General features: G+C 72.2%; 57 protein-coding genes and 1 riboswitch (1 of these 58 only partly in view). Of the genes, 25 read left to right on the top strand and 32 right to left on the bottom strand.

The window, feature by feature from the left end; all coding sequences use genetic code 11:
* The 13 genes from ACI8AX_RS01675 to ACI8AX_RS01615 form a co-directional block, all read right to left on the bottom strand.
* Positions 1-1,440, bottom strand: partial view of an asparagine synthase-related protein gene (locus tag ACI8AX_RS01675; RefSeq protein WP_456548049.1) — the 5' portion only. 294 nt of this gene lie to the left of the window's left edge; the window shows 1,440 of its 1,734 coding nt (coding positions 1-1,440); its start codon is at positions 1,438-1,440; its stop codon lies off the left edge, out of view.
* The gene (locus tag ACI8AX_RS01670; RefSeq protein ID WP_456548048.1) at positions 1,437-1,883 is read right to left on the bottom strand and encodes a lasso peptide biosynthesis B2 protein; all 447 of its coding nucleotides are present in this window, start codon (positions 1,881-1,883) and stop codon (positions 1,437-1,439) included. The genes ACI8AX_RS01675 and ACI8AX_RS01670 overlap by 4 nt, the downstream gene beginning before the upstream one ends.
* Positions 1,884-1,932: 49 nt before the next feature.
* Positions 1,933-2,835, bottom strand: coding sequence for a hypothetical protein (locus tag ACI8AX_RS01665; protein WP_456548047.1), 903 nt, complete (start codon positions 2,833-2,835; stop codon positions 1,933-1,935).
* The gene (locus tag ACI8AX_RS01660) at positions 2,832-3,116 is read right to left on the bottom strand and encodes a PqqD family protein (protein WP_456548046.1); all 285 of its coding nucleotides are present in this window, start codon (positions 3,114-3,116) and stop codon (positions 2,832-2,834) included. The genes ACI8AX_RS01665 and ACI8AX_RS01660 overlap by 4 nt, the downstream gene beginning before the upstream one ends.
* The gene (locus ACI8AX_RS01655) at positions 3,113-4,510 is read right to left on the bottom strand and encodes a polysaccharide biosynthesis tyrosine autokinase (RefSeq protein WP_456548045.1); all 1,398 of its coding nucleotides are present in this window, start codon (positions 4,508-4,510) and stop codon (positions 3,113-3,115) included. Before ACI8AX_RS01655 ends, ACI8AX_RS01660 begins: the two co-directional genes overlap by 4 nt.
* A gap of 192 nt (positions 4,511-4,702) precedes the next feature.
* Positions 4,703-5,479, bottom strand: a complete 777-nt coding sequence (locus tag ACI8AX_RS01650; protein ID WP_456548044.1) for a glycosyltransferase — start codon at positions 5,477-5,479, stop codon at positions 4,703-4,705.
* The gene (locus ACI8AX_RS01645) at positions 5,466-6,299 is read right to left on the bottom strand and encodes a glycosyltransferase (protein WP_456548043.1); all 834 of its coding nucleotides are present in this window, start codon (positions 6,297-6,299) and stop codon (positions 5,466-5,468) included. The genes ACI8AX_RS01650 and ACI8AX_RS01645 overlap by 14 nt, the downstream gene beginning before the upstream one ends.
* The gene (locus ACI8AX_RS01640; RefSeq protein ID WP_456548042.1) at positions 6,296-7,651 is read right to left on the bottom strand and encodes a lipopolysaccharide biosynthesis protein; all 1,356 of its coding nucleotides are present in this window, start codon (positions 7,649-7,651) and stop codon (positions 6,296-6,298) included. Before ACI8AX_RS01640 ends, ACI8AX_RS01645 begins: the two co-directional genes overlap by 4 nt.
* A complete protein-coding gene (locus ACI8AX_RS01635) occupies positions 7,648-8,775 on the bottom strand; it encodes a hypothetical protein (protein WP_456548041.1) in 1,128 nt (375 codons plus the stop codon). Before ACI8AX_RS01635 ends, ACI8AX_RS01640 begins: the two co-directional genes overlap by 4 nt.
* Positions 8,776-8,966: 191 nt before the next feature.
* Positions 8,967-9,317: a serine O-acetyltransferase gene (locus ACI8AX_RS01630; protein WP_456548040.1), complete on the bottom strand. Its 351-nt coding sequence runs from the start codon at positions 9,315-9,317 to the stop codon at positions 8,967-8,969.
* A 252-nt stretch (positions 9,318-9,569) separates the two neighbouring features.
* On the bottom strand, positions 9,570-10,718 hold the full coding sequence (locus tag ACI8AX_RS01625; RefSeq protein ID WP_456548039.1) for a glycosyltransferase family 4 protein: 1,149 nt from the start codon (positions 10,716-10,718) through the stop codon (positions 9,570-9,572).
* A complete protein-coding gene (locus tag ACI8AX_RS01620) occupies positions 10,715-11,512 on the bottom strand; it encodes a WecB/TagA/CpsF family glycosyltransferase (protein ID WP_456548038.1) in 798 nt (265 codons plus the stop codon). The genes ACI8AX_RS01625 and ACI8AX_RS01620 overlap by 4 nt, the downstream gene beginning before the upstream one ends.
* A 600-nt stretch (positions 11,513-12,112) precedes the next feature.
* Positions 12,113-12,856, bottom strand: coding sequence for a PP2C family protein-serine/threonine phosphatase (locus ACI8AX_RS01615; protein WP_456548037.1), 744 nt, complete (start codon positions 12,854-12,856; stop codon positions 12,113-12,115).
* A gap of 669 nt (positions 12,857-13,525) precedes the next feature.
* On the opposite strand from ACI8AX_RS01615, the gene ACI8AX_RS01610 reads away from it, so the two are divergent.
* A complete protein-coding gene (locus ACI8AX_RS01610; protein ID WP_456548036.1) occupies positions 13,526-14,608 on the top strand; it encodes an acyltransferase family protein in 1,083 nt (360 codons plus the stop codon).
* 127 nt (positions 14,609-14,735) lie between these two features.
* Here the strand turns inward: ACI8AX_RS01610 and ACI8AX_RS01605 are convergent, their stop codons facing one another.
* Positions 14,736-15,524, bottom strand: a complete 789-nt coding sequence (locus ACI8AX_RS01605) for a hypothetical protein (RefSeq protein ID WP_456548035.1) — start codon at positions 15,522-15,524, stop codon at positions 14,736-14,738.
* Between the two features lie 61 nt (positions 15,525-15,585).
* A complete protein-coding gene (locus tag ACI8AX_RS01600) occupies positions 15,586-15,792 on the bottom strand; it encodes a hypothetical protein (RefSeq protein ID WP_456548034.1) in 207 nt (68 codons plus the stop codon).
* 84 nt (positions 15,793-15,876) lie between these two features.
* On the opposite strand from ACI8AX_RS01600, the gene ACI8AX_RS01595 reads away from it, so the two are divergent.
* Entirely contained in the window at positions 15,877-16,164 is a 288-nt protein-coding gene (locus tag ACI8AX_RS01595; protein WP_456548033.1) for a Dabb family protein, read from the top strand.
* Positions 16,165-16,168: 4 nt separating this feature from the next.
* On the opposite strand, the gene ACI8AX_RS01590 is transcribed toward ACI8AX_RS01595, so the two are convergent.
* On the bottom strand, positions 16,169-16,297 hold the full coding sequence (locus tag ACI8AX_RS01590) for a hypothetical protein (RefSeq protein ID WP_456548032.1): 129 nt from the start codon (positions 16,295-16,297) through the stop codon (positions 16,169-16,171).
* Positions 16,298-16,688: 391 nt separating this feature from the next.
* On the opposite strand from ACI8AX_RS01590, the gene ACI8AX_RS01585 reads away from it, so the two are divergent.
* From ACI8AX_RS01585 to ACI8AX_RS01540, 10 genes are all read left to right on the top strand, one after another.
* Positions 16,689-17,135, top strand: coding sequence for a hypothetical protein (locus tag ACI8AX_RS01585; protein WP_456548031.1), 447 nt, complete (start codon positions 16,689-16,691; stop codon positions 17,133-17,135).
* A gap of 29 nt (positions 17,136-17,164) precedes the next feature.
* Positions 17,165-17,515 (top strand): hypothetical protein, encoded by a 351-nt coding sequence (locus ACI8AX_RS01580; RefSeq protein WP_456548030.1) that lies wholly within the window; start codon positions 17,165-17,167, stop codon positions 17,513-17,515.
* A gap of 363 nt (positions 17,516-17,878) precedes the next feature.
* Positions 17,879-18,679 (top strand): helix-turn-helix transcriptional regulator, encoded by an 801-nt coding sequence (locus ACI8AX_RS01575; RefSeq protein ID WP_456548029.1) that lies wholly within the window; start codon positions 17,879-17,881, stop codon positions 18,677-18,679.
* Positions 18,676-20,118: a Fe-S cluster assembly protein SufB gene (sufB, locus tag ACI8AX_RS01570; protein ID WP_456548028.1), complete on the top strand. Its 1,443-nt coding sequence runs from the start codon at positions 18,676-18,678 to the stop codon at positions 20,116-20,118. Before ACI8AX_RS01575 ends, sufB begins: the two co-directional genes overlap by 4 nt.
* Positions 20,118-21,413 (top strand): Fe-S cluster assembly protein SufD, encoded by a 1,296-nt coding sequence (gene sufD, locus ACI8AX_RS01565; RefSeq protein ID WP_456548027.1) that lies wholly within the window; start codon positions 20,118-20,120, stop codon positions 21,411-21,413. Before sufB ends, sufD begins: the two co-directional genes overlap by 1 nt.
* Positions 21,413-21,757: a non-heme iron oxygenase ferredoxin subunit gene (locus tag ACI8AX_RS01560; RefSeq protein ID WP_456548026.1), complete on the top strand. Its 345-nt coding sequence runs from the start codon at positions 21,413-21,415 to the stop codon at positions 21,755-21,757. Before sufD ends, ACI8AX_RS01560 begins: the two co-directional genes overlap by 1 nt.
* A gap of 14 nt (positions 21,758-21,771) precedes the next feature.
* The gene (gene sufC, locus ACI8AX_RS01555; RefSeq protein WP_456548025.1) at positions 21,772-22,542 is read left to right on the top strand and encodes a Fe-S cluster assembly ATPase SufC; all 771 of its coding nucleotides are present in this window, start codon (positions 21,772-21,774) and stop codon (positions 22,540-22,542) included.
* The gene (locus ACI8AX_RS01550; RefSeq protein WP_456548024.1) at positions 22,539-23,876 is read left to right on the top strand and encodes a cysteine desulfurase; all 1,338 of its coding nucleotides are present in this window, start codon (positions 22,539-22,541) and stop codon (positions 23,874-23,876) included. Before sufC ends, ACI8AX_RS01550 begins: the two co-directional genes overlap by 4 nt.
* A 2-nt stretch (positions 23,877-23,878) precedes the next feature.
* Positions 23,879-24,367 (top strand): Fe-S cluster assembly sulfur transfer protein SufU, encoded by a 489-nt coding sequence (sufU, locus tag ACI8AX_RS01545; protein ID WP_456548023.1) that lies wholly within the window; start codon positions 23,879-23,881, stop codon positions 24,365-24,367.
* On the top strand, positions 24,364-24,753 hold the full coding sequence (locus ACI8AX_RS01540) for a metal-sulfur cluster assembly factor (protein WP_456548022.1): 390 nt from the start codon (positions 24,364-24,366) through the stop codon (positions 24,751-24,753). The genes sufU and ACI8AX_RS01540 overlap by 4 nt, the downstream gene beginning before the upstream one ends.
* Positions 24,754-24,833: 80 nt before the next feature.
* Here the strand turns inward: ACI8AX_RS01540 and ACI8AX_RS01535 are convergent, their stop codons facing one another.
* The 4 genes from ACI8AX_RS01535 to ACI8AX_RS01520 are packed head-to-tail and all read right to left on the bottom strand — an operon-like array spanning position 24,834 to position 29,547.
* Positions 24,834-25,226, bottom strand: a complete 393-nt coding sequence (locus tag ACI8AX_RS01535; RefSeq protein ID WP_456548021.1) for a VOC family protein — start codon at positions 25,224-25,226, stop codon at positions 24,834-24,836.
* Complete coding sequence (locus ACI8AX_RS01530) at positions 25,223-25,519, bottom strand: ArsR/SmtB family transcription factor (RefSeq protein ID WP_456548020.1); 297 nt, start codon at positions 25,517-25,519, stop codon at positions 25,223-25,225. Before ACI8AX_RS01530 ends, ACI8AX_RS01535 begins: the two co-directional genes overlap by 4 nt.
* Positions 25,520-25,569: 50 nt before the next feature.
* Entirely contained in the window at positions 25,570-27,330 is a 1,761-nt protein-coding gene (locus tag ACI8AX_RS01525; protein WP_456548019.1) for an SCO7613 C-terminal domain-containing membrane protein, read from the bottom strand.
* A 45-nt stretch (positions 27,331-27,375) separates the two neighbouring features.
* Positions 27,376-29,547, bottom strand: a complete 2,172-nt coding sequence (locus ACI8AX_RS01520) for an SCO7613 C-terminal domain-containing membrane protein (RefSeq protein ID WP_456548018.1) — start codon at positions 29,545-29,547, stop codon at positions 27,376-27,378.
* 127 nt (positions 29,548-29,674) lie between these two features.
* Here ACI8AX_RS01520 and ACI8AX_RS01515 point away from each other — a divergent pair, with 127 nt between their 5' ends.
* Entirely contained in the window at positions 29,675-31,276 is a 1,602-nt protein-coding gene (locus ACI8AX_RS01515; protein ID WP_456548017.1) for an ABC-F family ATP-binding cassette domain-containing protein, read from the top strand.
* Positions 31,277-31,318: 42 nt separating this feature from the next.
* Here ACI8AX_RS01515 and ACI8AX_RS01510 read toward each other — a convergent pair whose 3' ends face one another.
* The gene (locus ACI8AX_RS01510; protein WP_456548016.1) at positions 31,319-31,693 is read right to left on the bottom strand and encodes a VOC family protein; all 375 of its coding nucleotides are present in this window, start codon (positions 31,691-31,693) and stop codon (positions 31,319-31,321) included.
* 190 nt (positions 31,694-31,883) lie between these two features.
* Here ACI8AX_RS01510 and ACI8AX_RS01505 point away from each other — a divergent pair, with 190 nt between their 5' ends.
* From ACI8AX_RS01505 to ACI8AX_RS01485, 5 genes are all read left to right on the top strand, one after another.
* Positions 31,884-32,114: a helix-turn-helix domain-containing protein gene (locus ACI8AX_RS01505; protein ID WP_456545779.1), complete on the top strand. Its 231-nt coding sequence runs from the start codon at positions 31,884-31,886 to the stop codon at positions 32,112-32,114.
* On the top strand, positions 32,111-32,893 hold the full coding sequence (locus tag ACI8AX_RS01500) for an enoyl-CoA hydratase/isomerase family protein (protein WP_456548015.1): 783 nt from the start codon (positions 32,111-32,113) through the stop codon (positions 32,891-32,893). The genes ACI8AX_RS01505 and ACI8AX_RS01500 overlap by 4 nt, the downstream gene beginning before the upstream one ends.
* Before the next feature lie 106 nt (positions 32,894-32,999).
* Positions 33,000-34,880: an ABC transporter ATP-binding protein gene (locus ACI8AX_RS01495; RefSeq protein ID WP_456548231.1), complete on the top strand. Its 1,881-nt coding sequence runs from the start codon at positions 33,000-33,002 to the stop codon at positions 34,878-34,880.
* A gap of 121 nt (positions 34,881-35,001) precedes the next feature.
* Positions 35,002-35,466 (top strand): SgcJ/EcaC family oxidoreductase, encoded by a 465-nt coding sequence (locus ACI8AX_RS01490; RefSeq protein WP_456548014.1) that lies wholly within the window; start codon positions 35,002-35,004, stop codon positions 35,464-35,466.
* Positions 35,463-36,305 (top strand): sulfurtransferase, encoded by an 843-nt coding sequence (locus ACI8AX_RS01485; protein ID WP_456548013.1) that lies wholly within the window; start codon positions 35,463-35,465, stop codon positions 36,303-36,305. Before ACI8AX_RS01490 ends, ACI8AX_RS01485 begins: the two co-directional genes overlap by 4 nt.
* Positions 36,306-36,308: 3 nt before the next feature.
* Here the strand turns inward: ACI8AX_RS01485 and ACI8AX_RS01480 are convergent, their stop codons facing one another.
* The 7 genes from ACI8AX_RS01480 to ACI8AX_RS01450 all read right to left on the bottom strand — a co-directional run bounded on the left by ACI8AX_RS01480 (position 36,309) and on the right by ACI8AX_RS01450 (position 44,092).
* Positions 36,309-37,916, bottom strand: a complete 1,608-nt coding sequence (locus tag ACI8AX_RS01480; protein ID WP_456548012.1) for a multicopper oxidase family protein — start codon at positions 37,914-37,916, stop codon at positions 36,309-36,311.
* Positions 37,917-38,025: 109 nt separating this feature from the next.
* Positions 38,026-38,340: a DMT family transporter gene (locus ACI8AX_RS01475; protein ID WP_456548011.1), complete on the bottom strand. Its 315-nt coding sequence runs from the start codon at positions 38,338-38,340 to the stop codon at positions 38,026-38,028.
* 13 nt (positions 38,341-38,353) lie between these two features.
* A riboswitch (guanidine-III (ykkC-III) riboswitch) is annotated at positions 38,354-38,417 on the bottom strand.
* A 25-nt stretch (positions 38,418-38,442) separates the two neighbouring features.
* Positions 38,443-39,192, bottom strand: a complete 750-nt coding sequence (locus ACI8AX_RS01470) for a DUF427 domain-containing protein (protein ID WP_456548010.1) — start codon at positions 39,190-39,192, stop codon at positions 38,443-38,445.
* A gap of 32 nt (positions 39,193-39,224) precedes the next feature.
* Entirely contained in the window at positions 39,225-39,740 is a 516-nt protein-coding gene (locus tag ACI8AX_RS01465) for a hypothetical protein (protein ID WP_456548009.1), read from the bottom strand.
* A 40-nt stretch (positions 39,741-39,780) separates the two neighbouring features.
* Positions 39,781-40,494 carry a sirohydrochlorin chelatase gene (locus ACI8AX_RS01460; protein WP_456548008.1) on the bottom strand — a complete coding sequence of 238 codons (714 nt, stop codon included), beginning with the start codon at positions 40,492-40,494 and terminating at the stop codon, positions 39,781-39,783.
* Positions 40,491-41,252 carry an SDR family oxidoreductase gene (locus ACI8AX_RS01455; protein ID WP_456548007.1) on the bottom strand — a complete coding sequence of 254 codons (762 nt, stop codon included), beginning with the start codon at positions 41,250-41,252 and terminating at the stop codon, positions 40,491-40,493. Before ACI8AX_RS01455 ends, ACI8AX_RS01460 begins: the two co-directional genes overlap by 4 nt.
* Positions 41,253-41,257: 5 nt before the next feature.
* Positions 41,258-44,092 (bottom strand): aconitate hydratase, encoded by a 2,835-nt coding sequence (locus ACI8AX_RS01450; RefSeq protein ID WP_456548006.1) that lies wholly within the window; start codon positions 44,090-44,092, stop codon positions 41,258-41,260.
* A gap of 156 nt (positions 44,093-44,248) precedes the next feature.
* Between ACI8AX_RS01450 and ACI8AX_RS01445 the strand changes: the two genes are divergently transcribed.
* The 3 genes from ACI8AX_RS01445 to ACI8AX_RS01435 are packed head-to-tail and all read left to right on the top strand — an operon-like array spanning position 44,249 to position 45,752.
* Positions 44,249-45,016: an SIR2 family NAD-dependent protein deacylase gene (locus tag ACI8AX_RS01445; RefSeq protein ID WP_456548005.1), complete on the top strand. Its 768-nt coding sequence runs from the start codon at positions 44,249-44,251 to the stop codon at positions 45,014-45,016.
* Positions 45,013-45,333 (top strand): hypothetical protein, encoded by a 321-nt coding sequence (locus tag ACI8AX_RS01440; protein ID WP_456548004.1) that lies wholly within the window; start codon positions 45,013-45,015, stop codon positions 45,331-45,333. Before ACI8AX_RS01445 ends, ACI8AX_RS01440 begins: the two co-directional genes overlap by 4 nt.
* Positions 45,330-45,752 (top strand): DUF1772 domain-containing protein, encoded by a 423-nt coding sequence (locus ACI8AX_RS01435; RefSeq protein ID WP_456548003.1) that lies wholly within the window; start codon positions 45,330-45,332, stop codon positions 45,750-45,752. Before ACI8AX_RS01440 ends, ACI8AX_RS01435 begins: the two co-directional genes overlap by 4 nt.
* A gap of 76 nt (positions 45,753-45,828) precedes the next feature.
* Here ACI8AX_RS01435 and ACI8AX_RS01430 read toward each other — a convergent pair whose 3' ends face one another.
* Together ACI8AX_RS01430 and ACI8AX_RS01425 are read right to left on the bottom strand one after the other, a co-directional pair.
* Positions 45,829-47,208, bottom strand: coding sequence for an FAD-binding oxidoreductase (locus tag ACI8AX_RS01430; RefSeq protein ID WP_456548002.1), 1,380 nt, complete (start codon positions 47,206-47,208; stop codon positions 45,829-45,831).
* Between the two features lie 37 nt (positions 47,209-47,245).
* Positions 47,246-47,650, bottom strand: a complete 405-nt coding sequence (locus ACI8AX_RS01425; RefSeq protein ID WP_456548001.1) for a RidA family protein — start codon at positions 47,648-47,650, stop codon at positions 47,246-47,248.
* 123 nt (positions 47,651-47,773) lie between these two features.
* On the opposite strand from ACI8AX_RS01425, the gene ACI8AX_RS01420 reads away from it, so the two are divergent.
* From ACI8AX_RS01420 to ACI8AX_RS01410, 3 genes are read left to right on the top strand one after another with little or no spacing between them, the layout of a single operon-like run.
* On the top strand, positions 47,774-48,907 hold the full coding sequence (locus tag ACI8AX_RS01420; RefSeq protein WP_456548230.1) for a response regulator transcription factor: 1,134 nt from the start codon (positions 47,774-47,776) through the stop codon (positions 48,905-48,907).
* A 10-nt stretch (positions 48,908-48,917) separates the two neighbouring features.
* The gene (locus ACI8AX_RS01415) at positions 48,918-50,453 is read left to right on the top strand and encodes an AMP-binding protein (RefSeq protein WP_456548000.1); all 1,536 of its coding nucleotides are present in this window, start codon (positions 48,918-48,920) and stop codon (positions 50,451-50,453) included.
* Between the two features lie 4 nt (positions 50,454-50,457).
* On the top strand, positions 50,458-51,762 hold the full coding sequence (locus ACI8AX_RS01410) for a hypothetical protein (RefSeq protein ID WP_456547999.1): 1,305 nt from the start codon (positions 50,458-50,460) through the stop codon (positions 51,760-51,762).
* Between the two features lie 10 nt (positions 51,763-51,772).
* Here the strand turns inward: ACI8AX_RS01410 and ACI8AX_RS01405 are convergent, their stop codons facing one another.
* Entirely contained in the window at positions 51,773-53,185 is a 1,413-nt protein-coding gene (locus ACI8AX_RS01405) for a pyridoxal phosphate-dependent decarboxylase family protein (RefSeq protein WP_456547998.1), read from the bottom strand.
* Positions 53,186-53,291: 106 nt separating this feature from the next.
* On the bottom strand, positions 53,292-53,585 hold the full coding sequence (locus ACI8AX_RS01400) for a hypothetical protein (RefSeq protein ID WP_456547997.1): 294 nt from the start codon (positions 53,583-53,585) through the stop codon (positions 53,292-53,294).
* A gap of 324 nt (positions 53,586-53,909) precedes the next feature.
* Between ACI8AX_RS01400 and ACI8AX_RS01395 the strand changes: the two genes are divergently transcribed.
* The gene (locus ACI8AX_RS01395; RefSeq protein ID WP_456547996.1) at positions 53,910-55,127 is read left to right on the top strand and encodes a DUF222 domain-containing protein; all 1,218 of its coding nucleotides are present in this window, start codon (positions 53,910-53,912) and stop codon (positions 55,125-55,127) included.
* Positions 55,128-55,164: the final 37 nt, after the last annotated feature.

Genomic DNA, 55,164 nt, shown 5'->3' with positions numbered 1-55,164 from the left:
AAACCACGGATTGAGCCCGTAACTGGCCTCGATGAACCGCGGGTCGAAGAACGGGTGAGTGCTCCGCCATCCGGAGAGATCGTGCACCAGAGCGGCGTCCTCGAGAATCGCAGCGACATAGCCAGACGAGTGTCCGCTGAATCGCTCGTCGACGGCTCTGTCGCCAGTCACTTCCACCGTAGGTGAGGCCACTAGTTCGCGGAGGGCATGTTCCCGGGCGGCGCGCTCCGCGACGTAGCGCGGTGGCTGTGGACGTCCGCGTCCTGCCACGTAGGACAACAAGGGCCGCCATGTCCGCCGCCACGCACCGCGCCGGTGCGCCACGAGCTCGTGCAGCGCCGGCGAGAGCACCGCCGCACGCCGCTGCTGAAGCGCACTGACGACTCGCGAACCGAGCGTCGTCTCGAGGAAGGCGTCGTCTCCTCCCAGTCCGGTGAGGGCGCATTTCCGTCCGGCTTCCTGGAAGCCTCGATGCAGAGACACTGTCATGGTGAAGTTCGGATCTGGGGGCGGGCGGCGCAGATCTCGGCACAACGCTGCGAACTCCTCATCGGTCGGCAGCCAGGGACCGACGGAGACACTCGGGACGCGCCACATCTCCAGCACGGCATCAGAGAATCGGCGCTCGTCCGCGTCGGGGCCGTCGAACAGCAGTCGGCCGGCAAGGACGTCGTCGTACCCCATGTCGACCAACGTGCCGATCACTGAAGAGGAGTCCAGCCCCCCGCTGAGCTCGCTGGTCGCCGCGCCGGCCACGGCGACTCGATCCCGGACGATCTCCCGGAAGACATGCCGACAGCGCTCGACAGCCTCGTCCCAAGTGACCTCGGGCTCTGGGACGAGGTTCCACCGGTGGTGCAGGCGTCCTCGAGGTGAGGGCGCAGCCGACGTCCACGTCGAGCCGGGCGCCACCGTCGAGATGCCCCGGTAGAGCGTCCCGCCGGAGCTCTGCATCTCACCGGCCAGGTGGGCCAACGCCATTTCCTCGTCGATGCTGACGTCAACCCACGGGAGTGAGCTGACCGTGGCGAGGTCCGTCGCACCGGCGTACTGCTTCCCGCTGCTCGAGTGGAACCACGGCCGGACGCCGATCGGGTCGCGACTCACGACGAGGCGGTCCCGGATCCGATCGAGGATGATGCAGACGAAGTCGCCCAGCACTCCCCGCGCGAAGTTCTCGCCGGACTGCCGGTAGCGGACCCGAAGCAGCTCCGCCTGCAGGCTTCGCTCGGCAAGCGGTCGGTGTACCTGGCCGTCCAGGACGACGAGGACCTCGCCGTCGTCGGAGCTGCTGACCCAAGGATGGCCGGTCGTCCAGGCCACCACATGTCCCCGGTAGGCCGCCTTCGCGATGGCACCGTTCGCCAAGTCGTCCCTCAGCCGTCGCAGGAGGTCGGCCACTGACCGGTCGCCAGAGGCGGCAGCGGCAATGAAGCTCATGCGAGTTCCGGCAGGATCCGCTCGGCCTCGCCGGCGGAGATCTCCGCGTAGGTGCCCACGACGGCGGGATCGTCGTTCAGCACCTTCGAACCGGACTGCACCCACGCATGCGCCTCGATCCCGTGAGCTCCGCGGCGGACACCGATGTGCAGGGTGCCGCTCATCTTTCGCCGGTCCAGCTCTCGCAACAGAGTGACGGAGCGGCGCAGGCAGGTGGCCTCGACGGGGAGGATCCCGAGACCAGCATCCACGGCAGCAGCCACTTCTCGGGCCTCGGCGATGTCGCCCGGAGGGTGTCCGGTGATGTTGCGTACCAGCGGGCGCAAGCCCTTCCGCGTCAACGTGATCCTCACGCGAATGCCATCGATGGCCGCTCGGGCCGTACTCAGACGCAAGGGACCGGAGAGTGCCCCGAAGAACCGACTCAGATCCCGCAGCGACACCGCGCGTCCACGCGGGACCCTCCCCTGCCGAGGCCGTCCGATCAAGGCGTCAGCTCCCTTCAGCGATCACAGTCGCCAGGATCCGCTCCGCCGCTGCGAGCCCTCTTGCGCCGCGCGGAACCGCGAGACGGCCCACGGTCACTGTCTCGGCGAGCACCGCCAAGCGGTCCACGACGTTCCTGAGCAGCCCCCCCGGTCCCAGGTCGGCGTGGAACGTCACTGCGAACAGCGAGGCATGCGCCTCGGCACCCTGCAGCCGCGTGAAGCCGGCGCCGCCGTCGGTCGGTTGGATGTGCACCACCGCCGCCAACCGCGTCGGTGTCCACGCGGTGGTGGCGATGGACCCGGGCTCCGTGCGCCGCTTGCCCGCGACGTCGCGCCCTACATCGACGGGCAGGTCGAGGAGTTGGACGGCGTCGGGAGTAAGGCGGACCGTGGGATAGGTGGGCTCCACCGTCACGTCCGCGGCGAAGCTCAGCACAGCGCCGTCGTCCCCGCCGACCGTCCATCCCAGCTGGGCGACATAGGCACTGAGCGTCGACTTGCCGGCGCCCGTCGGCCCGCTGAGGACGATTGCCGCGCCGCCGCTCCCGAGCACGGCTCCGTGGAGGACGACCGCGCCGCGACGCGCGAGGAAGAGGGGAAGCACATGGTCGTACACGAGATGCTCTTCGACGTCCGCCGGCAGGTCCTCGTCGAAGAACACGGTGCCGTCGTCCTCGACCTGAACCGTCACGACGTCGAGGTACTCCAGGACGAGGCGATCCGGCAGCGCCCACACCCGGCGCCAGGGTTGCCCATCCGGCGTCAGGCCGACATGAGGGCGTGACTCGGGAATCGCGATCGATGCGGTGCCGACCACCCGGAGACTCAGGTCGTCCGATGGATGGTGCACGCCTCGCAACGCGACCCGGATCCCTCCGGCGACCCGCGACAGGGCCTCCCCGGTCAACGGGGATCCGTGGCCTCGAGAAGCCCCGCCGCGACCAACTCCTCGATCAGCGCCTCGACGTCCGTTCGCAGGACGGCTCCGTCCACCGAGTACGTCGACTCGAGCGCGATGAGGGCGGCGTCCACGGGCCCCCGGGTCAGCCTCGTCACGATGTCGGCACCGATCTGGTCGAGTCCGTAGTACTGCTCGGTACCGAGGTTGAGAAGCACCAGTTCGCCCTGGACCTCGCGCGCGAGGACGCCTTGGGGGAAGCGAAAGGCGGCCTGGTCATCCGCGCTCATGCCGCGGGCGGCTGGCGCCGCAGAGCCGGTTGGGACTGCTCTGGTTGTGCCGCTTCGTATCCATACGAGTAGCCGTACCCGTATACGGAGGCACCCTGAGCCTTCGGCGGGACGATGTTGAGAACGACCCCTAGGGTCCTTGCTCCGACACGGTCCAACATCGCGACCGCTTGTCGCAGTTGGTCTCTATGTGTGCTCCCGTACCGCACCGTTAGCAGGACACCGTCCATCGACGAGGCCAAACCCGTCGCGTCAGCGACAGGCAGAAGTGGTGGGGCGTCTACGAGCACGAAGTCGTTGCGCGCGCGGAGGTCAGCGACGAAGTGAGACATATGAGTGGAAGCCAGGAGCTCGCCCGGGTTAGGGGGTGTGGGCCCGGCCGCGATGACCGACATCCCGTCGCGGTACGCCTGCAGCACATCCTCCATGTCGGCGGAACCAGCGAGGACATTGGTGAGGCCGACGCCGCCCACCATGCCGAGGTATCGGGTGACCTTGGGCCTTCGGAGGTCGGCCTCAACGACGGTCACCCGCTGGCCCGCCTCGGCGAGCGCGATCGCAAGATTCACAGTCAGGGTCGTCTTGCCCTCCGATGGCAGGGCGCTCGTGACCATGATGACCTTGGGCGGCGAGTCGACGTTCAGAAACTGAAGATTCGTTCGGATTTGTCGGTAGTCCTCGACCGTGCGACTTCCTGAGGCACGTTCGATGGTGTGGAACTTTTCCACAGCATCGTCGCGGAGCACCGTACCTATCACCGGCGCAGCAGTCAGATTCGCAACTTCCTCTGGATCCTTCACTGAACGATCCAGACGGGATCGGAGCAACGCCCCGCCGGCTCCAAGTGCGAGGCCGCCAACCAGACCGAGTAGTACATTTCGATCGGTCTGCGGAGACGAAGCTTCAGACGGCAGTTGGGGTCGCTCGGTCACACGCACCTGAACCGGAGCCACCCCCTCTCCATCCGGCGCCTCCAGTTCTCCGACGAAGGACGTGAATTCCTGGCCGATAGCCTCAGCGACCCGCTGAGCCTCAACGGGGGACGCATCGGTCACGGACACGTCGATGAGTACGGTCTCGGTGGATGCAATCGCAGAAATTGCGCTGTCGACAGCGACTCCCTCGCCGAGTCGATCCGCGACCCGCTGACGCATTTCCGGCCCCATTATGAGCCGCGCGTAGGACGTAACCCTCGCCTGCGAAAAGTAGGCACCCTCGACCGCCTCGCTCGTAGAGAAGGAATCCCGGGTCGACACGAACAACTGGGTGTTGGACGTGTACAGAGGCGTCTGCACGAGGCTTGCGAGGAGTGCGCTGGCGGCCCCGAGAAGCGCACCCAACACGGGAAGCCACCAAGCGGCACGCAGGGACGCTGCTACTTCGCGGAGTTCCACGGCTGCTCATCTCTCACTTGACGAACTTCGACACGATCGCCTTGAACCTTTAGGCGCCTCACCGCACGGCCCGCACACGCGGAGACGTCAGCGAAAGCATGCCACCGTCCTCCGGCGATGCCGACCTCCAGCAGGGAAGAACCGCCCGGCCCAGCGCGGGTGAGACATGTCGGACTCTCGTCACGGTGCACCTCAGGGTCGAGGGCCGACTAGGCGACGCAGGTCTGTGGCCATCCCCAGCCCGAGGGACACTGCGGTGTCCATGGTCATGGACGGAGAGATGCGAAGGCCGAGCCGTCTTCTCGCGCGACTGATATCCCAGTAGTGACTAACGGCACGCCGAGTTGAGCCTGCTCCGCCCAAATCGAAGTCGCACACCGGGACCCCCAGTAGATGGGGTGGCGTCAAAGTAGCCGCCCGCAGGAAGTGCAATTGATCGGCCGCCAATCCGAAGCCGACGTCGTACTCTCCAACCCTCCTGAAGAAGTCCGTCGTGAAGAACGTTGCTTGATGCGGCACTATGTCTCGGCCCAGAGCCAATCGGCGGAAGCTGAACGGCGGAGTCCCAGCAATCCCGACGACTCGGCCGTCGCCTGCAACCAGCCGAGACAACCCGAAGGCCCAGTCCCACTCATGCTTACGATAGGACTCAACCGCTCGGCACAAGACATGCTCGTCAGTGAACTGGTCACCAGCATGCATAAAGATCAAGAGCGAGGTGTCGACAATCCTGCTTCCTCGATTCATTGCATCATAGCGCCCTGCGTCAGGACCACTATGAGTTGCGGTACGATCGTCGACGAGAGACGCCACGTACTCAGCTGAGCCGTCGGAAGACCCGCCATCCATAATGATGTGACGCCAATCCGCTACCTGTTGCTCGAGGGACCATCGCGTACGGCACAGGCCTTCGAGGTCATTGAATGCGATTGTCACCACCGTGATCAACGGGTCCTCACCCTTTGCCATTTGGTCTCCCCTGCCTAGGCTGTCGCCAGTGCATCTCCAAGGTGCGACGCCCAACCCAGGACTTCGCTGCGTCCACGAAAACGCCAGGTATCCGCATCACAGCCTTTGAGGCCTTAGGCGTTGGCAACTCGCCTCCTGGAGCATTCTGCTCCCGAGCGATTCTCGCATACCAAGACTCTCTGACGACGTATGGTAGCGAGACCCTGCGGCGCATTCGATAGTCCAAGACTACGTCGGGGAGATTGGCAATGCCCAGGCGCGACAGCCGAATAATCAAGGCCAAGTCTTCGGCGCGCCGACAGCGCTCGTCGTAACCCCCGACGGTCAGGAAGTCCTCACGCCTGAACATGGCAGCAGGGTGCGCGATCGGCATGCGCCCTCGATACAGATCGCTCTGGATCTGTTCGATCTCAGTCGGATATCGCCAGAGCTCATAGGGGCCACCCCAAGATCCGAAGCCGGCGATCTGACCAGAGACCACAGATACGTCCGGCCGACGGTCAAGGAACGCACTCTCCAAGGCCAAGCGAGTGGGCCTGCTCCTATCGTCGGCGTCCATCACCGCGATGTACTCCCCGCGGGACTGAGCAACCGCCAAGTTTCTCGACGCAGCCGCACCCATGCACCGTGCGTTCGCCACCACTCGAATCCGACTGTCGCCCACAGACCGGATCTCATTGAGAGTGCCATCATCGGACGCGTCATCCACGACAATAAGCTCCCAGCCATCGACGGTCTGCTCAACAACCGACTCGATCGCCTCACGTACAGATCCGGCCGCATTCCGAGCCGCCATGATGACCGAGATGCGCGGCGTCATCTTGTCGCACGCCGATTCCCGTGGAGGACCGCCGCCGCGGGTGCCCTGACCACGGTCTTGTCACGGGATGCGAGGCGCCATCGTACCGCAACAAGACAGGGCACAAGCTGGCATACGAGGAGAGCCGCGCTCGAGGCCCATATGGGCCCAGGCGCGCCTACGGTCGGCGTGATGAGGACTCCCAGCCCTAGAGACACAATCGCCATCGACGTCACGGACTTGGCTTGCATTCGCAGCCCCAAGGAGTCGGTCAAGAACATTCCAGACGCAAGGTGGACCGCCTGCAGCGCAAGCAGGACCGCGAATGCCCAGACCACCCCATAGTCGGCGTCCGCTTCCGCCCCCGTCATCAGACGCACCCCGATGCCAGCGAACACGATGAGGGCCGCTGCTAGCAGGAACCCCGTGATGCTGAGGGTCACGAAGGCATTTCTCCACTGACGAGCCAGGTCGCCCTCCCCCTCAGCCATCCTGGCGAATCCATGCCACAGCGACATTCCGCCACTCGAGACGGACGACCAGAGCGGCGCGTACAGTTGCGCTACCAACGAATACGCTGCCAAGGCGGCCAACGAGGACATGTGGGCCAGCAGTAAACGGTGACTCTCGAAAACGAGGGGAAGGCCGACACTGATGACGAACATTGGCCCCGCCACGGACCCGAACTTGAGCGCCGTCTGTTCCCTCCCTCGACAAACCGCTCGTGCGGCTTCGCCCGACGAGACGGCGACGCTACGGAGGCCAATCCGGAGACCCAACAGGGACGTCAGCCCCAGGGCGCTCGGCAGTGCCAACACGACGACTTCAGCGGGGGCCTCCAAGACGCCGGCCGCCGCTACGATCAACAGACCGGCTGGCGCTGTGCCCGCACTGATCAACGTGGCCACGTGCGTCCTTCCGACCCCGATCAGCAAACGCTGCCCTAGCGAGGACGGCAACGTGACGGCTAATACGACCAGCCACCCACCCAAGACTGCCGACCCGTCGATGACCGAGGAAGCGTCGCCCAAAATCGAGTCGGCGATGTCACTAAAGTACTGAAGAACCGCCAAGACTAGCAGGAGCGCGCTTACAGCAAGCATCCAGCGCAGCGCCTTCCCCACCCACTGCGCCATGTCCGGTCCGCGCGCCCCGCGAGCAGCGCGATCCATAACAGCTGCGCCTACTCCCAGGTCGATGAATGGCACCAAGAAGAGGAGTGTGCCAATCAGGCTAGCAACGCCGAAGACTGCCAGCCCATATTCGGAGACGAGGATGCGAGCTGACGCCAGCCCGCACGCCGCCGACACCGGGATGACAGCGAAGCGCAGGGCAAGATTCTTAAGGACTAGCCGTGCGGGGGACTCATTCATGATGGATGCCGTCGAGGTATGGGCGACGACGACGGCGTCCCCAATTCATCGTCTAAGACGTCCTGTGGCGAGCGACGGATATTCCGCTCCGCGCTCTCCGCTTGACCGATGCGCGGTGAGGACGGTGCGGCCATCAGGATCGCGGCCAGGGAAACGAGGAGCCATCGGCCGTTAGACGGCAACGGTGAGAACAGTATGTCCCAGAGCGACTGGAAGGCCAGGAAGTTCAGGAGCCATCTGAGTGACCGAGCTCCGTCTCCCCGCTGCACCAGCGTACGCACGCAAACCCAGACCATACCGACGACGTAGAGGAGGCCTCCCAGGCCGCTGAGCAGCCAGAGGTCGGACGCGATCGAGTGAAGCTCGAACGTCCCCCCAAGCACTTCCTCCTGGATGTAGTCCGTATCCGGCCTGACTCCGATGTCATAGAATCCCGACTCGGCAACGAAGGCGTCGTAGTTCGACGGCTGTACCCCCAAGCCGAAGCCGAATGGGTCGTCAAGGAATAGCGCCAGAGATGCGCCGTACTCAACGCGAGCGCCCAACGGACCGTCTTCCGCTTGCTCGAGCTGGCGGTCTTGCAGATCCTCGCCGAAGGTGCCTCTCTCGATGGCCGACGTGATGAGGCCCGCGCCGACATACATCGACGCGGCAAGCACACCCAAGCCAACGAGGAGACGAGAAGCCGTCAGTCGGGCTCTGGCAATCGGTGCTAGCCCAACAAGTGCTGCGAGGACGAGCACAATGGCGTTATTCCTGGATTCCGCGACGAGAGCGACCGCACTCAGGGCTAGGAGGACCGAGGCGTTGACGACAGCGCCGCGGCGGACAGCGAGGGCAGTGGCCAAGACGCAAAGGGGCCAAGCCAGTTGATACTTCCAAGCGTCTGCGAGGTCTAGGGATCCAGCGGTTAGCACAACAATTACGCTGGAGACCGCATATAGACTCAAGGCCTTGAGAATCCCCAGTCTGCTTATCGCCCATGTCATCCCGATCAAGTGCAGCGAAAGCGACGCGATGAGAAGAGTGTCCAGCAGGGCGGTGGGCGCGCTCAGAGCGCGTCCAGTGCCCGCAGCCGACAAAGCGGCTGTAAAGGTGCCGCTCGCGACGAGGAGCGGCCCCATCAGGAGCCACCGCGTACGCAGTTGACGACGGACGATCGGCAAAAGACCCGGCAGGGCGACGAGAACCAGCGCGTCGCCGACGGTCAGAGATTGAAGGGAAGGGAGCGGTATGGGCAATAGGACCGCGACCGCGGTAGCGAGTTGCCCACCCCCGCGTGTTGACTCGACTTGGGCGGTGTGAAATTCCGAATTCACGCGTCTTCCCCAGCGGCGAGATGCCGTTTCACGATAGCGGGGTTGCCCGCTACTAGCGCGCCGGTCGGCACATCGTGAATCACGACTGCTCCCGCAGCGATGACGGCCCGAGGTCCGACTGTCACCTCGCCAATGACGAGGGCACTGGCACCGAACACCACGCCGTCTCCGATGGTGGGCGCTGCACCGCCGTCTTCCTTGACGCCGATTGTGACGCCGTGGCGGAGCACAACGTTCGCGCCGAGCACCGCTTCATCGTTGATAACTAAGCCCTGACCATGGAAAAGTCTAACGCCGGGACCGATCCGGGTACGCCATGGTATCTCGATACCCAGGATCCATTCCACCAGGACTCTGTACAGAACGCCGAATGGACGCGCCCACCATCTAGGGGGCGCATCTCGGTCACCTCGCATCCACGAGGCGAACCGGAAGCACAGGAGGACAGCCAATGCCTTGGAGTTGCCGCGATTAGCCCGCCAGTCGGCGCGCAAGGATTGCCTAAGCGAAGCCATCTCAGTCAATCGCTCACCTCCTCGGATCTTGTCAGCGCTGGCTCTACGGTTGCGGTGGCGTACGCCCTCCCTCATCTCCAGGACTCAACGACCAACTACTCCGCTGACTTGACGATAGACTGATGTGATGCGGGAAACCCACACTTGGGGAGAAAACTCCCGAAAGTAGAGGGCCCGCGCGGCCGCTGACGTCGAGGCAAGAGTCTGACTGACATCGGTTAGGGCACGATCTAGGGAATCCCGCTGACCAAGAAGGAACGGGATGCCCGCGCCCCCGTCCGTGAGGTCGTGAAGCGCGGAACACTTCTCGGAGACGATCAGCGGAGTACCGGATGCCAGGGCTTCGATGCATATGGTCGGGATTCCCTCCCGCCAGAGACTCGGCAGGACGAGGCCCTCGACGGCCGAGACGAGGCTCGACACTTCTGACCGCCCGATGAGGCCGTGGTAGGTGAATGTGTCGGGTTCTTGCTCGGCGGCGGTCGCGACAGAGCCCCCCAACGGACCCGCGCCTGCGATGTGCAGTCTTCTGTCTCGGGGCCAGTCGGCGAGTAGCTCGAGAATGCCCTTGTCCGCCGTCAAGCGACCAACGTAGGCAAAGCCAGAACGGCGACCAGAGGTGGCATGCGCAAAATCCTCGCCAACAAAGTTCGGGATCCTGCGAGTGCGGCCGGGCGCCATCTTCTGGAGGAGTGCTTCGGCCTCCCGGTTCAGCGTCACGACGGCGGCCGCGTCATCAACCAAGCGCCTGTATGGGCCACCGAGCCTGGTCGCGAAGGCGAGCGGAAGAGTGGCGATCTTCGAGCCCCTATAACAGGCGAATCGGACTGCATGGACGGTGTTCCCATCGAGGCAGAGAGTGCAATCCGCTCCGTCCCGGAAGAGGGTTGCCGCCGAGCAGAATGTTCGATAGTTGTGCAGTGTCACAACTATCGGCGCGGACACCTGCCCGAGCCAGTGGACGGGCAGGTTCGGAAAGACGTTGTGCACATGCACCACATCTGGCTCGAAAGCCTCGACTTCCCTCAGTGGGCTACCGCCGTAACCCGATGCGGTCCTGACAGCAGATCGCGCGTTGTACAAAGGCTTCTGCGACTCAACGTCGGTGTGGCGAGCAAATAGTTCCACGTCGTGGCCTGCGGCTCGCAGGGCGGCCACTTGTGCTGGCACGACAGCATTTTCACCTGAGGGTTGGCGGGACGTGTAGAAGCTGTGTACGACGGCGATTCTCATGGACGTGGCGCCGCAGTGGACAGTAATCCCTTGCTCGCCGCCCAGAGGAAGCGGACATTTCCGATCAGATAGCGACGCCAAAGTCGGCGCGGTTCTCTGACTAGGCGATACAGCCATTCGAGTCCAAGGTTGCGGAAGGCCATAGGAGCCTCGCTTGCCATGCCGGAGAGGAAGTCGAAGGCGGCGCCCACCCCAAGGCAAGGCAGCTCGGTTCGACGCGACAGTTCAGCGCCGATGAAATCTTGCTTGGGGGTGCCCAAGGCAACCCAGATGAGTTGCGCTCCAGATCGCCGCATCAAGGCGGCTGCCTCGTCAAGGTGTGACTCGCTTAGCGGCCCGTAGGGAGGTGCGAGCATCCCCGCCACCCCTCCGTGCCCGACGAGTGGCTCTACCGCTGCGCGTAGTCGATCGAGTGTCTCGTCGTTCGTGCCGTAGAAGAAGTGCCTGACGCCTTGCGCCTGCCCCTCCTCCAGCACCTGCTGGAATAGCGATGGGCCACGGACTTGCCTGGGCCGCCGCTGTCCTGCGCTCCTGGAGGACCATCGCATGAACCAGACGACCGGCCGCCCGTCGGGGTAGACCACGGCCTTATGCAGGAGGTTCTTATAAGCGGTGTCCCGACTTGCGAGCGCAACACAATAGGCGTTCGAGAGACACACGTGTATCGGAGTTGGCGCGCGGGAGGCACGTGCGGCGGCATCCAGCACCCAGTCGACCGCCGCACCGAGAGTCGAATTGGCGAATGGGACATCTCCGACGCTGATCGTTTCAGGCTTCGACAGTGGATCGGTCATGTCCTTCTTCTCGATCTGTGATGGTCTAGCTAGACGTGGTGGGAACTGGCCGGTGGTTGCGGTCGCATGCGGATCGGTCGCCGATGGTCGGCGGAGAAGTCGGGACTCAACGGGGCTCACCTGGCGGTGGGCTCAAGGAGAGTCCGCAAAGTGTGCTGGATATTGGCTCCCCCGAGGGTTGACGCCTCTAGCGTCGAGGCGCTCCCGCCGAGCCAACGGCCCATCCGGTGTTGCGCGTCCCTCCGCCAGAGTCAGCCTCCACGTGGCCAGGCACCGTGCTTGGCGTGCTCCAGCGCATGGAGGGTCTCACATGTGAACTGCTGGGAGCGGGTGGGTCGAATGAAGATGATATGCGCGCATCTCGCGGTCGTCTGGTTGCAGTCCCATCCTGATTCCCAGCCGTGTCTTCAGGAGTGTGCAGGCGACGCGGAGGTCGCGCGCTCGATGACTGAGGTCCTCACCTGCCAGCTTGACACCCGCATCTCATGGGCGACCCTGTCCATGGCCATGAAGGCTCGCCACCACTTCCCAGGCGCTGGGGGCAAGGACACGTCGTTGGGCGTCTGCGTCGCTAGGTCTCAGCGTGGCTGTGGCGAGTCGCTAGGCCCTAGGCGTGGGCAACGAGTCGAGGACCACCACAACAGCGGCGATGTTGTCTCGGCCGCCGTTCGTTACAGCCTCCGTCACCATGTGCTGTGCGACGTCCGCGGGCGTCGGCCCATCGGCGATGAGCTGCTCAAGGCGTTGGTCCGACACCTCGTTCGAGAGCCCGTCGGAGCAAACGAGAAAGCGTTGGCCTACCTCCAAACGGAGCATCGTCACATCGGCATCTCCACCGCCGCCCACGCCCAGCGCCCGAGTGACGATGTTGCGCTGCGGATGCGTCGCGGCATTCTCGGGAGCCACATGACCGCTCTCGACCAGCACTTGGACCAGGGAGTGATCCACGGTCACTTGAACCCACGAGTTCGGCGTCCAGGCATAGACCCGCGAATCGCCGATGTGGAACACCGCCCAGCACAGTTCCTCGCCGTCCTGCACGAGTGCGATCCCCGCGACCGTGGTGCCGGCGCCCACCATGGATGGGTCCGCCTCCCCAAGCGCCCGGATGCTCTCGTCAGCCTCGCGGATCGCCTCCTGCAGCGCCTCGACCGTGAGCGCCGGCTTACCAATTGTCGCCGACAGGCAGTCGACCGCCTTCTGCGCCGCCTCCGCCCCCGCGGCATGCCCACCCATGCCGTCGGCCACGGCGAAAAGCGGCGGCACCGCGAGGAACCGGTCCTGGTTCTCCTCGCGCTGCCCGATGTGGGTGGCGGTCCCCCACGACAGCTGCACCTGCGGCATCGGTCTCCTGTCTCGACGCGGCCCCGCTGCACACGTCATCCCCGTGGGCCGGTGAGCCTATTGGCCGAGGAGGCCATACGCGGACCCGGCCGTCACCGACCGGGGATAGCCTCAGGTACCCGGGCTGTCCAAGTCCGCGGGATGAGGCCACCCACAGGCGGGGCTGAGGATTGATACCACTGCCGTGATGGCGCAGGTGGCTTGACCGGAACAGCAGCCGCGGCTCCCTGCGGGGCCTGTAGACAACGGCGGGAGCGCCTGGGAGGCCCGTGTGCAGGTGAGCAGCCATGGCCGACACCAGCAGCCCCGTAATCGCTCCCCACGGGCCAGCGCGACGGGGGAGGAGCGATCTGACGTCGCCAAGGCGGTGGCCGGGCATCGAAGCCATGTCCGACACACCGGGCGGAAAAGTCCAGGACCATGCGCGCGGTCAGCGGCGCTGTCCTCGCCTTCCGCCGCAGCGTTTCGCCTTGCACCGATCACCTGTCATCTTGCTCCGCATCGTCGGACTCGGGAACGGCTCGTCCGACCCGGCGCCTTCGCTCTGTTGGCGTACCGGACCTTGGTAGGAGCGGCTACTCGGTCCGGCAAAGGCACCTGTTAGCCGCTCGGAGACTGTGAGACAGCGCGCGATGACAATCCGTCAACACTCAGGCAACATGACGGCTCGTGGCACTCTCGGGGGCTCGACCCTTCCGCTATGACTGGCCGGACGCTGGCCGAGGCGTGTGCATGGTGCTCGTCGTGCTCATGCACACGTCAATCTGGGTCGATGCGCAGATCGGTGAGGGCCACCGCGGACTGTGGGCCGAGGTCACCGGATTCCTAGCGCCGCTTCGCATGCCGTTGTTCTTCGTCATCTCGGGGTTCTTCGCCGCTCGCGTCCTGTCGCGACCGCTGGCTAAGACGCGGCGCCGTACCGTGGGCATGGTCTATCTGTATGCGCTGTGGACTGCGCTTTTCCTGGCGCGGCTCTGGGTGCCCGGCATCGGTCCCGAGGACCCACCCAACGCGGGCGGTATCGCGCTCAGCATCCTTGCGCCCACAGCGTTCTGGTACCTCTACGCGCTGCCACTCTACTTTCTGACCGCTCGCATACTCGTGGCTGCGCTCGGCCACAGGAGCGCCTGGGCGCTGATCCCGCTCGCTGCGGTCAGCGTCGTCGCACCACTGCTCGACCCGGCGACCGCCCCCATACAGCAGGACCCGCTCCCGGTCCTGATGGTGCCCTCGGTGCTGGCCAATCTCGTCTGGTTCTACCTCGGAACTCAAGCGCCGGAGCTGTGGCTCCGGCTCATGAAGTCCGCGACTCCGAGCAAGCTCATAGCCGCTGCTGCCGGATACTCGACCGCGTACTGGCTGCTGACCACCCTCGATGTCGAGCCGGCGTTCCGGCTACCGCTGTCGGCTCTGGCCCTCTACGCAGCCGCCCAGGCCCTCAGTCTGTGGTCCATGGGCGGCTCCGTCGCGTCCCTCTTGCGGGCCATCGGCGCCCGCACGCTGCCCGTCTACATCCTGCACTTCTTCGTCATCTCGGCCCTCAGCGCGGCCGTCACCTCGTCGGGCGCACTCACTCACCTCCGAAGTCAAGCGGACCTCTGGACACTGCTGCTGCCCGCTGTGCTCGTCGGACCCATCATCGGCGGCACCATCCTCGCCGGGCGCCTCCTCAACGCCTCGCCGCTGCGCTGGCTGCTCACTCCGCCGACCCCCGTCGTCGGTCCGCAGGCGGCCGCTACGAATGCGAAGTAGGGGTCTCGAGCCCGCACACTTAGCGACCACCGCGCACTGGCCGCAGCAGTGACGCCATCCGCACCAGAGCAAGTCGAGGCTTCTCCGCACTGCCTCTGTGGCAGGAGGGCTACGGCCCCTTCTGTCTTCAGGCGCCCAGCGCCTGCTGGATCAGCGGCGCGATCCGGTTGGCGAGGTAGACGTCGGCCTCCGCGACGAGGTGCTCGCCGTCCGGGCCGATCAGCTGCGGAGCGTCGGCCAGCCAGCCCTCGGTCAGCGGGTCGATGAACAGCGCCTCACCGGACTCCGCGGCGGCGGCGATCACGTCCCGGTTGTTGCGGACGCCGGCCGGCGCCGGGGTCTCGGGCCACGCGGGACCGATGACGACGAGTTCGGCGTCCGGCGCCCGCTCGACGATCGCGCCGACCGACAGGCCGGCGGCGAAGTCCACGTCGTCGGCGATGCCGGCGGCGTCGAAACGGCTGCCGAACACGACGATGACCTCGACGTCGTCGAGGTCCGCCTCGGCGATCAGCTCGGGGAAGGTGACGTCGGTCGGGGCCTCGGTGGTCACGTAACCGGCGTCACCGGTGGTGGCCACGGTCATCTCGACGTCGGGCAGCCGCTCCTGGAGGACGGCCGGCCAGCCGATGGCCCCGGCCTCGAAGCCAGCCGTGTCGACGTCCCCGACGACCAGGATTTGGGCGACGTCCTCGTCAGTGGGCGTCGTCTCCGGGGCGGACGGCGACGCACTGCGAGCTGCGGTCGGCGAGCTCCTCGGCTCCGACGACCGCACCGAGCCGGCCGGGAGGTCCGACTCCGGCGGCTCGCGGTTCAGCGCGAACGGCAGCATCACGATGATCGCGACGAGGCTCGCCGCCATGACCGCCCAGGCCCACCAGGGCGGCTCGTTCCACCAGTGGTCCCCCCGTGCCATGGTCCCGAACCTACCGCCGCGCCCAGGACCGAACCGGCCGAGCCTTGGAGCGCGAAGGCCGCTAGCTCAGCGGATCCCAGTAGCGGCCGCGGAACTCCCAGCCGCCCGCGACCCACCGCTCGATCCAGTACTCGCCCGGGGCGCCCCGCTCGTCCATGTGCTGACGGCGCAGCGGCTCGCCGGCCCGCATGGCTTCTAGGTCGTCGTCGCCGGCCTCGAACTCGCCGACGACGGTCCGGCGCCCCGCGATGAGCCGGTACCTGGGCACGGAGCCCAGCGTGCGGTATCGGTCGGCCTCCTGCCACCACAGGCAGGCGCGGCCGCCCCTGCAGGGGCCGTGCACGATGCAGCCGTGCGCTCCTACCGGCACCTCGTGCTGTTCCGCTTCCGTGACTCGGCGGACGGCGATGCCCGTGCGCAGGCGTACGACCTGGTCAACGCCTCGGGGGAAGCTCCGGGGCTGCTCTCGTGGCGCCTCGGTTGGTCGCTCGACACCCGCAAGGGCCCGGTGCTGGTGCAGGAGGCGGTCTTCGCCGACCGCGCGGCCTTCGAGACGTGGCGCGACTCCGACGCCCACCGGCGAGCCGGCGCGCACCTGAGCCGAGTCGCCGACTGGCTCGTCGGCGACCTCGAGGACTGATCCGTCAGGAGCGGACCAGGCCGTCCGGGTCCAGCCCGACGACGGCGGCCGCCCCCGCGGCCACCAGCCACATCCCGAGCGACACGATCCGCCGGACCCGCCTCGTCCGCTGCTCCGCCTGCTGCTGCCCCATCGCCAGTCCCCCTCTGCCAACGCGGCAGACGCTAGCGAGACGGCGACGTCCCCAACAGCCGGTTGTGACCAGTGGGACGAATGGGGTTCATCGTCGCCGTCCCTCAACACGCGGACGCCCACGGACGCCGACCCGACGGCGCGAGGCGAGCCGCCCCTAGCACGGATCAGGCCCGTCGCCGCCCATTCGGTGGTACCCCGCAAAGGGGACACCGGGCCGTCGTCGCGACCCTTTCCGCAATGCACACGCATTCCTACAGTGAGCGACGACTTCCACCGGAACCACGACTCCGGTGAACGGATGCGAAGAGTCCAGACAAGGGCTCCGCGCAATTCTCGACGGTCGTTACACGGGGAGTTCCACGGTGCCCATCGCAATCCATGACGCGAGCGTGATCCAGTCCTTCGAGGACCTCGTCCCCCGGGCATCGTCGCTCGGTGAGCGCTACCTGCGCTCGGTGGCGCGGGGCGTGCAGGACTACGAACCGCCGGTCACGATGAGCATCGACACGATGTCCACAGGCGGCTTCCGCGCCCAGCCGGTCCAGTGCCTGGTCGTCGAGCCCACCCAGAACCGGCTCCGGCACTACAAGACAGCCCACTACGCCATCCCCTCGGGCGGCAGCCTCCGCGTGGGCTGGCATCTGGTCGGCGGCGAGCGGGCCGGCGGCCGGGTCATCGGCGGCATCAGCTTCGGGGGGCCGTCGGAGATGGACGCCGACGAGGTGCTGTCCATCGTGCAGCTCGTGCACAGCTACGCCGTGCTCCCGGCGATCCAGGAGTTGGCCGACTCCGTCCAGTACGGCAGCCAGCAGTCCGGCGGGTTCTTCGGCGTCTGACCCGCCGCCATCACGAGGGGAGAACACCAATGGAAAACGTTCTGGCCGTCATCGGCGGCATCTACGTGTGGAGTTCGCTGCTCATCGCCGCGCCGTTCTTCTGGTGGAAGAAGACCAATCGCTCCATGTCGCCCGTCGAGCGTCGACTCCGCGCGCTCGTCATGGGTTTCGGCTGGCCGTACTTCCTCATCCGGTTCTTCACCAACCGGTCGGCCGCCGAGCAGGCCGAGATCGACCGGCAGGCAGCCGCCCAGCGGATCATCAACGGGGCCGGGGACGTCCCCGAGCCGCGCGCGCCCAAGCCCGCCGCACCCGGGCCCCAGACTCCGTCGGCACGCCGCGGCGCCTCCGCGATCAGCAACCCGTTCGACACCAAGTGACGTCCTGAGCCCGTGAGCCTCCCGATCGAGCGCGCCCTCGACGTCGCCGGCCTCGAGTGGCCGGAGAGCCCGCCGGTGTGGGTGGGCGACGGCAGCTTCCTGGAGGCTCCTCAGCACTGCTGGGGCGGGGGGGGGGGCGCCCCCCCCCCCCCCCCCCCCCCCCCCCCCCCCCCCCCCCCCCCCCCCCCCCCCCCCCCCCCCCCCCCCCCCCCCGCCCCCCCCCCCCCCCCCCCCCCCCCCCCCCCCCCCCCCCCCCCCCCCCCCCCCCCCCCCCCCCCCCCCCCCCCCCCCCCCCCCCCCCCCCCCCCAGGGGGTTAGGCGGACCTTGGTTGCGAGCCCCCGGAAATAGGTCACACTCGTGTTGTGGAAAGCGAGGACCGGAGCACGCGGCACCGCGTGAGCGCCCTCCTGCTCGAGCACGGCCCGCAGACGGCCAGCGAGCTGGCGGCGCGGCTGGGGATCTCGCCGGCCGCCGTCCGCCGGCACCTGGACGCGCTCGTCGCCACCGGCCGCATCGAGGAGCGGCAGGCGCCGGGTGCCCGCCGCGGCCGGGGCCGGCCCGCGCGGCAGTACCACCTCAGCGACGTCGGCCGCTCGACGTTCCCGCACGCCTACGACGACCTGGCGCTCACCGCGCTGCGGCACATCGCCACGTCGCAGGGGCCCGAGGCCGTCCGTGCGGTCGCCGAGGCGCAGCTGTCCGGCCTCGAGCAGCGCTGCTCGGCCGCGGGCGCGCAGGCCACGGCCGGCCGGGCGGGCGCCCCGGTGGACCGCGCCCAGGCGCTGGCCAGCGCCCTGACCGCCGAGGGTTACGCTGCCGCGGCCTCGGCGATCGCCAGTGGCGGCCAGCTCTGCCAGCACCACTGCCCGGTGGCGCACGTCGCGGCGGAGTTCCCGCAGCTGTGCGAGGCCGAGACGGCGGTCATCGGCCGGCTCGTCGGCACGCACGTGCAGCGGCTGGCCACGATCGCGCACGGCGACGGTGTGTGCACGACCCACATCCCCGGACCGCTGCCCGGCGGCCGGGAACACAGTCGCGGGGGGAACAGAACGACCCCCGCAGGCCCTGTACCAGGTGACCGGCGAGCGCCGCGCGTGACCTCCGGCGCCCCGTCCACCAGCAGCTCCACCCTCACGTTCGACCGGGAGAGGACGCCCGCATGACCAGCACCCAGCAGCCGGTGACCAGCACGCCGCTGACGCAGGACGAGCAGATCGACCAGCTCGGCCGCTACCAGTACGGCTGGGCGGACGCCGACGTCGCGGGGGCCTCGGCCAAGCGCGGCCTCAACGAGGACGTCGTCCGCGACATCTCGCGCCGCAAGAACGAGCCCGAGTGGATGCTCGAGCGCCGCCTCAAGGCGCTCAAGCTCTTCGAGCGCAAGCCCATGCCCGACTGGGGCTCGGACCTGTCCGGCATCGACTTCCAGAACATCAAGTACTTCGTGCGCTCCACCGAGGCCCAGGCCGCCTCGTGGGAGGAGCTGCCCGAGGACATCAAGAACACCTACGACAAGCTGGGCATCCCGGAGGCCGAGAAGCAGCGGCTGATCGCCGGTGTCGCGGCCCAGTACGAGTCCGAGGTCGTCTACCACAAGATCCGCGAGGACCTCGAGGAGCAGGGCGTCCTGTTCCTCGACACCGACACCGCGCTGCGCGAGCACGAGGACCTGTTCAAGGAGTACTTCGGCTCGGTCATCCCGGCCGGCGACAACAAGTTCGCCGCGCTCAACACCGCGGTGTGGTCCGGCGGGTCGTTCATCTACGTGCCCAAGGGCGTCCACGTCGAGATCCCGCTGCAGGCCTACTTCCGGATCAACACGGAGAACATGGGCCAGTTCGAGCGGACGCTCATGGTCATCGACGAGGGCGCCTACGTGCACTACGTCGAGGGCTGCACCGCGCCGATCTACAAGAGCGACTCGCTGCACTCCGCGGTCGTCGAGATCATCGTCAAGAAGAACGCCCGCTGCCGGTACACGACCATCCAGAACTGGTCGAACAACGTCTACAACCTGGTCACCAAGCGGGCGGTCGCCCACGAGGGCGCGACCATGGAGTGGGTCGACGGCAACATCGGCTCCAAGGTGACGATGAAGTACCCGGCCGTCTGGATGACCGGTGAGCACGCCAAGGGCGAGGTGCTCTCCATCGCCTTCGCCGGCGAGGGCCAGCACCAGGACGCCGGCGCCAAGATGGTGCACGCCGCGCCGCACACCTCCTCGAACATCATCAGCAAGTCGGTGGCCCGCGGCGGTGGCCGCACCTCCTACCGCGGCCTGGTGCAGATCGACGAGGGCGCGCACGGCTCGCGGTCGACGGTGAAGTGCGACGCGCTGCTGGTCGACACCATCAGCCGCTCGGACACCTACCCCTACGTCGACGTCCGCGAGGACGACGTCGCCATGGGCCACGAGGCCACCGTCTCCCGGGTCAGCGAGGACCAGCTCTTCTACCTGATGAGCCGCGGCATGACCGAGGACGAGGCCATGGCGATGGTCGTGCGCGGCTTCGTCGAGCCGATCGCCCGCGAGCTGCCGATGGAGTACGCCCTCGAGCTCAACCGCCTCATCGAGCTGCAGATGGAAGGTGCCGTCGGCTGATGCCGGACAGCGTCGAGAACACCAGCACCACCCTCGCCGGCGAGCTGTTCGCCCCCGGCGTCGGCACCCAGGCCGGCCCGCCGTCCACCCCGGCGGCGGGCACCGGCTCCGCCGGCGAGGCGGCGCCGGGAGCGCACAGCCACGGCGGCCCCGCCCCGACCGGCTCCCCGGCCGAGCGGTTCACCTCGACCGACCCCGAGGCGTTCGGGGCCCCGACCGGCCGCGAGGAGGACTGGCGCTTCACCCCGATGCGCCGGATCCGCCCGCTGCTGGACGGCGCCCCCTCCGACGCGCACCTGCGGTGGGACACCGACCTGCCCGAGGGCGTCGAGCTGACCAGCGTCGACGCCGACGACCCGCTGCTCAAGGGCCTGCCCGAGCCGGCCGACCGGCTGGCCGCGCTCACCCGGCAGCGCAGCGGCGGCGCGGCCGTCGTCCGCATCGCCGCCGAGGCGCGGCCCGACCGGCCGGTCACCCTGGGGCTGGCCGGCACCGGCTCCGACGAGGTCGTGTGGGGTCAGCTCGTGGTCGAGGTCGGCGCCTTCGCCGAGGCCACGGTCGTGCTCGACCACTCCGGCCTGGCCCGCTACTCCGGCGGCGTCGCGGTCCTCGTCGGCGACGGCGCGAAGGTCACCCTCGTCTCCGTGCAGGAGTGGGCGCCGGGCAGCGTGCACGGCGGCCAGTACGACACCGTCGTCGGCCGCGACGCGAGCGTCACCCAGGTCGTGGTGACCCTCGGCGGCGACCTCGTGCGCCTGGTCAGCAACGTCTCCTACGCCGGGCCCGGCGGGTCGGCCGAGCTATACGGCGTCTACTTCGCCGACGAGACCCAGCACCAGGAGCACCGGCTGTGGGTCGACCACGCGGTGCCGCACTGCCGCAGCGACGTGCTCTACAAGGGCGCGCTGCAGGGCGAGCAGGCGCACACGGTGTGGGTCGGCGACGTCCGAATCCGCCCGGCCGCCGTCGGCACCGAGACCTACGAGCTCAACCGCAACCTGGTGCTCACCGACGGCGCCCGCGCCGACTCGGTGCCCAACCTGGAGATCGAGACCGGCGAGATCGTCGGCGCCGGCCACGCCAGTGCCACCGGCCGGTTCGACGACGAGCAGCTGTTCTACCTGTGCTCGCGCGGCATCGACGCCGAGACCGCCCGCCGCCTGGTGGTGCGCGGCTTCTTCGCCGACGTCGTCCAGCGCATCGGCGTCCCCGAGCTGCAGGACCGGCTCATGGCGTCGGTCGAGGCGCGCCTCGGCGCCCTCCCCGGCCTCGCCGAGCAGCCGGTGGAGGCCTGATGGCCTTCACCCGGCTGTGCTCGCTGGCCGACGTCAAGGAGCCCGGCGCGCTGCGCGTGGAGCTGCCGGGCGCCGACCGCGAGGCCGTCGCCGTCGTCCGCTTCGAAGGCGAGGTGTTCGCCATCGAGGACCTGTGCTCGCACGCGGAGGTCCCGCTGTCCGAGGGCGACGTCGAGGAGTTCAAGGGCGCCCCGACCATCGAGTGCTGGCTGCACGGGTCGTGCTTCGACCTGACCAGCGGCCGCCCCACCAACCTGCCGGCCACCGAGCCGGTCCCCGTCTACCCGGTCCGCGTGGAGGGCGACGACGTGCTCGTCGACCTCGACTCGCCGATCGGCAACTGAGGAGCAGAAGACAAGTGTCCGTGCTGGAGATCCGCGACCTGCACGTCAACGTGGGCGACGGCGACGACGCCAAGGAGATCCTCCGCGGCGTCGACCTCACCGTCCGCTCGGGCGAGACCCACGCGATCATGGGCCCCAACGGGTCGGGCAAGTCGACGCTGGCGTACTCGATCGCCGGCCACCCGAAGTACACCGTGACCGGCGGGTCGGTGACCCTCGACGGCGAGGACGTCCTCGCCATGAGCGTCGACGAGCGCGCCCGCGCCGGGCTGTTCCTGGCCATGCAGTACCCGGTCGAGGTGCCCGGCGTCTCGGTGTCGAACTTCCTGCGCACCGCGGCCACCGCGGTCAAGGGCGAGGCGCCGAAGCTGCGCACGTGGGTCAAGGACGTCAAGTCCGAGATGGCCGCGCTGGAGATGGACCCGGCGTTCGCCGAGCGCAACGTCAACGAGGGCTTCTCCGGCGGTGAGAAGAAGCGCCACGAGATCCTGCAGATGCGGCTGCTCAAGCCGAAGATCGCCGTCCTCGACGAGACCGACTCCGGCCTCGACGTCGACGCGCTGCGGATCGTCTCCGAGGGCGTCAACCGCACCCGCGAGGAGGGGGAGATCGGCGTCCTGCTGATCACCCACTACACGCGGATCCTGCGCTACATCAAGCCCGACTTCGTGCACGTCTTCGTGGCCGGCCGGTTCGTCGAGGAGGGCGGCCCCGAGCTCGCCGACAAGCTCGAGAACGAGGGCTACGCCGAGTACGTCAAGGCCACGGAGGCCACCCAGTCATGACCCAGACCGTCTCGCGTCCCGGTGCCGGGGCGCAGAAGGCCCCGTTGCCCCTGGACGTCGAGGCGATCCGGGCGGACTTCCCGATCCTGTCGCGCACCGTCCGTGACGGGAAGCGGCTGGTCTACCTCGACTCCGGCGCCACCTCGCAGAAGCCGCGCAGCGTCCTGGACGCCGAGCGCTGGTTCTACGAGAACGTCAACGCCGCCCCGCACCGCGGCGCGCACCAGCTCGCCGAGGAGGCGACCGGCGCGTACGAGGCCGCCCGGGAGACGATCGCCCGCTTCATCGGCGCGCGCACCGACGAGGTCGTCTTCACCCGCAACTCCACCGAGGCCATCAACCTCGTCGCCTACGCGCTGTCCAACGCGGCCACGGCCAAGGAGGACGCGTTCCGCCGGTACGCCGTCGGCCAGGGCGACGAGATCGTCGTGACCGAGATGGAGCACCACGCCAACCTGGTGCCCTGGCAGCAGCTGTGCGAGCGGACCGGCGCGACCCTGCGCTGGCTCGGCCTCACCGACGACGGCCGGCTGGACCTGTCCGACCTCGGCACGGTGGTCAACGAGCGCACCAGGCTGGTGGCGGTCACCCAGCAGTCGAACATCCTCGGCACGATCAACCCGCTCGAGCCGATCGTGGCCCGCGCCCGGGAGGTCGGTGCCCTGGTGCTGGTCGACGGCGCGCAGTCGGTGCCGCACCAGCCGGTCGACGTCACCGAGCTCGGCGCGGACTTCCTCGTCTTCTCCGGGCACAAGATGCTCGGACCGACGGGTGTCGGCGTGCTGTGGGGCCGCTACGAGGTGCTCGACGCGCTGCCGCCGTTCCTCACCGGCGGCTCGATGATCGAGGTCGTCCGCATGGAGGGCAGCACCTTCATGCCGCCGCCGCAGCGGTTCGAGGCCGGCGTCCCGATGACCGCGCAGGTGGTCGGCCTCGGCGCCGCCGTGGAGTACCTGCAGCGGCTGGGCATGGCGAACGTGCAGGCGCACGAGGAGGCGCTGACCGCCTACGCGCTCGAGCGGCTGGCGGAGATCCCCGGCGTCACCGTCGTCGGCCCGCCCGACACGGTCGCCCGCGGCGGGGCCATCTCCTTCACCGTCGAGGGCGTCCACCCGCACGACGTCGGCCAGGTCCTCGACGACCTGGGCATCGCCGTCCGCGTCGGGCACCACTGCGCCTGGCCGGTCGTGCGCCGCTACGGCGTCCCGGCGACCACCCGCGCCACCTTCTACGTGCACACCGGGTACGACGACGTCGACGCACTGGCCGAGGGCATCCGGAAGGCCCAGCAGTTCTTCGGCGTTGTCCCTCCGGAAGCCACCGAGGAGGCCTGAACGTGCAGCTCGAGTCGATGTACCAGGAGATCATCCTGGACCACTACCGGAACCCGCACGGCCGGGGCCTGCGCGAGCCGTTCGAGGCCGAGGTGCACCACGTCAACCCGACGTGCGGTGACGAGGTGACCCTCCGGGTGCACCTGGAGAAGGACGCATCGGGCGACGTCGTCCTGTCCGACGTCTCGTACGAGGGCATGGGCTGCTCGATCAGCCAGGCCTCGGTCTCGGCGATGTACGACCTCGTCATCGGCCGGTCCGTGCCGCAGGCGCTGGAGACCGGCGAGCACTTCATGACCCTGATGCAGAGCAAGGGCGACGCGTCGGTGGCCGAGAAGCTCGAGGACGAGCTGGAGGACGCCGTCGCCTTCGCCGGCGTCTCCAAGTACCCGGCGCGGATCAAGTGCGCGCTGATGAGCTGGATGGCCCTCAAGGACGCCAGCGCCCGAGCCCTGTCCGTCACCGACCCCGTGGGAGGGCCGCAGGCATGAGCGAGACCACCGAGACCCCGGCGACCGCCGGCGACGCGCCCGCCGAGCTGCCGGCGTACAAGTCGGCTCTGCTCGAGGACGTCGAGGAGGCCATGCGCGACGTCGTCGACCCCGAGCTGGGGGTCAACGTCGTCGACCTGGGCCTGGTCTACGGGATCGACGTCGACGAGAACAACGTCGCCGTCCTGGACATGACGCTGACCTCGGCGGCCTGCCCGCTGACCGACGTCATCGAGGACCAGGCGCGCACCGCGCTGACCGGCGGCCCCGGCCCCGGGCTGGTCGACGACATCCGGATCAACTGGGTGTGGATGCCCCCGTGGGGCCCGGACAAGATCACCGACGACGGCCGCGAGCAGCTCCGCGCGCTCGGCTTCCGCGTCTGAGGAAGGACCCCGCTGCTCCCCGCGCCACGCTCTGCGCGGCGCGGGGCCCGGTAGCGGGGCCGTTCCATCCGCTCCGGGGACTACTGCTTCATGGCGGCGAGCTGGATGAGGTTGCCGCAGGTGTCGTCGAGGACGGCGGTCACCACCGGGCCGAGGTCGGTCGCCTCCTGGGTGAACTCCACGCCGAGCGCCTTGAGCCGCTCGACCTCGGCGTACACGTCGTCCACGGCGAACTGGGTGAACGGGATGCCGTCGGCCACCAGCGCGTCCTTGAGCGGGCGCGCCGCCGGGTGCCCGTCGGGCTCCAGCAGGAGCTCCACGCCGTCCGGGTCGGCGGGGGAGACCACCGTCAGCCAGCGGGCCTCGCCGGCCGGCACGTCGGTCTTCTTCACGAAGCCCAGCTTCTCGGTGTAGAAGGCCAGCGCCTTGGCCTGGTCGTCCACCCACACGCTGGTGATGTTGATCCGGATCACAGGTCTGGTGCCTCTCGGTCGACGGGCCACCGGTCGACGATCGAGCGCAGCGGGCCCGTGTCGAGGTGGTGGTACTTGTACCGGCCCTGCCGCCGCGTGCGGACGAGGCCGGCCTCTTCCAGGACGGCGAGGTGCTGCGAGATCGCCTGCCGCGACGACGTCAGCCCGTGCTTCATGGCGAGCCGGCCGCAGATCTCGAAGAGCGTCTGCCCGTCCCGGTCGGTCAGCTCGTCGAGGATCGTGCGGCGCGTCGCGTCACCGAGAGCACGGAACACGTCGGCGTCGGCGTCCACGTGACAGGTATACGCAAGCAGCTACTTGCCCGTCAAGGGCGGGGAGAGGCTCAGCGCATCTCGGCGACGCGCTCGGCGAAGCCGCCGACCGGCCGGAGCTCGCGCCGGGCGCCCACGGCGAGCAGCGCCACCCCGGCCACGAGCGCACCGGCCAGCGGCAGGGGGAGCGCCACGACCGCGAGCCCGACCGCCAGGGCCACCGCGGTGCCCGCACCTGCCACCAGCGGCGTCCGGATGTTCGCGGCGGCGCCGCCGACCATGGCGACCGCGGCCGCGGCGAGCACGAGCAGCGGCCGCTCGGCGCCCGGCGCGACGACGGCGAGCACCGTCGACGGGACGGCGGCCACGAGCAGGCCCGGGCCCCACGCGCGCTCCGACGGCCGGCGGCCCAGCTCGGGACCGGCCGCCAGCAGCAGCCCCGCGGCCGCCGGCAGGGTGTAGACCTCCAGCGCCGACGCCCCGCCCAGCGCTGCCACCGTCCAGGCCGCGGCCACGACCTCGGCGGCGCCCGCCGCGCGGGCGGGCGCGGACGCCTCCCCGGCGCGGCGGCCCACGTACACCGCCCAGAGCCAGGTCAGCGCGCCCTGGGCTGCCAGGTGCGCCGCGACCTGCCCGGGCGACCCGGCGGCCGCGACCAGCAGCACCGCGGCCGCGGCGGTGCCCGCGGCGACCGCCAGCGTGTGCCGCCGGGTGTCGGCGGCCAGACCGGTGGCACCGAGCAGCGCGGCCGCGTAGAGCAGGGTCAGCACCGCCGCTGCCTCGACCGGACCGAGCAGCCCGGCCGGCACCGCAAGCAGCGCGGCCGCGGCCAGACAGCCCACCGCCACGGGGACGGCGGCCGGCCGGTCCTCGCGGCGCCGGCGGGCGACCGCGGCCGAGGGCGCCGCGGTGAGCAGGAGCAGCAGGGCCAGCTCCCGCCACGCCGCCGCGCCGACCAGCTGGGTCAGCGCGCAGGCGACCAGCGTCGTCCCCGCCGCCAGGGCGCACGGCAGCAGCAGCCCCCGCCGCCAGCCGTCCAGCGCCCCGGCGGCGACCGCCGCCAGCAGGACGCCGGCGTACCCGGCGACGACCGCGCTGCCCGGTCCGCCGGACAGGACGCCTGCGACCGCCGCGCCGGAGACGGCTCCGGCGAGCACGGGGACGGCGCGCGGCGGGCCCAGCAGCGGCGACACGGCCCGGTCGAGCCGGACGACGAGCAGTCCGGCCGCGGCGGCGACCGTCAGCGCGGCGGACGCCGCCGCATCGGGGACCGGGGCCGCCCACGCGGTGCCGACGCCGCCCGCCACCCCGAGCACCCACCACGGCACGGTGGTGACCAGGACGACCCGGGCGATCGCGGGCCGGGCGCCCAGCACCACCACCAGGCCGGCCAGCGAAACGGCGAGCAGGGCGCCGGTGCGCGGCACGCCCTCGGGGACGCCCGGGAGGAGCCGCAGGGCCGCCAGCTGCCCCGCGGCCCAGGCGCCCAGCGGCCAGCTCAGCGGCGCCGGCTGGAGCCGGGCGACCCCGGCGAGGGTCAGGGCCAGCAGCGCCGGGCCCACCGGACTGCCGCCTCCCGGTGAGCCGTCCTGCGCGGTGCCGGCGACGGCGAGCACCACCGCGGTCGCGGCCAGCGTCTCCCGCGTGCCCCGCAGCCCGGCCCGTGACGCCCACGCGGAGACCGCCCCGGCGGCGAGGGCGGCGAGCGTGAGGGCGGCTCCCGACCCGGCGCCGTCCTCCCCGGGGGTGGCGAGCGTCCCGACGAGCAGCAGCACCGCGCCGACCGCGAGCAGCACCTGCGGCGGCCGGACGCGGGAGGGGAGGTCCGCCACGTCGTCCACGCTAGGACCGGCGGCCTCGTCCGGCAGGCCGGGACGTCAGCGCATCTGCGCCACCCAGGCGACCGCCTCGCGCGCCTGCTGCCGGCGCCGCTCGTAGGTGGCGCCGACGACCAGCAGCACCACCCCGACGGCGCCCAGCGTGATCCAGCGGGGCAGCAGCGGCGCGTACGGGGCCAGCCGGCCGAGCACCACCCACGCCAGGCTGCCGGCCCCGAGCACGAAGGTCGCCTGCCGGTGCGCGAACGCCCCGCCCGACGCGGCGAGGGCCGCCGCCACGACGACGAGCAGCCACCGCAGCGGCGAGGGCTCGGCCACCGCCGCCAGCGCAGAGGGGACCAGCGCGACCGCCACCGCCGGCGCCTCCGCGGACCACGACCCGGCCCCCGACCGCAGCGCCGGGACGGCCAGCACGGCGAGCCCGGCGGCGGCCGGCAGCGTGTACGCCTCGACCACCTCGACCCCCGCGCCGGCCACCGCGGACCAGCACGCGGCGACCAGCGCGGCGACCGCCGCGGCCTGCACCACCCGGGACCGGGCGACGAGGCCGTAGCCCCCGGCCGCGGCCCCGACCACCGCCAGCTGCACCGCCACCTGGCCGAGCGCGCCGGTGGACGCGGCCGTCCCGACGGCCAGGACGCCGACCACCGCGCCGGCCGCGGCCGCGACCTGCTCCTCCGGCCGGCCGGCCCGCAGCGAGGCCACGGCGAACGCGACCGCCGCGGTGAGCGCCAGCAGCAGCCCGGCGGCCGGCCGGTCGAGCGGACCGTCGACGGCGGCCAGCAGGACGGCGACCGCCGGCGCGGCCAGCGCGGCCCCGACCGCGGGCGGCCGCAGCGCCGGGAGCCGCACCGCGGTCAGCACGGCCGGCGCCGCGGCGGCCAGCGCCAGCGGCGCGAGCGCGGCGGACCGGTCGGCCGCCAGCAGCGCCCCGGCGCCGGTCAGCGCGAGCACCGCACCCCCGGCGGCCGTGCCGGCCAGCGCGACGCGGTGCCGGGCCACGAGCACGGCCACCGCGAGCAGGACCAGCCCCAGCCCGGTGGCGAGCACCAGCCCGCCGGGGCCGAGCGCGTCGGAGGAGCCGGTGGCCGCCGCCGCGGTGACCCCGGCGCCGACGCCCAGCAGCGGGACGGCGCCCGGCAACTCGGCGGCCGGCCGGGGCGAGCGGGGCAGCAGGGACGCGACGACGGTCGCCAGGAGCAGCAGTCCGGTCGCCGTCCACGCCGGCACGGCGGCGCGTTCCCAGGCGACGGCCAGGCCCAGCAGCGCCGCGCCGGCCGCCGCCAGGCCGGCCAGGAGCCGCGCGACCGGGCGCAGCAGCGGCCGCACCGCCGTCAGGGCGAGGACGTCGGCGAGCGCCAGCCCGAGGAGCGCGGCCACCCCTGCCGGACCCTCGACGGAGTCCCCGGGCAGGAGCAGCAGCGGCACGGGTTGCGCGGTGAGCAGCGCGACCAGCGGCCAGGCCGCGGTGCTGCGGGTCAGCCGCCCCAGGGCCAGGGCGACCAGCGCCACGGCGGCGCAGGACCACGCGGTCCACAGCCGCAGGGGGACGTCGTCGACCCCGCCCAGGCCGAGCGCGTACGCGGCGCCGAGGTCGACGGCCAGCAACGCCGCCCCGGCCCCGGCCAGCGCCTCCTCGGTGGCCCGCAGGCCGCGGCGCGCCGTCACGGCCGAGGCGCCGCACAGCCCCGCCGTCACGGCGAGCAGCACCCCGGCCTGCCCGGCCACCCCCAGCCGGTTCCACGCGACGGCGACGAACGCCAGCGCCCCGGCGACGAGCGCCAGGGCGCCCAGGCCCAGCAGCACCTGCTGCGGGCTCAGCCGCCGGGCCGGCGGGGGCGGCCCGGCGACGCCGGCCTGCTCCCAGGCGGGCGCGGCGAGCCAGGCCGGCGCGCCGGCAGGCGCCCCGGGAGCGGCAGGCGGGGGAGCAGCGGGCACGGGGGCCGCCGGCGGCGGTGCGTACGCCCGCGGGGGCGGTGTCCGGGCCGGCGCCGGCGGCGCCGTGGGCGCCGGCCCGGGCGCGGCGGTGCGCAGCGTGGCCAGCAGCCGGTCGCGGTCGCGGGTCAGCTCGTCGATCGTGGCGCCGATCCGGGCGACGACCAGGGCGGCCTCGCCGACGGCGGGCAGCCCGCAGGTCGGGCAGGGCGCCGGTCCGCCACCGGAGGCCGGCCGGCCGCAGACCGGGCAGGGCAGGCCCGGGGGACGCGTCATGCCCCGCATCGTGGCGGGCTCCGGTACCGGATGGGTCACGATCACCCGGACTGTGGACACGGGGTGCAGTCGATGTCACCGGCACGGCGGTCGAACCGACCCGCCGGGAGCGCCTACCCTGGGATCAGTGATCACGACGACCGGCCTGGAGCTGCGCGCCGGTTCCCGCATCCTCATCAGCGGCGCGGACCTGCGGGTGCAGCCCGGCGACCGCATCGGCCTGGTCGGCCGCAACGGGGCGGGCAAGACCACGACGCTGACCACCCTGGCCGGTGAGCGCGTGCCGCACGCCGGCAAGGTCGAGGTGACCGGCGAGCTCGGCTACCTGCCGCAGGACCCGCGCAGCGGCGACCTCGACATCACCGCCAGCGACCGCGTGCTGTCCGGCCGCGGCCTCGACGTCCTCAAGGCGCAGCTCACCAAGGCCCAGGTCGCCATGGCCGAGCCCGCCGACGACGCCGAGCGCGACCGGGCCGTGCGCACCTACGGGCGGCTGGAGGACCAGTTCGCCGCGATGGGCGGGTACGCCGCCGAGAGCGACGCGGCCCGGATCTGCACCAACCTCGGCCTGCCCGACCGGGTGCTGGCCCAGCCGCTGCGCACCCTCTCCGGCGGTCAGCGCCGTCGCGTCGAGCTGGCCCGGATCCTCTTCTCCGACGCCGACACGCTGCTGCTCGATGAGCCGACCAACCACCTGGACGCCGACTCGATCGTCTGGCTCAAGGGGTTCCTGGCGAGCCACAAGAGCGGGCTGGTGGTCATCAGCCACGACGTCGAGCTGCTCGAGGCCGTCGTCAACAAGGTGTGGCACCTGGACGCCAACCGGGCCACCGTCGACGTCTACAACCTCGGCTGGAAGCGGTACCTGGACGCCCGGGAGACCGACGAGCGGCGGCGCCGCGCCGAGCGCGCCAACGCCGAGAAGAAGATCGACGCGCTGACCGCGCAGGCGGACAAGATGCGCGCCAAGGCCACCAAGGCCAAGGCCGCGCAGAGCATGGACAAGCGCGCCCAGCGGCTGGCCGCCGGCCTCGCCGAGGTGCGGGTCGCCGACCGGGTGGCCAAGCTGCGCTTCCCGACGCCGGCGCCCTGCGGCCGCACGCCGTTGACCGCCGAGCACTTGAGCAAGAGCTACGGGTCGCTGGAGATCTTCACCGGGGTCGACCTGGCCATCGACAAGGGCACGCGCGTCGTCGTCCTCGGCTTCAACGGCGCCGGGAAGACGACGCTGCTGCGGCTGCTGGCCGGCGCCGAGGTGCCCGACACCGGCGAGGTCAAGGCCGGCCACGGCCTGCGCATCGGCTACTACGCGCAGGAGCACGAGACGATCGACATGGACCGCACGCTGCTCGAGGTGATGCGGGCGGCGGCCCCGGACTCCACCGACACCGAGCTGCGGCGGATCCTCGGCGCGTTCCTGTTCTCCGGCGAGGCGGTCGACCAGCGCGCCGGCACGCTGTCGGGCGGCGAGCGGACCCGGCTGGCGATGGCCACCCTCGTCGTCTCCGGCGCGAACGTGCTGCTGCTCGACGAGCCGACCAACAACCTCGACCCGGCCAGCCGCGAGCAGGTGCTCGACGCGCTGCGCACCTACACCGGCGCCATCGTGCTGGTCACCCACGACGAGGGTGCCGTGCGGGCACTCGACCCCGACAAGGTGATCATCCTGCCCGACGGCACGGAGGACGCCTGGAGCGAGGACCTCGCCGACCTGGTCTCCCTGGCCTGAGCGGAGTGCGGCAGCGCAGGTCCCCTGCGCTCCGGCACTCCGCTACTGCTCGGACCAGGCGCCGAGCTCGGTGCCGTCGGGGTCGGTGAAGTGGAACCGGCGGCCGCCCGGGAACCCGTACGGCCCGGCGACGACCTCGCCGCCCGCCCGCCGCACGGCCTCGACCGTCGCGTCGAGGTCGGCGGAGAACAGCAGGACCAGCGGCCCGCCGCCGGTGCGGACGACGTCGTCGCGGCGCAGCCCGCCGGCCTCCGCACCCCCGGCGCGGCCGTCGCGGAAGCCGGCGTAGTCGGGCCCGTAGGAGGTGAACTCCCAGCCGAACGCCTCGGCGTAGAAGCGCTGGGCCCGGTCGAGGTCGGTCACGGTGAGCTCGACGTAGTCGATGGTGTGGTGGCGCCGGGGCGCGGGGTCGGTCATGCCGGGATGGTGGCGTGCCGGTACGACGGATCCCGCCGTCCGGCTCACCGCGCGCGCCGGCAGCGGCTGGGTGATCATGTGTCGCGGGATGCCGTGGTCAGCGGGACGGCGGCGCCAAGGGGACGAGCAGCCGTCCCGGACGGGGCACGTGGCGCACCGGGCACGGGGGAGCTGCTGACGGAGGGGAGTCATGGCCGACTCGAGCACGGCGGACCTCGGCAAGGGCAAGCGCATCACGGGCGGTGACCGCACCTCGCTCGCCGACGAGCTGCGCAAGCGCTACGACGAGGGGGAGAGCATCCGGTCTCTGGCCACCTCGACCAACCGCTCCTACGGCTTCGTCCACCGGCTCCTGTCGGAGTCCGGTGCGAGCCTGCGCAGCCGTGGGGGAGCGAACCGCAACAGCAAGAAGGAGGCGTGACCTCCGGGGTCGCCGACGGGTGGGTGCGGACGGCGCGCGAGGGCGCCGTCCTCACCGTGACCCTGGACCGTCCCGAGCAGCTCAACGCCCAGACCCCGGCCACCTGGGAGGCGCTGGCCGCCGTCGGCGCGTCCCTGGACGACGACGTGCGCGTGGTCGTCCTGCGCGGCGAGGGTCGCTCCTTCTCCGCCGGGCTGGACCGCAGCCTGTTCAGCGCCGACCCCTCGACCTCCGGCGGCCTGGGGGAGCTGGGGCGGATGCCGGCCGAGCTCGCGCAGGAGCGGATCCGCGGCTACCAGGCCGGCTTCCGCTGGCTGCGCTCCCCGGGGATCGTCTCGGTGGCCGCGGTGCAGGGGCACGCCATCGGCGCCGGCGCCCAGCTGGCGCTCGCCTGCGACCTGCGGGTGCTCACCGACGACGCGAGCCTGCGGCTGGCCGAGGTCACCCTGGGCCTGGTCCCCGACCTCACCGGCACGAGCACGCTCACCGAGCTGGTCGGCTACTCCCGCGCGCTGGAGATCTGCGTGACGGGCCGCCCGGTGCCGGCCGCGGAGGCGCTGTCGCTGGGGCTGGCCAACGCGGTGGTGCCCCGCGAGGAGCTCGACGCGGCGGTGGCGCAGCTGGTGACGGCCCTGGTCGCGCCGCCGGCCGGCGCCGTGCGCGAGACCGCGGCCCTGGTGCGCTCCGCCGTGCGCAACGACCCGGCGGCGCAGGACGCGGCCGAGCGGGCCGCCCAGGTGCGGCGGCTGACGGAGCTGGCCGCGGCGCTGGGCCGGTAGGCGACGGGCCGGTCGTCCGCCGAGGGCTGACCTCCCGGGTGGAATCCCCGGTCCCCGGGCGCCGTTGCCCGGTACCGAGACAGAAGGAGGTCCAGCGGTGAACAACATGACCTCCATGGCGGCGATGCGCTCGTTCAGGCGCGATCCGTCGGTCACCTCGCGCGAGCTGCCCAAGGGCACGGTGCGCCGCGTCCTGGGCATCGCCCGGCCCTACCGCCGCGAGCTGTCCTGGTTCCTGGCGCTGGTCGTCGGGTCGTCGCTGATCGGCGTGGTCACCCCGCTGCTGGCGGGGCGGATCATCAACCGGATCGCCTCGCTCGAGGGGACGGCGGGCGACGTCGTCCGCATCGCGCTGCTCATCGCCGGCCTGGCGGTGGTCGACGCGGCCATCTCGCTGGCGACCCGCTGGTACTCGGCGAGGATCGGCGAGGGCGTCATCTACGACCTGCGGTCGCGGGTCTTCGAGCACGTGCAGCGGATGCCCGTCGCCTTCTTCACCCGCACGCAGACCGGCGCGCTGGTGAGCCGCCTGAACAACGACGTCATCGGCGCCCAGCAGGCCTTCACCTCGACGCTGTCGGGCGTCGTCTCCAACGTGATCGGGCTGGTGCTGACCGCCGGCGTGATGCTCACGCTCTCCTGGCAGATCACCCTGCTGTCGCTGGTGATGGTGCCGCTGTTCGTGCTGCCCGCCCGCCGCATCGGCGCGCGGCTGCAGGAGATCACGCGGGAGTCGTACGCGCTCAACGCGTCGATGAACGCCACGATGACCGAGCGGTTCAACGTGGCCGGCGCGCTGCTGGTCAAGCTGTTCGGCCGCCCCGCGGTCGAGGCCGAGGGCTTCCGCGGCCGCGCCGCCCGCGTGCGCGACATCGGCGTCCTGTCGGCCATGTACGGCCGCACCTTCTTCACCGCGCTCACCCTGGTGGCCGCGCTCGCGACCGCGCTGGTCTACGGCCTCGGCGGCGCGCTCGCCTTCGACGGCTCGCTGAGCCCCGGCGACGTGGTGGCCCTGGCCCTGCTGCTCTCCCGGCTGTACGGCCCGCTGACGGCGCTGTCGAACGTCCGCGTCGACGTCATGAGCGCGATGGTCAGCTTCGACCGGGTCTTCGAGGTGCTCGACCTCCCGCCGATGATCCGCGAGGCCCCGGACGCCGTCCCGGTGCCGGAGACCGACCGGTCGGTCGAGTTCGACCACGTCTCCTTCAGCTACCCGGCCGCCTCCGACGTCTCGCTGCCGTCACTGGAGGAGGTGTCGCTGCCCGAGCACGGCGGGCCGACGGCGGTGCTGCACGACGTCTCCTTCCGCGTCGAGCCCGGGCAGCTCGTCGCCCTGGTCGGCCACTCCGGCGCCGGCAAGTCGACGATCGCCAACCTGGTGCCGCGGCTGTACGACGTCACCGACGGCGTGGTGCGGGTGGGCGGCGTCGACGTCCGGCAGGCGACGCTGGACTCGCTGCGCGACACCATCGGCGTGGTCAGCCAGGACGCCCACCTGTTCCACGACACGATCCGCGCCAACCTGCTCTACGCCCGCCCCGACGCCACCGACGAGCAGCTGTGGAACGCGCTGACCGGCGCCCGCATCGCCGCGCTGGTGGGCTCGCTGCCCGACGGGCTCGACACGGTGGTCGGCGACCGCGGCTACCGGCTCTCCGGCGGGGAGAAGCAACGGCTGGCCATCGCGCGGGTGCTGCTCAAGGCGCCCGGCATCGTCATCCTGGACGAGGCCACCGCCCACCTCGACAGCGAGTCGGAGGTGGCGGTGCAGCACGCGCTGGACACCGCGCTCGCCGGGCGGACGTCGCTGGTCATCGCGCACCGGCTGTCGACGATCCGCAGCGCCGACCAGATCCTCGTGGTCGACGACGGTCGCATCGTGGAGTCGGGCACTCACGAGGAGTTGCTGGCGCTCGGCGGCCGCTACGCGGAGCTGTACCGGACCCAGTTCGCCGACGGCGAGCGTCGAACGGTCGGCGCGGCGTGACCACTACCGTTCCTCCTGTCCCACAGGCACCACGGGGGAATCCGGTGGCCGAGCTCGCGAGGCCACGCAAGGGCGCAGCACGGCCGGTCACCTGACCGACGAGCGCCAGCGAGGAGTGAAGGTGACTGCAGCACATCCGTCAGACGCGCAGATCCGCGCCCTCTACGCCGCGTTCCTCGACGGCTGGAACCGGCGCAGCGGCGCGGCCGTCGCGTCCACGTTCGCCGACGACGGGGACATCGTCGGCTACGACGGCACCCACACCAGCGGGCGCCTGTCCATCGCCTCGGAGTTGCGCCGGGTCTTCGGCAGCCACCCGACGGCGACCTACGTCGGCCTCGTCCGGTCGGTGCGCCCGATCGCCCCCGGGGTGGCGGTCCTGCTCGCCCACGCGGGGGTGATCCCGCCCGGCGAGGAGGACCTCGAGCCCTCGCTGCACTGCCAGCAGACGCTCGTCGCCGTCGACGAGGGCGGGGGCCGCTGGAAGACCTCGCTGTTCCAGGTCACCCCGGTCGCCTTCGCCGGGCGGCCCGAGGCCCGCGACGCCCTGACCGCGGAGCTGCGCGGGCTGCTCGCCGTCCGGTGAGCCGCGACGCGGTCCTCGTGACCGCGGCGGAGCTGCTCGCCCGGCCCGCCGGGGCGGTGCTGCTCGACGTCCGCTGGGCGCTCGGCGACGACCGCGGGCGCGAGCACCACCTCGAGGGGCACCTCCCGGGCGCGGTCTTCGTCGACCTCGACACCGAGCTCGCCGACCCGCCCTCGCCCGAGGGCGGCCGGCACCCGCTGCCGTCGCTACAGCGACTGCAGTCGGCCGCCCGGCGGTGGGGCATCCGCGCAGGTGACCGTGTCGTCGCGTACGACGACAGCGGGGGGCTCGCCGCCGCGCGCGCCTGGTGGCTGCTGCGCTGGGGCGGGCTGGCCGACGTGCGGCTGCTGGACGGCGGCCTGGCCGCGTGGCGCGCGACCGGCGGGCCGGTGGAGACCGGCGACGTCGTCCCGCCGCCCGGGGACGTCGTGCTGACCGGCGGCGGCATGCCGACGTTCACCGCCGACGAGGCCGCCGCCCTCCCGGCGCGCGGTGGCGTCCTGCTCGACGCCCGCGCCGCCGAGCGCTACCGCGGCGAGGTCGAGCCGGTCGACCCGCGCGCCGGTCACGTGCCCGGCGCCCGCAGCGCGCCGACGGCGGCCAACCTGGCACCCGACGGCACGTTCCGTACAGCCGCTGCACTCACCGGGCGCTTCTCGGCGCTGGGGGCGGTCCCCGGCGCCGAGGTCGGCGTCTACTGCGGCTCGGGGGTGACCGCCGCGCACGAGGTGGCCGCCCTGGCCGTCGCCGGCGTCGAGGCGGCGCTGTGGCCGGGCTCGTGGTCGCAGTGGTCGGCCGACCCGGCGCGGCCGGTCGCCGTCGGCCCCGACGGGAGCTGACGGTCAGGCCGGCCGGAGGAGCTTGGGGACGCCCTGGGGCGGCGCCGAGAACGGTGACGGGCCGTCCCGCCCGACCTCGAACTGCCCCATCATGTCGTGGTCCTCGTGCGTGTTGTTGTGGCAGTGGATCATGTACCGGCCGAGGCGGGGTCCGAACCGGGTGACGATGCGGATGGTCTCGTTCTCGGCCAGGTAGACGACGTCCTTGGGGCCGGCGGCCTCGTACGGCGCCGGCGGCCGGCCGTTGCGGGACAGCACCTTGAAGTCCACCAGGTGCAGGTGCACCGGGTGGAACCAGCCACCCGCGTGGTTCTCCAGCTCCCACACCTCGACGTCGCCGAGGTCGGGGTCGGCGACGACCCGCCGGAACTCCGACCTCTCGACGTCCGCCCACGTCTCGTCGTTGATCGTCCACTCGCTGCCGCCGCGCTGGAAGCGCAGCTTCCGGGTGCGGTCGGCATGGCCGGCGTGCAGGTCCATCAGCGGGTGCGGCTCGATCGGCAGCGGGCGCGGCACCGGGCCGTTGTTCGTCGGGTCCGGGTCCGCGTCCAGGACGTCGAAGGCCACGACGCGGTCGGTGTGGTCGTAGTCGATCGCGTTCTCGACGCCCAGGTTGCGCAGCTCCACCCGGCGTCCCCGGAAGGGCGCGAAGTCGACGACGACGTCGTACCGCTCGCCCATGGCCATCCGGAGGTCGGCGGTGTCCACCGGGTCGTGCACCAGTCCCGCGTCCGTCCCGACGACGGTGAGCGGCGCGGCCGGCTCCAGCCGGAACCGGTAGCCGCGGGCGACGGAGGCGTTGAGGAACCGGAGGCGGTACTTCCGCGGCTGCACCGGGAAGGCGGGGAAGGGCACGCCGTTGACCAGCAGGACGTCACCCATCAGGCCCGAGTCGCTGTGGTCGTCGTAGAGCAGCTGCCCCCGGCTGGTGAAGGCGACGTCGGTGACCACCAGCGGGAGGTCGAAGTCGCCCTGCGGCAGCCCGATGAGGTCCTCGGCCGCGTCGAGCACGTGGTACTGACCGGCCAGACCCATGGCGACGTTCTCCGCGGTGTGGTGCGCCGCGTGGTCGTGGTACCAGAGCGTCCGCGCCGCCTGGCTGTTGTCGTACAGGTAGTTCTTGAACTGCCCGGGCCGGGAGGTGTCACTGGCGTAGCCGTCGTACTGCGGCGCCGACGGGGCGCCGTGCAGGTGGACCGAGGTCGTCGGCTCGTACCCGAACACCGGGTGCCGGACCGGGAGGTTGTTCGCGAAGCGCACCCGCACCTTGCGGTGCCGCTGGACCCGGAAGGTGGGGCCGGGGAACGAACCCTCGTAGCCCCACATCGTCGTGGCGTAGCCGGGCACCAGCTGGGCGGTGAACTGCCGCATCTGGACGTGGTAGACGTCGCGCTCGTCCTCGGGCCGGTCGGCCGGGTCGATCCCGACGGGGGTGAGCACCGGCGGCCGGACGACGGCGGGGTGCCGGGTGTAGGGGCGCGGGATCCGGCTCTCCGGCAGCTCGGAGGCGCGGGCGGCGTCCAGGGAGACGGTGAGGGGGAGGGCGAGCGCGGCGGCGCCCAGGGCACCGATCTTGAGGGCGTCGCGGCGGCTGAGCGTCAGGTCGTCCATGGTGCTGGTCCGTTCCGGGTGCGTTCCGTGCACGCCCAGCCTGGTGCCGCGAGCGGGTCCCGGGCAGCCGCACCCGAGGGGTCCCGGGACCCCCCTGCCGCGGGGGTGGTCAGTGCAGCGTCTTGAGCCCGACGACACAGCCGACGATGCCGGCCACCAGCAGCAGCCGGACGGCGCTGACCGGCTCGTCGCCGGTCACCATGCCGATCAGCACGGTCAGGGCGGCGCCGATGCCGACCCAGACGGCGTAGGCGGTGCCGGTCGGCAGCTCGCGCAGCGCGTACGCGAGGCCGGCCATGCTGAGCACCAGCGCGACGGCGAACACGACCGACGGCCACAACCGGGAGAACCCCTCGGAGCGGCCGAGCGCGGTGGCCCACACCGACTCGAGGACACCGGACAGGACGAGCACGAGCCAGGACACGACGGCCTCCGCGAGGTCGCCGTCTTGTCGCTGTCCGGGTACGGCGCCGCTCGTCCGGGGGTCGGGTGGGACCCGTCCCCATGCTCGCACGCGGGTCCGCGGTCAGCGGGAGAAGTGCGTCACCGGCCGCTCCTGCGCGACGCCGTCCAGCACGACGTCGACCGCCTCGTCGAGGAACGCGACCAGACCGGCGATCGGCAGCACGGCCGCGGTCGGGAAGTCGTAGCTCCAGGCGACGTCGGCCGGCCCGCCGGCGACCGACCAGTAGCCGCTGGTCCGCCCCTTGTACGGGCAGCCGGTGCGGGTGCCGCTGGGCACGAGGTGCTCGAAGCGGACGTCGGTGCGGGGGAGGTAGTACCGGGTGGGCAGGCCGGTCTCGAACAGCAGCACGGGGGACGACGACTCGGCCAGGACCCGCCCGTCGAGCTCGACCCGCACCGACCGCTGGGACCGCAGGGCGTCGACGCGCGAGTACGGGTTCCGCGGGTGGACGAACACCTCCTCGTCCTCCTCGAACCAGGCGTCCAGCGCCGACCACTCGAACCGCAGGTGCCCGGCGAGCGGCCCCTCGGCGTAGCACCAGCCGGCGCCGGGCCGCTGCGCGTCACCGGCGCGCAGGCCGTACCGGCGGGCACGCCCGAGCGGCCGGTCCTCGTCCTCGCCCTCGTCGACCAGGACGTCGGGGTCGACGTCGGCGACCGGGACGTGGAACTGCGGGTACGGCGGCCACTTCCAGCCGTACCGGGCCCGGGTGGTGTCCAGGACGACCCGGCCGGCCAGCTCGGCGCGCACCCGCCGCGGGACCGGCTCGACGTGCCCGACGGGGACGATCGGCTGCGGGTAGGACGTCACGGGGAGATCCTGCTCGCCCGTCGCCGGACGCGTCAGGAGTTCGGGCAGTTCTCGTCGATCCAGGTGCTGACCCGCTCGAACGCCGGGCCCACGGTCGTCTCGGCCTGCGAGACGATCTCCAGGGCCTGCGTCTCGGCGTCCGGCGCGGCCGGGTCGATCGCCGCGACGTCGTCCCGGATCTGGGCGAAGCCCTCCCGCGACGCCTGCCAGTCGTCGGCGATCTCGTCCGGGGGCTCGAGGGCGTCGAAGGCGTCGACCGTCTGGTCGAGCGCGGCGACGAGGGCCTCGACCCCCATGCCCTCGGCGTCTGTCAGTGCCTCGCCGGCCTCGCCGAAGAGCTCCTCGCCCTGGGTGCAGAACTCCTCGAACTCGCCGCCGCCCCCGCCGGACGAGGAGCCGGAGCCCGAGGAGCTCGACGACGAGCCCGAGCTCGACGAGGAGGCAGTCGAGGCCGGGCTCGCGGTGCCGCCGACCTCGTCGCTGCACCCGCTCAGCAGCAGGCCGGCGGCGAGGACGGCGGGGACGAGGACCCGGGATCGGCTCAGCACGGACCCACGCTATCCAGGGCGGGGGACCGACGCGCGCCGGTCACCCGCGGGCGTCGTCGTACCGGTCGAGCAGGACGGCGGCCAGGCGCGGGTCGGGCAGCAGTGGTGCGGTCACGGCGTCCGCGCCGGCGCCGGCGAGCTTGCCGGCGAAGTGGCCCGGCGCGAGGAGGTAGGCGGCCACGACGACGCGCTCGGCGCCGGCCCGCCGCGCGGCGGCGACCGCCTCGGCGACCGGCGGTCGGGCGGCGGACCCGTAACCGGTCGTCACCGGGCCGGCCCAGGACCGCTGGAGCAGGTCGGCGGTGTCCTCGACGTCGGCGACCGCCCGCGGGTCGCTGGAGCCGGCAGCGGCGAGCACGACCGCGGTCAGCGGGTCGCGCGGGTCGGTGCCGGCGGCGAGCAGGCGGTCGGTGAGCACCTCGACCAGCCGCGGGTCCGGGCCCAGCGGCCTCGCGGCCACCACCCCGGCGCGGCCCTCGACGGCGGCGGCGATGTCGACGTGCACGTGGTAGCCGCCGGACAGCAGCAGCGGGACGACGACCGCCGCCCGGCCCTCGGCCGCCAGCCCGGCCACGACGTCGGCCACGGTGGGCGGCTGGACGTCGACGAACGCGGCGGTGGTGTCCAAGCCCGGGCGCAGGTCGCGGGCGGCCAGCGCGAGCTCGGCGACCAGGCGCCGGCCGGCCGGGTCGCGGGTGCCGTGCGCGCAGGCGACCAGCACGGGGGCGCCGCCGGCGGCCGCGGCGGAGCTCACAGGCCGGTGAGCATGCCGCCGTCGACCGGCAGCATCACGCCGGTCAGGTAGGAGGCGGCGGGGGAGAGGAGGAAGGCGGCGACCCGGCCGAACTCGGCGGGGTCCCCGTAGCGGCGCAGCGGGATGCCGGCCTCGGAGGCCCGCCGCGCGGCCTCCGGATCGGGGCTGCGGCCGTCGATCTGCACGATCCGGTCGGTGGCGATCCGGCCGGGCAGCAGCCCGAAGACCCGGATGCCGCGGGGGCCGAGCTCGGTGGCCAGCGACTTCGCCGTCATCGCCAGGCCGGGGCGCAGGCCGTTGGAGATGGCCAGGTGCGCGATCGGCTCGCGCACCGACGTGGAGAGCACCAGCCCGATCGCGGCACCCTCGCCGAGGGCCGGCACCAGCGCGCGGACCAGCCGCAGGGTGCCCAGCAGGACCGAGTCGATCGCCGCCCGCCAGTCCTCCTCGGCGGTGTCGAGCACGGTGCCCGGCGCCGGACCGCCGACGCTGATCAGCGCGCCGTCCAGCCGGCCGAGGCGCTCGCGGCCCTCGGCGACCAGCCGCCCGGCCGCCTCGGGGTCGGCCAGGTCGGCCGGCGTCCCGAACGCGCCGGGCGCGCCGCCGAGCTCCTCGGCGGCGCGGGCCACCGAGTCCGGTGTCCGGGAGCTGACCAGCACCCGGGCGCCGTCGTCGACGAGGGCCCGGGCGGCCGCGAACCCCAGTCCCCGGCTCGCGCCGGTGAGCAGGTAGCCGCGGCCGCCCAGGCCCAGGTCCATGCGGGTCAGCCCTGCCGCAGCGAGCGCAGGACGTACTGCATGATCCCGCCGTTGCGGTAGTAGTTCGCCTCGCCGGGGGTGTCGATCCGGACGCGGGCGTCGAACTCCACGGCGGCACCGTCGGACGGCTGGGCCGTGACCTTCACCGTGCGCGGGGTCTCGCCGTCGTTCAGCGCGGTGATGCCGGTGATCGTGAACTCCTCGTCACCGGTCAGGCCCAGCGACTCCCGGTCCTGGCCCTCGGGGAACTGCAGCGGCAGCACGCCCATGCCGATGAGGTTGGAGCGGTGGATCCGCTCGTAGCTCTCGGCGATGACCGCCTTGACGCCCAGCAGCGCGGTGCCCTTGGCCGCCCAGTCGCGCGACGAGCCCGAGCCGTACTCCTTGCCGGCCAGGACGACCAGCGGGATGCCCGCCTCCTGGTAGGCGACGGAGGCGTCGTAGATCGTGGTCGTCTCGCCGGTGAGGTGGTTCTTGGTGACCCCGCCCTCGGTGCCGGGCACCAGCTGGTTGCGCAGCCGGATGTTGGCGAAGGTGCCGCGGATCATGACCTCGTGGTTCCCGCGGCGGGAGCCGTAGGAGTTGAAGTCGCGCCGCTCGACGCCGTGCTCGGACAGGTACTTCCCGGCCGGGCTGTCGGCCTTGATGGAGCCGGCCGGCGAGATGTGGTCGGTGGTCACCGAGTCGCCCAGCACGGCCAGCGTGCGGGCGCCGGTGATGTCGGCGACCGGGGCCGGCTCGGCCGGCATGCCCTCGAAGTACGGGGGCTTGCGGACGTAGGTGCTCTCGGCGTCCCAGGAGAACGTGTCACCGGTCGGCGTCGGCAGGTTCTGCCACTGCTCGGTGCCGGCGAAGACGTCCTCGTAGCTGCGGCCGAACTGCTCCGCGGAGACGGCCTGGTCGATGGTCCGCTGGACCTCCTGCGGCGAGGGCCAGATGTCGCGCAGGAAGACGTCCTGCCCGTCCTTGCCCTTGCCGAGCGGCTCGGTGGTGATGTCGACGTCCATCGACCCGGCCAGCGCGTACGCGATGACCAGCGGCGGCGACGCCAGGTAGTTCATCTTGACGTCGGGGTTGATCCGGCCCTCGAAGTTGCGGTTGCCCGACAGCACCGAGACGACGGCGAGGTCGGCCTCGTTCACCGCGGCCGACACCGGCTCCGGCAGCGGGCCGGAGTTGCCGATGCAGGTGGTGCAGCCGTAGCCGACCAGGTAGAAGCCGAGCTTCTCCAGGTACGGGGTGAGGCCCGACTTCTCGTAGTAGTCGGTGACGACCTTCGAGCCCGGCGCCATCGTCGTCTTCACCCAGGGCTTGCTGGTCAGGCCGGCCTCGACGGCCTTCTTGGCCAGGAGGCCCGCGCCGATCATGACCTGCGGGTTCGAGGTGTTGGTGCAGGAGGTGATGGCGGCGATGACCACGTGCCCGTTGTCCACGTAGGTCTCGGTGCCGTCCTCCATGACCACCTTGGTGGGCTTGGAGGGACGGTCGGGCACCCGGTCGGGGACGACGGTGTGCGGCTTGCCGGCCTCACCGTTGCCGGAGGCGAAGGGGCTGGCCGGGTCCGAGGCCGGGAAGCTCTCCTCCGACGCCTCGTCGACGTTGGACTCGGCCTCGGCGGCCTGGTCCTCGTCGCCGCTCACGTCGTGCGAGGCGTAGGTCGGCAGCACCTCGCGGAAGGCGGCCTTGGCGTCGGACAGCGCGACCCGGTCCTGCGGCCGCTTGGGGCCGGCGATCGAGGGGACGACGGTGGCGAGGTCGAGCTCCAGGTACTCGGAGAAGGCCGGCTCGCGCGACGGGTCGTGCCAGAGGCCCTGCTCCTTGGCGTAGGCCTCGACCAGCGCGACCTGCGCGTCGCTGCGGCCGGTGAGCCGCAGGTAGGCGATCGTCTCCTCGTCGATGGGGAACATCGCCGCGGTCGAGCCGAACTCGGGGCTCATGTTGCCGATCGTGGCGCGGTTGGCCAGCGGCACCGCGGAGACGCCCTCGCCGTAGAACTCGACGAACTTCCCGACCACGCCGTGGCGGCGCAGCATCTCGGTGATCGTGAGGACGAGGTCGGTCGCGGTCGAGCCCTCGGGCAGCTCGCCGGTCAGCTTGAAGCCCACGACGCGGGGGATGAGCATCGAGACCGGCTGGCCGAGCATCGCGGCCTCGGCCTCGATGCCGCCGACGCCCCAGCCCAGCACGCCCAGGCCGTTGACCATCGTGGTGTGCGAGTCGGTGCCGACGCAGGTGTCGGGGTAGGCGACGGTCCGGTCGCCCTCCTGCCGCGGGAACACCACGCGGGCCAGGTGCTCGATGTTGACCTGGTGGACGATGCCCATGCCCGGGGGGACGACCTTGAAGTCGTCGAAGGCGCCCTGGCCCCAGCGCAGGAACTGGTAGCGCTCGCCGTTGCGCTGGTACTCGATCTCGACGTTGCGCTCGAACGAGTCCGGGGTGCCGAAGACGTCGGCGATGACGGAGTGGTCGATGACCAGCTCGGCGGGGGCCAGCGGGTTGATCTTGTTCGGGTCGCCGCCGATCTCGGCCATGGCCTCGCGCATGGTGGCCAGGTCGACGATGCAGGGGACGCCGGTGAAGTCCTGCATGACCACGCGCGCCGGGGTGAACTGGATCTCCTCGCTCGGCTCGGCCGCGGGGTCCCAGTTCGCCAGCGTCCGGATGTGGTCGGCGGTGATGTCCGCGCCGTCCTCGGTGCGCAGCAGGTTCTCGAGCAGGACCTTGAGGCTGAAGGGCAGCTTCTCGGAGCCCTCCACCGCATCGAGCCGGTAGATGTCGTAATCGGTGCCGTCGACGCTCAGCGTCGCCCGCGCCCCGAAGCTGTCCTTGCTCGCCACGTCTATGCGCCTACCCCTCGCTGGTCCGTCGCGGCGGTACCGCCGCGCTCGTTGCCACCCCCGATCATCCCAGCCCGCGCGGGCGCATGCGCAGGTGAGGCGACCCTTCCCTCACCCGTGACGTCGCCCACGCCCGGGGCTCCTACGGTGGACGTCGTGACCGACGCCGCGCCGACGACCGACCCCGGAGCCGTCCCCGGCTGGCTGGCCGGCGCCTCCCGGGTCACCGTGCTCACCGGTGCCGGCATCTCCACCGAGAGCGGCATCCCCGACTACCGGGGCCCGAACGGCGTCTGGACCCGCGACCCCGACGCGGAGAAGCTCGTGACGCTGTCCTACTACGTGTCCGACCCCGACATCCGCCGGCGGGCCTGGCTGATGCGCCGCGAGCTGGGGATCGGCGACGTGCAGCCGAACGCCGGGCACCGCGCGCTGGTCGACCTCGAGCGCCAGGGCCGGCTCCGGGCGCTGGCCACGCAGAACGTCGACGGCCTGCACCAGGCGGCCGGCTCCTCGCCGGAGCTGGTGCTGGAGCTGCACGGCACGGTGCACGAGGTGGAGTGCCTCGCCTGCGGCGACCGGACGACGACGGCGGAGGCGCTGGCCCGGGTCGACGCCGGCGAGCCCGACCCGGCCTGCCTCGTCTGCGGCGGGATCCTCAAGACGGCGACGGTCAGCTTCGGGCAGGCCCTGGACGCCGCGGTCCTCGACGCGGCGGCCGCCGCCGCGACCGACTGCGACGTCTTCCTCGCCGTCGGCACGTCGCTGGGCGTGCACCCCGCGGCCGGGCTCGTCGACCTGGCGGCCGGCAGCGGGGCACGGGTCGTGATCGTCAACGCCGAGCCGACGCCCTACGACTGGGCGGCGTCGCTCGTCGTCCGCGAGCCCATCGGCGTCGCGCTGCCCCGGCTGCTGGCCGCATGAGCGACCGGGAGCGGCTGCTGGCCCGCTACCGGGCGCTGGTGCTCGAGGAGCTGCCGCGGCGGGCGCGGGAGGGGCGGTGGGTCGTCACCGCCGACCACTGCTTCGGGCGGATCGTGCTCGACACCGTCGTCGGCGGCCGCTGGCACGACGTGCTCGACCGCCGCCGCTCCCCGGCGTTCGCCCAGCTGGACGACGAGCGGCTGGCCGCGGCGGTGGCGCTGGCCGAGCGGGTCCTGGCCGAGGGCGACCCGCTGCTGCGCCGGCTGGACGCCCAGAGCCTGGCCTGGCGCGGCAAGCCGCCGAAGCGGGCGCCATGACGCTGCTCGCCCTGCACCTCGCCTTCGCCGCCGCCTACGCCGGCTTCCAGTGGACCGTCCGCGTCCTGGTCTACCCGCAGATGGCGGTGCTGCCGCCGGAGGCTTTCCCCGCCTACGAGCACCGGCACCAGCGGCGGGTCACCCGCGTCGTGGGGCCGCTGTTCCTCGGGCAGGCCGTGACCACCTTGTGGCTGCTGGTCGACCGGCCCGACGGGACGCCGCTGCTCGCCGTCCTCGCCTCGGCGGCCTGCCTGGTCGTCGTGCTGGAGCTGACCGCCCTGGGCGCGGTGCCGCAGCACCGCCGCCTGGACCGCGGCTGGGACCCGGCGGTGCACCGGCGGCTCGTGCGGGTGGACACGTGCCGGGCGCTCACGGCGACGGCGGGGGTCGCGGCCGCGCTCTGGCTCCTCCTGGCCTGATGGAGGACGCCCCCACCCCTCGCCCCGCTCAGGGCGGGCCCCGGCGAGCGGGCCGCCCTGAGCGGGGCCTGGTCGATCAGCCCACGGTGTGGCCGTGGGCGAAGAGGCCGGCCGGGTCGACCCGCCGCTTGACCGCCAGCAGCCGCTGCCGGTCGGCGTCGTCCCACAGGGCGGCGACCTGCCCGCCGGTCACGGGTCCGGCGAAGTTGAGCAGCGACCGGCCGGTCGACCAGGGCGCCAGCTCGGCCACCACGGCGTCCACCACCCCCGGGACGATCCCGGCGACGGGCGGGGACATCGGCCCGAGCACCCAGCAGGAGAAGGCGGCGTCCCGGCCGGCCACCGCGTCGGGCACGGCCGCCGGCCGGCCCGCCGCGCCGCCCAGGTGCCGCAGCTCGACCATCACCAGCGGCACCTCGACGTCAGGGCCGGCGGCGGCGAGCAGCGCCTCGACGGTGTCGGCGGTGAGCTCGCGCAGCAGCGTGCCGCGGTCGTACGTCGGCATGGGGTCGGTCGGGTCCATGTGGATCGCGTCGACCGCGGCGAAGGGCATCTCGCCGACGCCGTCGAGCAGCGCCGGCGCCACCGCGCGCATCGGCGCCACCAGCGCGGCACCCTCCTCCGCGCTGCCCAGGTGGGCCACCCGCAGGTGCACCACCGTCCGGCCGCGCAGCGGCTCGGGCAGGCGGGGGTCCGGGGGCATCCGCAGGACGGCGACGGAGGTCGTCGTCTCCTCGGGCAGGGTGGGCGCCCAGGCGCGGTAGGCGTGCAGCAGGTCCCGCGCGGCCGAGCCGGGGAAGAAGACGCCGCCGCCGTACAGCCGGGCGACGGGCACGAGGCCGACCTCGAGCGCGGTGACGATCCCGAAGCTGCCCTTGCCGCCGCGCAGCGCCCAGAACAGCTCCGGGTCGCTCGCGGCGTCGACGGTCCGCACCTCGCCGTCGCCGGTCACGATCTCGGCGCTGCGGACGGCGTCGGCGGCGAAGCCGTACCTGCGGGCGAGCGGCCCGAGGCCGCCGCCCAGGGTGTAGCCGACGGCGCCCACGTGCGACGACGACCCGGACAGCGGCGCGAGGCCGTGCGGGGCGGCGGCGTCGATGACCTGCCGCCAGCGGACGCCGGCGCCGATGCGGGCGGTGCGCGCGGCGGGGTCGACGGTCACCTCGGCCATCCGGGAGGTGGTGACGAGGACGGCGCCGGCCAGGGCGGAGGTCAGGCCGTGACCGGTCGCCTGCACCGCGACGGTCAGCCCCTGGGCGGCCGCCCAGCGGACGGCGGCGGCGACGTCGCCGGCGCAGGTGGCGCCGACGACCACGACGGGCGCGGGGGTGTGGGTCGTGGTGAAGGGGGCGACCTCGGCGGCGAAGCCGGCGTCGCCGGTGAGCAGGACGGGGCCGGCGACGGCGAGCTCCAGCTCGGCGAGGGGCAGCAGGTGGGTGGGGTCGGTGGCGGTCATGGCGGGACTCCTGGTCGGGGTAGGGGAGGGGGTGGGTTCAGCGCCCGGCGGTGACCTCGAGCTCGACGGCCATGCCGGGGACGGCCAGCCGGGAGACGCCGAGGAGGGTCATGGGGGGCGTGGCGGCGCCGAGCCGCTCGCCGAGGACGTCCCAGGCGGCGAGGACGGCGTCCAGGTCGACGGCGTAGACGGTCAGCCGCAGCACGTCGGTCCAGTCCATGCCGCCGGCCGCCAGCAGCGCCTCGACGTTCGCCACGGCGAGCGCGAGCTGCGCGGCCGCGTCCCCCTCGTGCAGCAGGGCGCCGGACTCGTCGACCGGGCCCTGGCCGGCCAGGGTCAGCACGCGGGCCGGGACCGGACGGAGCTGGGCCTGGTCGAAGCCGAAGGCGGCGTTCCAGGTGGTGGGGTTGATCCGCTCCAGCTGAGCGGGGGTCGCTGTCATGGCGACGAACCTGGCGCGGCGCCGTCCGCCGGCCCATCCCAGCGGCCTGGGGACCGCGCCCCCCAGGTTCCTGGGGGTACCGGCCGGCCCCGGCCGGGGCCACACTGACCGGCCGTGACGACGATGCTGGCCGAGCGGGTCCGCGCGCAGGTCGACGGGCTGGCCGCCGGCGGCCTCGACGCCCCCACCTTCGCCGCGGCGGCCTTCGAGGTGCTCCGCCGCGCGGTGCCGTTCGCGGCCGGTTGCCTCGCGATCGCCGACCCGGCGACCGGCCTGGTCACCAGCACGGCGAAGGCCGGCGGGCTGACCGACGAGACCGACGACCAGTGGGCCCGCTTCGAGTACGAGGTGGACGACCCCTCCACCTTCATCCGCGTGGGCGGCATGCCCGGCGGGGTGCGCGCGATCTCGGTGGCCGACGGCCCGGCCGACCACTCGCCACGGCTGCACGAGTTCCTCGGGCCCGTCTGGCACCTCACCGAGGAGGTCCGGCTGGCGCTGCGGGTCGACGGCAGCACCTGGGGGTTCCTCGCGCTGCTGCGCGACGGCCGGGGCGGCTTCACCGCGGCCGACGAGGCCTTCCTGAGCGGCGTCGCGCCGTCGCTGGCCGCCGGTCTGCGGGCCGGGCTGCTCGTCGGCGCCACCGGCCGCCCGACCGAGGTGGACGGCCCGGCGGTGGTGGTGGTCGACGCGGCCGGCGAGGTGGTGTCGGCCAGCGTGGGCGCCGAGGCGCGGGTGGCCGATCTGGGCGGCGGGCCGGTCGGCCGGTCACCGCTGCCGATGCCGCTGCTGACCCTGGTCGGCGCCGCCCGCCGGGTCACCGCCGACGGCCGGCCGGCGGTGCCGCGGCTGCGGCTGCGCACGCTGTCGGGGCACTGGGTGGTCGCGCACGCCTCGCCGCTGCTGGCCCGGGACGGCGCCGGCACGGACGTCGTCCTCACCATCGAGGAGGCCCGGCCGCCGGAGATCGTGCCGCTGGTCGTGTCCGCGTTCGGGCTGACCCCGCGGGAGCGGGACGTCGTCGCGCTGGTGCTGCAGGGCGTGGACACCACGGCCATCGGCCGGGCGCTGCACCTGTCGGCCTACACGGTGCAGGACCACCTCAAGTCGATCTTCACCAAGGCGGGGGTGCGCAGCCGCCGCGAGCTGACCGCCCGCGTCTTCTACGACCAGTACGCGCCGCGGCTCGCCGCGGGCGCGGACGTCGGCCCGGGTGGCTGGTTCGCGGGGGCTGCCGGGGAGGCGGCCGGGCACTAACGTCCCGCCCATGCGCGTGCCACTGACGACCCGCGACTTCCTCGACCGCGCCGAGCTGGTCTACGGCGACCGCGTCGGGATCGTGGACGAGCCGGACCAGCCCGCTCCCTCGCTCGGTGAGCTGACCTGGCGGGAGGTGGCCCGCCGCGGCCGGGCGCTGCAGGCCGGGCTCGACGCGCTCGGGGTGGGCGCGGGGGAACGGGTCGCGGTCGTCAGCCACAACGCCGCTCGGCTGCTGGAGGTCCTGCTCGCCGTCCCCTCCTCGGGCCGGGTGGCGGTGCCGGTCAACTTCCGGCTCGGCGAGGAGGAGGTCCGGTACATCGTCGGGCACTGCGGCGCGCGGGTGCTGCTGGTCGACCCGGAGCTGCGCGAGTCGCTCAAGGGCGTCTCCGCCGAGCACTGCCTGGGCACCGGGGACGAGTACGAGCAGCTGCTGCGGTTCGACACCGAGCCGGTCCCGTGGGCCGAGCCCGACGAGGACGCCACCGCCACGATCAACTACACCAGCGGGACGACGGCGCGGCCGAAGGGCGTGCAGATGACCCACCGCAACGAGTGGGTCAACGCCGTCACGTTCGGCATGCACATGCAGGTCAGCGACCGTGACGTCTACCTGCACACGCTGCCGATGTTCCACTGCAACGGCTGGGGCCTGCCGTACTCGATGGCCGGGGTCGGCGCGAAGCAGGTCGTGCTGCGCAAGGTGGACGGCGCGGAGATCCTGCGCCGCGTCGAGCAGCACGGCGTCACCGTGATGGCCGGGGCGCCGGCGGTGTGGAACGCCGTGCTGGACGCCGCGGCCGAGTGGGACGGCGAGGTCCCCGGCCGCGACCGGGTGCGGGTGGTCGTGGCCGGCGCGCCGCCGCCGTCGCGGACCATCGCGCGCATCGAGGCGGAGCTCGGGTGGGAGTTCAACCAGATCTACGGCCTCACCGAGACCGCGCCGCTGCTGACCATCAACCGGCCGCGCGCGGAGTACGACGACCTCGAGCCGGAGGAGCGGGCGAAGCGGCTCTCCCGGGCGGGGGTGCCGGCGCTCGGGACGCGGCTGTCGATCAGCGAGTCGGGCGAGGTCCTGGCGCAGGGCAACACGGTGCTGGCCGGCTACTGGGAGAACCCGGACGCCTCGGCCGAGGCCCTCGAGGGCGGCTGGTTCCACACCGGCGACGGCGGCTCGCTCGACGAGGGCGGCTACCTCACGATCTCCGACCGCAAGAAGGACGTGATCATCACCGGCGGGGAGAACGTCTCCTCGATCGAGGTCGAGGACGTCGTCTTCAGCCACCCCGCCGTCGCCGAGGTCGCCGTCATCGGGATCCCCGACGAGAAGTGGGGCGAGATGGTCACCGCGCTGGTCGTCCTGGCCGAGGGGGAGCAGGCCGACGAGGCCGCGATCATCGCCCACTGCCGCGGCAGGCTGGCCGGCTACAAGGTGCCCAAGCGGGTCGAGTTCCGCGACGAGCTCGCCCGGACCGCCACCGGGAAGATCCAGAAGTTCAAGCTCCGGGAGAGCTTCTGGGCCGGCTCCGAGCGCCAGGTCAACTAGGCGCGTGACGGCGACCGGCGAGGAGGCGGGCGGCGACGGCGAGCGGTGGGCACCCGGGAGGGTGTTCGGGCTCGCCGTCCCCGCCGACGCAGCGGCGCTGCTCTCCGGCGGGCCCGGCTGGCTCACCGAGGCGTTCCGCGCGGCCGGCTCCCTGTCCGCGGACGAGCGCGTCGGCCGCATCGTCGGGTGGGAGGAGTTCCGGGGCGGCGGCACCGGGAAGAAGCTGCTGCTGACGGTGGCCTACGAGACGTCGCGGCCGGACCTGCCCGAGGAGCTGTTCGTCAAGTTCTCCCGCAACTTCGACGACGAGCTGTGGGACAGCGGCCGGGTCCAGATGGCGTCGGAGGTGGACGTCGCGCTGCTGTCCCGGTCCCCGGGCTTCCCCGTGCCGGTGCCCACGGTGGTGTTCGCCGACGTCGACCCGGAGACCCACACCGGGCTGATCGTCACCGAGCGCATCCCCTTCGGGCGCGGCGGCGTCGAGCCGCACCACCCGAAGTGCCTGGACCACCTCGTGCCGGACCAGGTGGGGCACTACGAGGCCATCCTCCGGGGGCTCGCGAGGCTGTCGGGCGCCCACCGGGCGGGCCGGCTGCCGGCGGACGTCGACGAGCGGTTCCCGTACTCCCGCGAGCCGGCCGCGGCCGGCCTGGCGCCCCGGGTGCCGGAGGCCAAGGTGGTGCAGTGGGCCATCCGGGTGTTCGCGTTCGTCGAGCGCCACCCGCAGCTGTTCCCCGAGCACGTGCGGGGCGCCGCGCTCCGAGACCGGCTCCTGGCCGACATCCCCGACGTGCTGGCCGCCGAGGACCGGATCCGGGCCGTCCTGCACGGCAACCCGGACTTCATCGCCTTCGCGCACTGGAACGCCAACATCGACAACTGCTGGTTCGAGCGGGGACCCGACGGGGAGCTGGTGTGCGGCTTCCTGGACTGGGCCAACGCCGGGCAGCTCAGCGTCGCGCAGGCGATCACCGGCGCGATCAGCGGGGCGGAGCCGTCCGTCTGGGGCGAGCACCTCGACCCGCTGCTGAGCGTGTTCGTCGAGGAGTACGCGGCGAGCGGCGGGCCGCTGCTGGACCTCGACGAGCTGCGGCTGCACATCCTGCTGATGGCGGCCTCCGGCCTGACGCACTCCCTGGGGGCGCCCGTCGCCCTCGCGCGCGAGGTCCCGGACCTCGACGCGCTGGAGAGCTCCCGGGACCCGCGGCTCACCGCGCACGAGAACGCCCGGATCCAGCTGCACATGACCACGCGGCTGCTCGACCTCTGGCAGACCCGGCAGCTGGGCGACCTGGTCCGCTCGCTCTAGCCGACGCCGCTCAGATCCCCCGTGCCGCGTGCTCGAGCAGCGCCTGCGCGACCCGGTCGACGTCGTCGGTGTCGGTGGCCCAGTCGGACACGGAGATGCGCATGAGGCGTTCGCCGCGGTAGGTGGTCCCGCTGAAGAAGGCGAGGCCCTGGGCCCGGATGCCGGCCATCACGGCGTCGGCCAGCCGGCCGTGGTCGCCGTCGGGGGACAGCCAGCGGACCAGCACCTGGTTCGACACGACCTCGTTGACGATCTGCGCGCGGCCGCTCGCCGCCAGGACCCGGGCGAACCGCTGGGCGTGGCCGACGGTGCGGTCGACGAGCGCGGCGACCCCCGAGCGCCCGAGGGACCGGAGGGTGGCGTAGACGCCGACCCCGCGGGCGCGGCGGGAGAACTCGGGGTTCCAGTCCATCGGGTCGCGGGCACCGGTGCCCTGCTCGAGGTAGCTGGCCTGCACGCTCATCGCGGCCATGTGCGCGGCGGCGTTGCGGCAGATCGCCACCCCGCAGTCGTACGCGACGTTGAGCAGCTTGTGGCCGTCGGTGGACCAGGAGTCCAACCGGTCGAGACCTCGCACGTGCCGGGACATGCTGGGCGCCGCGGCCGCGAGCAGCATCACCGCGCCGTCGACGTGGACCCACGTCGGGTTGCCCCGCGCCCGGTGCCCGGCGGCCAGCTCGGCGACCGCGGCGAAGTCGTCGAACGCGCCGGTGTTCACGTTGCCGCACTCCACGGCGACGATCGTGGGACCCGACACCGCCTGCAGCGTGCGTTCGAGCGCCTCGGGCACGACCCTGTCCTGCTCGTCGCAGGGCACCAGCACGGCCGACCGCTCACCGAGCCCGAGGAAGCGCAGGGCGCGCAACACGGTGGAGTGCACGCCCTCCTTGAGGACGACAGTGACCCCGGGCGAGCCGATCAGACCGTCGGCCTCGACGTCCCACCCGGCCTGGCGGAGCACCTCGTCGCGGGCGGCCGCCAGGCAGGTGAAGTTTGCCATCTGCCCGCCGGTGACGAAGCCGACCGAGCTCTCCGCCGGCAGGTGCAGCAGGTCGACGAGCCACTGTGCCGCCAGCTCCTCCGCGACCGCGACGCCCGGCGTGGGAGGGAAGAGCCCGGCGTTCTGGTCCCAGGTCGAGACGAGGAGCTCCGCACCCCACGACGCCGGGTGCAGACCTCCGATCACGAAACCGAAGAACCGGCCGCTGGCGTGGGCGGTGACCAGGGGCGTGAGGTCGCGTGCGAGCTCCGAGACGACCTGCACCGGGTCGACGCCGTCGTCCGTGAGCGGGTGGTCGAGCGCCGCCCGGACCTCCGGATGGCCGGTGTCGGGGTGGACCCGCCGGGTCGGGAGCGACTGCAGGTACTCCAGCGCCGCCGGGGCGACCACGCCCAGGACGCTTTCCCAGTCCGAGCGGTACATGTGGCCCCCTCGTCGTCGGCGAGGGCCATGCTGACACGGCGACGCGCTCGCGGAGAGCGCCTTTCCTGCGGAGGTCCATCGGCTGCGGTGGCCGGAGGGGGCCGGCTCAGGCGCAGACCGGCGGAGGTGTGCCGTCGTCCGGGACGAAGTCGATGACCTTCCCGCCCTCGTCGGTGTAGGTCATCCGGTCGTCGGTGATGACGACGGTGCCCTGCCCGACCCAGTCCTCCGGCGGGTTCGTCGCATCGACCCCCATGCCGTCGACCATCTGCGGAACCGCCTCCCAGAGGCGCCCGTCGACGGTGACCGGCTCGACGCCGCAGTGCCACAGGGAGACCTGCACCGTGTTCGGCTCGTCGGAACCACCGCAGGCGGCCAGGACCCCGGCAGTCAGGAGCACGAGCCAGCGCACACTCGCAGGACGTGCTGGGACACCAGCCGGTTCCCGGGGGCCGGAACGGGCAGTCGTCCCAAGTCAGACGGCCGGCACGGGACCGGTGGTGGGTCGCGCCTCGCCTGACCGGGGGCACCGGACCGTACGGCGGGGTTCGTCCCATGGGCCGCCTCCAGGGCCACGTCTGTGGCCGTTCGGACGGCGTGTCCGAGAGTGCTGGCAAGGGCCTCCTGAGATCTGTGGACAGGTCTCTGACCTGGGGATTCGTCCTGCGCGGCCCTCCTCGAGCCGCTAGGATCGAACACACATTCGAAGCGGTCGGGAGGGGTCGTGGGCGAGCTGCAGTCGGCGCTGGACACCCTGGCCGGCCTGGACCTGGACGACCTGCCCGACGGGGAGCTGCTCGACCACGCCCGGGAGCTGTCAGCGGCAGCCCACCGGCTGGAGGCCGAGCTGACCCGGGTGGTGCGCCGGGTGGACGTGCGCGGCGCGGTCGAGCACGACGGCGCCCGGACCGCCCAGTCGTGGCTGCGCGGGGTGCTGCGGCTGTCCGGGTCGCGGGCCTCGCGGCTGGTCGGCCACGGGCGGGTGCTGGACCTGCTGCCGGAGGTGGCCGCGGCGTTCGCCGCCGGGGAGCTCGGCGGCGACCAGGTGGAGGTGATCGCCCAGATCGCCACCCCGGCCCACCGCGACCTGGCCGAGGCGCAGGGCATCGACCTGGCCGAAGTCGAGGCCGCGCTGGTGGTGGTGGCCACCCACGGCACGCACGCCGATCTGCAGTCCGCGGTCGGGAACTACCTGGCCAAGCTCGATCCCGACGGACCCGAACCGGACCCGACGGTGGAGCGGTCGGTGTGGCTGGTGCCGCAGCCCGACGGCGGCTGGACCCTCGGCGGCACCCTGGACGCCGTCGGCGGGCAGAAGGTCGCCACCGCCCTGGAATCGATCCAGGCCGCGTACCGCTGCGCCGGGGACACCCGTTCCCGCGCCCAGCGCACCGGCGACGCCCTCGTCCAGCTCGCCGACAACGCGCTGGCCTGCGGTGAGCTGCCGGTGCTGCGCACCGTCAAGCCCCACGTCATCGTCACCCTGCCGCTGAGCGACCTGCTCGACCCCGGCACCGGGCCGGCCGCCGCCGGCACCGGCCTGGGCGCCACCCTCTCCGCCGCCGCCGCCCGCTGGATCGCCTGCGACGCCGGCGTCACCCGCATCGTGCTCGACCCCGACGGCCTCCCCCTTGATGTGGGCCGCACCCAACGCACCGTCCCCGCGCACATCCGCAGAGCCGTGGAACTGCGCGACCGGCACTGCGTGTTCGCCGGCTGCGAGGCCCCGGCCTGGTACTGCGACGTCCACCACCGGCTGCACTGGGCCCTGGGGGGAACGACCTCCCTGGACAACTCCGCCCTGCTGTGCGAACGCCACCACACCAAGGTCCACCACGGCTTCCGCGTCGAACGCGACGACACCGCACCACCCGGCCACCGCTGGCGCACCTACCGCCCCGACGGCACCCAGATCCTCATCCACCCACCCCTGCGCGTCTGACCCCCGGCACCGTCCACCCGCCACCCCCACCCGCCAC

Source organism: Blastococcus sp. SYSU D00813 (genome assembly GCF_054050735.1).
The sequence above is the reverse complement of the archived record's forward strand: the minus strand, read 5'-3'. Positions and strand labels throughout refer to the sequence as shown.

What these genes read in the sequence shown, in the direction of transcription:
- ACI8AX_RS01660 (WP_456548046.1), bottom strand. Translation starts at nt 3,116, where the DNA reads ATGAGCGCGGATGACCAGGCCGCCTTTCGCTTCCCCCAAGGCGTCCTC.
- ACI8AX_RS01650 (WP_456548044.1), bottom strand. Translation starts at nt 5,479, where the DNA reads ATGGCAAAGGGTGAGGACCCGTTGATCACGGTGGTGACAATCGCATTC.
- ACI8AX_RS01645 (WP_456548043.1), bottom strand. Translation starts at nt 6,299, where the DNA reads ATGACGCCGCGCATCTCGGTCATCATGGCGGCTCGGAATGCGGCCGGA.
- ACI8AX_RS01640 (WP_456548042.1), bottom strand. Translation starts at nt 7,651, where the DNA reads ATGAATGAGTCCCCCGCACGGCTAGTCCTTAAGAATCTTGCCCTGCGC.
- ACI8AX_RS01635 (WP_456548041.1), bottom strand. Translation starts at nt 8,775, where the DNA reads ATGGGGCCGCTCCTCGTCGCGAGCGGCACCTTTACAGCCGCTTTGTCG.
- ACI8AX_RS01625 (WP_456548039.1), bottom strand. Translation starts at nt 10,718, where the DNA reads ATGAGAATCGCCGTCGTACACAGCTTCTACACGTCCCGCCAACCCTCA.
- ACI8AX_RS01620 (WP_456548038.1), bottom strand. Translation starts at nt 11,512, where the DNA reads ATGACCGATCCACTGTCGAAGCCTGAAACGATCAGCGTCGGAGATGTC.
- ACI8AX_RS01615 (WP_456548037.1), bottom strand. Translation starts at nt 12,856, where the DNA reads ATGCCGCAGGTGCAGCTGTCGTGGGGGACCGCCACCCACATCGGGCAG.
- ACI8AX_RS01605 (WP_456548035.1), bottom strand. Translation starts at nt 15,524, where the DNA reads ATGGCACGGGGGGACCACTGGTGGAACGAGCCGCCCTGGTGGGCCTGG.
- ACI8AX_RS01590 (WP_456548032.1), bottom strand. Translation starts at nt 16,297, where the DNA reads ATGGGGCAGCAGCAGGCGGAGCAGCGGACGAGGCGGGTCCGGCGGATC.
- ACI8AX_RS01580 (WP_456548030.1), top strand. Translation starts at nt 17,165, where the DNA reads ATGGAAAACGTTCTGGCCGTCATCGGCGGCATCTACGTGTGGAGTTCG.
- sufB (WP_456548028.1), top strand. Translation starts at nt 18,676, where the DNA reads ATGACCAGCACCCAGCAGCCGGTGACCAGCACGCCGCTGACGCAGGAC.
- sufD (WP_456548027.1), top strand. Translation starts at nt 20,118, where the DNA reads ATGCCGGACAGCGTCGAGAACACCAGCACCACCCTCGCCGGCGAGCTG.
- ACI8AX_RS01560 (WP_456548026.1), top strand. Translation starts at nt 21,413, where the DNA reads ATGGCCTTCACCCGGCTGTGCTCGCTGGCCGACGTCAAGGAGCCCGGC.
- ACI8AX_RS01550 (WP_456548024.1), top strand. Translation starts at nt 22,539, where the DNA reads ATGACCCAGACCGTCTCGCGTCCCGGTGCCGGGGCGCAGAAGGCCCCG.
- ACI8AX_RS01540 (WP_456548022.1), top strand. Translation starts at nt 24,364, where the DNA reads ATGAGCGAGACCACCGAGACCCCGGCGACCGCCGGCGACGCGCCCGCC.
- ACI8AX_RS01520 (WP_456548018.1), bottom strand. Translation starts at nt 29,547, where the DNA reads ATGACGCGTCCCCCGGGCCTGCCCTGCCCGGTCTGCGGCCGGCCGGCC.
- ACI8AX_RS01510 (WP_456548016.1), bottom strand. Translation starts at nt 31,693, where the DNA reads ATGACCGACCCCGCGCCCCGGCGCCACCACACCATCGACTACGTCGAG.
- ACI8AX_RS01505 (WP_456545779.1), top strand. Translation starts at nt 31,884, where the DNA reads ATGGCCGACTCGAGCACGGCGGACCTCGGCAAGGGCAAGCGCATCACG.
- ACI8AX_RS01495 (WP_456548231.1), top strand. Translation starts at nt 33,000, where the DNA reads ATGACCTCCATGGCGGCGATGCGCTCGTTCAGGCGCGATCCGTCGGTC.
- ACI8AX_RS01480 (WP_456548012.1), bottom strand. Translation starts at nt 37,916, where the DNA reads ATGGACGACCTGACGCTCAGCCGCCGCGACGCCCTCAAGATCGGTGCC.
- ACI8AX_RS01455 (WP_456548007.1), bottom strand. Translation starts at nt 41,252, where the DNA reads ATGGACCTGGGCCTGGGCGGCCGCGGCTACCTGCTCACCGGCGCGAGC.
- ACI8AX_RS01440 (WP_456548004.1), top strand. Translation starts at nt 45,013, where the DNA reads ATGAGCGACCGGGAGCGGCTGCTGGCCCGCTACCGGGCGCTGGTGCTC.
- ACI8AX_RS01435 (WP_456548003.1), top strand. Translation starts at nt 45,330, where the DNA reads ATGACGCTGCTCGCCCTGCACCTCGCCTTCGCCGCCGCCTACGCCGGC.
- ACI8AX_RS01430 (WP_456548002.1), bottom strand. Translation starts at nt 47,208, where the DNA reads ATGACCGCCACCGACCCCACCCACCTGCTGCCCCTCGCCGAGCTGGAG.
- ACI8AX_RS01425 (WP_456548001.1), bottom strand. Translation starts at nt 47,650, where the DNA reads ATGACAGCGACCCCCGCTCAGCTGGAGCGGATCAACCCCACCACCTGG.
- ACI8AX_RS01420 (WP_456548230.1), top strand. Translation starts at nt 47,774, where the DNA reads ATGCTGGCCGAGCGGGTCCGCGCGCAGGTCGACGGGCTGGCCGCCGGC.
- ACI8AX_RS01415 (WP_456548000.1), top strand. Translation starts at nt 48,918, where the DNA reads ATGCGCGTGCCACTGACGACCCGCGACTTCCTCGACCGCGCCGAGCTG.
- ACI8AX_RS01405 (WP_456547998.1), bottom strand. Translation starts at nt 53,185, where the DNA reads ATGTACCGCTCGGACTGGGAAAGCGTCCTGGGCGTGGTCGCCCCGGCG.